The following is a 56,527-nucleotide window of genomic DNA, read 5'->3' as shown; positions in this document are numbered from 1 at the left end:
CATTTCGGGCAGTCCGGCACGTTCCTGTGGGTGGACCCGGACGCCGGGCGGACGGCCGGGAGCACCCCGGGCGCGGCCTGCGTCGTGCTGACGGACCGGGCCTTCGGGCCGTGGGCCGTCGAGTGCTGGCCGCCGCTGACCGACGCGGTCCTCGCCGAGCTGCGCTGAGCGGGGGGCCGGGCGGCCCGTCTCCGCACCGCCCCGGCACGGCCGTCATCCGTACGCGGGTTCCGGCCCCATCTCCCAGATCAGGCACTCCGCGGCGGCCGGTGCCCGCAGCTCCAGCTCCGCCCCGCCGGTGATCCGCGCCGCGTCCCCGGGCCCGAGCCGCTCCCCGCCGAGCAGCACCTCACCCCGCACCACGTGCACATACACCCGCGCCGCGGCCGGGACCGCGGTGCGCGCGCCGCCGGTCAGCCGCCGTACGTGCAGCAGCGCACCGGCCCGCGGCACCGCGTACGGCGTGCCGTCGGCGATCCCCCGCACCACCTCGTACGCCGGCTCCCCGCCGAACTCGGCGGGCGCCAGCCACATCTGCACGAACCGCAGCGGCCGCGCGGCGTCGTTGCGTTCCTCGTGGCGCACCCCGCCGGCCGCGCTGAGCCGTTGCAGATCCCCGGGTCGTACGGTCGTCTCGTGGCCGGCCGTGTCGCGGTGCGTCAGCTCGCCCTCGACGACCCAGGTGACGATCTCCGTGTCGCGGTGCGCGTGCTCGTCGAAGCCCGCGCCGGGCGCCAGCCGCTCCTCGTTACAGGCGATCAGCGCGCCGAAACGGAGATTGTCCGGGTCGAAGTGCGGCCCGAAGGAGAACGCGTGCCGGGACGCGATCCCGGTGTCCGTGCCGCCGCCCCGATAACGCTCCGCGCCCCTGTACACCCGAATCATCGGTCCACCGTAGCCCCGCCGCGTCACCTCCCCGTCCCCATAGGGCAGGCTTGTCCCGTGTCTGAACCCGCACCGCGCGCCCCTCACCCGCACTCCGCGACCCTCCGCCGCCTGGAGAAGTCGTCCGGCAAGCTGGCGGCCGGCGCCATCGCCCGGATGGACGCCACGCTGCCGTGGTACCGCGCGATGCCGCCGGAGAACCGTTCCTGGATCGGCCTGGTGGCGCAGGCCGGTATCGCCGCGTTCACCGAATGGTTCCGGCATCCCGAGACGCCGCAGGCCATCAGCACCGATGTGTTCGGTACCGCACCGCGCGAGCTGACCCGGGCGATCACCCTGCGCCAGACCGTGGAGATGGTCCGGACGACCATCGAGGTCATGGAGTCCGCGATCGACGATGTCGCGGCGCCCGGCGACGAGTCGGCGCTGCGGGAGGCGCTGCTGGTCTACGCCCGGGAGATCGCCTTCGCCACCGCGCAGGTCTACGCCCAGGCCGCCGAGGCGCGCGGCGCCTGGGACGCCCGGCTGGAGTCGCTGGTCGTCAACGCGGTGCTCTCCGGGGAGGTCGACGAGGGCGCCGTCTCGCGCGCCGCCGCGCTGGGCTGGAACTCCCCCGAACATGTCTGTGTGCTGCTCGGCACCGCCCCCGACGGGGACAGCGAGCTGACCGTCGAGGCGATCCGGCGGGCCGCCCGGCACGCCAAGCTCCAGGTGCTGACCGGTGTGCTGGGCACCCGCCTGGTGGTGATCGCGGGCGGCTCGGACAATCCGCTCAAGGCGGCGAAGTCGCTGATCGGCCCGTACGCGGCGGGCCCGGTGGTGGCCGGCCCGGTCGTCTCCGACCTGCTCGCCGCGACGCGTTCCGCGCAGGCCGCGGCCGCCGGACTGCGTGCCTGCGCGGCCTGGCCGGACGCGCCGCGGCCGGTCCTGGCGGACGATCTGCTGCCGGAGCGCGCGATGGCCTCGGACCCGGTCGCGCGCGAGCAGTTGGTGGAGGAGATCTACAGACCGCTGGAGGAGGCGGGGTCGGCGCTGCTGGAGACGCTGAGCGTCTATCTGGAGCAGGCGAGCAGTCTGGAGGGCGCCGCGCGGATGCTCTTCGTGCACCCCAACACCGTGCGCTATCGGCTGCGACGTGTGACTGACGTCACCGGCTGGTCACCATCCGATGTGCGCTCCGCCTTCACTCTGCGTATCGCGCTGATCCTGGGGCGCCTGGCCGGCGGTGAGGCGCAGCTCTAGACTTTTGTCGAACATGAACAATTCCCCCGATGGTTCTTCGTCCCTGTCCCCACGGGCGGGCGGGACCTCCCGCAAGAGAGAGTGTGAGGGTGCTCGTACTCGTCGCTCCCGGCCAAGGCGCTCAGACGCCCGGCTTCCTGACCCCTTGGCTCGACCTTCCCGGTGTCGAAGACCGGCTCCGTGAGTGGTCGGCCGCCATCGACCTGGACCTGGTCCATTACGGCACGAAGGCCGACGCGGACGAGATCCGTGACACCGCCGTGGCGCAGCCGCTGCTGGTCGCCGCCTCCCTGGTCAGCGCCCGGCAGCTGTTCGCGGCGCCGGAGGACTTCGCGGCCGGGGTCGGCGCCGCGGCCGGCCACAGCGTCGGCGAGCTCGCCGCCGCCGCGCTGACCGGCGTGCTCCCTGACCTGGCCGCGATGACGCTGGTCCGCCGGCGCGGGCTGGCCATGGCCGAGGCCGCGGCCGTCACCGAGACCGGTATGGCCGCGCTGCTGGGCGGCGACGAGGCCGAGGTCCTCCCGCATCTGGAGAAGCTGGGCCTGACGGCGGCGAATGTGAACGGCGCCGGCCAGATCGTGGCCGCGGGCACCGCCGAGCAGATCGCCGCGCTGGTCGAGGACAAGCCGGCCGGCACCCGCCGGGTCGTCCCGCTGAAGGTCGCCGGCGCGTTCCACACGCACCACATGGCGCCCGCGGTCACGGCCCTGGAGTCCGCCGTCGCCGAACTGCCGGTCGCCGACCCGCACACCCGCTACGTCTCCAACAAGGACGGGCAGGTCGTCGCCTCCGGCCAGGAGCTGGTGCGGCGGCTGGTGGGCCAGGTGGCCAACCCGGTGCGCTGGGACCTGTGCATGGAGACCTTCAAGGAGCTCGGTGTCACCGCGCTCGTCGAGGTGAGCCCCGGGGGCACGCTCGTGGGCCTGGCCCGGCGCGCCCTGCCCGGCGTGCAGACTCTCGCCCTGAAGACGCCCGACGACCTCGACGCGGCCCGCACGCTGATCGCCGAGCATTCCGCAATGGCCGAATAGGAGCCCGAAGCGCATGACCTCGAAGATCAAGCCCGCGAAGGGTGCCCCGTACGCACGGATCATGGGTGTCGGCGGCTACCGCCCGACCCGTGTCGTGCCCAACGAGGAGATCCTCAAGCACATCGACTCGTCCGACGAATGGATCCGTTCGCGGTCGGGCATCGCGACCCGCCACTGGGCGGGCCCGGAGGAGACCGTCGCCACCATGTCGGTGGAGGCGTCCGGCAAGGCGATCGCCGATGCCGGGATCACGCCCGAGCAGGTCGGCGCGGTGATCGTCTCCACCGTCTCGCACTTCAAGCAGACCCCGGCCATCGCGACCGAGATCGCGCACCGCATCGGCGCCGACAAGCCGGCCGCGTTCGACATCTCGGCGGGCTGCGCGGGCTTCGGCTACGGCCTGACCCTGGCCAGGGGCATGGTCACCGACGGCGCCGCGGAGTACGTCCTGGTGATCGGCGTCGAGCGGCTCTCGGACCTGACCGATCTGGAGGACCGCGCGACGGCCTTCCTGTTCGGCGACGGCGCGGGCGCGGTGATCGTCGGCCCCGCCAAGGAGCCGGCCATCGGCCCGACCGTCTGGGGCTCGGAGGGCGACAAGGCCGAGACCATCAAGCAGACCGTGGCCTGGGACGCGTACCGTACGACTCCGGTGCCCGGTGGCGACGGCCCGCACGAGCGCACCGCGCCCGAGGAGATCCGGTACCCCGCCATCACGCAGGAGGGCCAGGCGGTCTTCCGGTGGGCGGTGTTCGAGATGGCGAAGGTCGCCCAGCAGGCGCTGGACGCGGCCGGCGTCAGCCCGGAAGACCTGGACGTCTTCATTCCGCACCAGGCCAATATGCGGATCATCGATTCGATGGTGAAGACTCTGAAGCTGCCGGAGAGCGTCACGGTCGCCCGTGATGTGGAGACCACCGGCAACACCTCGGCCGCCTCGATTCCGCTCGCCATGGAGCGGCTGCTGGCGACCGGACAGGCCAAGAGCGGCGACACCGCGCTGGTCATCGGCTTCGGGGCGGGTCTCGTCTACGCCGCGACGGTCGTTACCCTCCCCTAGGCAGGATCTACGCAGCGCCGCACGTCCCCGGACGTGGTGACCGCTGTACGGAACTTCACCGAATAACGCATTTTCCCCCTAGAAGACCGAAGGAGCGCCACTCATGGCCGCCACCCAGGAAGAGATCGTCGCCGGTCTCGCCGAGATCGTGAACGAGATCGCCGGGATCCCCACCGAGGACGTCCAGGTGGACAAGTCCTTCACCGACGACCTGGACGTTGACTCGCTGTCCATGGTCGAGGTCGTCGTCGCCGCCGAAGAGCGCTTCGACGTGAAGATCCCGGACGACGACGTCAAGAACCTCAAGACGGTCGGCGACGCCACCTCGTACATCCTCAAGCACCAGAGCTGATCCAGCTCCCGCGCATGTCGCCACCCCGCGGTGGCGCCGTCGATTCAGACCCCTCTACCCGTGGAGTAAGAATTCCCGTGAATGCGACCAATCGCACCGTGGTCGTCACCGGTATCGGCGCAACCACACCGCTGGGTGGCGACAGCGCTTCGACCTGGGAAGCCATGCTCGCCGGCCAGTCCGGTGTGAGCAGTCTCGACCAGGACTGGGCCGCCGAGCTGCCCGTCCGCATCGCCGCTCAGGCCGCTGTCGACCCGAGCGAGATCATCCCCCGGCCGCAGGCCCGCAAGCTGGACCGCTCGGCGCAGTTCGCGCTGATCGCGGCCCGCGAGGCCTGGGCCGACGCCGGTTTCACCGCCAAGGCGGGCGAGGACCCGTCGGTCGACCCCGACCGGCTCGGCACCGTCATCGCCTCCGGTATCGGCGGCGTGACCACCCTGCTCGGCCAGTACGACGTGCTCAAGGAGAAGGGCGTCCGCCGCGTCTCCCCGCACACCGTGCCGATGCTGATGCCCAACGGGCCGTCCGCCAACGTCGGCCTGGAGGTGAACGCCCGCGCGGGTGTGCACACCCCGGTCAGCGCCTGTGCGTCCGGCTCCGAGGCCATCGGCTACGCCATCGAGATGATCCGTACGGGCCGCGCCGACATCGTCGTCGCGGGCGGCACGGAGGCGGCCATCCACCCGCTGCCGATCGCGGCGTTCGGCAACATGATGGCGATGTCGAAGTCCAACGACGACCCGCAGGGCGCCTCCCGCCCCTGGGACACCGCGCGGAACGGCTTCGTCATGGGCGAGGGTGCCGGCGTGATCGTCCTGGAGTCGGCCGAGCACGCCGCCAAGCGCGGCGCCCGGGTCTACGCCGAGGCCGTCGGCCAGGGCGTCTCCGCGGACAGCCATGACATCGTGCAGCCCGAGCCGTCCGGCAACGGCATCGCTAAGGCGCTGCGCAACCTGCTCGACTCCAACGACCTGGACCCGGCCGAGATCGTGCACGTCAACGCGCACGCCACCTCGACCCCGCAGGGCGACCTCGCCGAGCTGAAGGCGCTGCGCAAGGCGTTCGGCGACGATACCGATCACATGGCGATCTCCAGCACCAAGTCGATGACCGGCCACCTCCTGGGCGGCGCGGGCGGCGTGGAGTCGGTCGCCACGATCCTGGCGCTGTACCACCGCGTGGCGCCGCAGACGATCAACATCGAGAACCTCGACCCCGAGATCGACGTGGACATCATCCGCGACGAGCCCCGGAAGCTGCCCGTCGAGGGCCGGATCGCGGCACTGAACGACTCGTTCGGCTTCGGTGGCCACAACGTCGTCCTGGCGTTCCGCTCGGTCTGACCGGCCGCAGTACACCGTCCGCCGCCCGTCGGCCCCCAGTGCGGGGCCGGCGGGCGGCGGCGTTCGTGCCCCGCAGGCGGCGTCCTAGCCGGTGAAGCTGGCGAAGTACGCGGCGGCGCCGTCCTCGCCGCCGTGGCCCGCCGCGGACGCCCGCCGCAGCCGCTCCGCGACCGCCGGCATCAGGTCCGTCCGCACCCCCGCCTGCCGCGCCGCCTCGGTGATCAGCCGGGCGTCCTTGCCCGCGGCGTCGACCGTGAAGCTCGCCGGGTACGTGCCGGAGAGCACCATCTCCGCCTTCGTCCGCAGATACGGCAGATCCAGCGTGCCGCCGGCGATCACGTCGAGGAAGGCCCGCGGGTCCGCGCCGAGCCCCTCCGCCAGCGCCAGGGACTCCCCCACGCCTCCGATGACGGTGAGCACCCAGCTGTTGACGACGAGCTTGAGGCGGCTGGCGGCGCCGCCCGCGGCGTCGTCGCCGACCCACACGGTGCGCGAGCCGACGATCCCGAAGATCCGCTCGGCCGCCGCCCGGATCTCCTCGGGCCCGGCCGCGAGCACCGTCAGCCGCCCCTTCTCCGCGGGCAGTCTGGTGCCGAGGACGGGCGCGTCCACGAGGTCGAGGCGGTGCTCGGCGGCGAACGCGGCGAGCGGGGCGAGGCCGTCGACGCCGACCGTGCCCATCTGGAGCCAGAGCAGCCCCGGACGGAGTGCGCCGCGCGCCTGCCGTAGGGCGTCCAGCGCCGCCGGGCCGTCGAGCAGCATGGTCAGCACGGCGTCCGCGCCGTCCACCGCCTCGGCCGGGGTGTCCATGACGCGGACCCCGTCGGCGGCGAGCGGTTCCGCCTTGGCGCGGGTGCGGTTCCAGGCGCGGACGTCGAGTCCGGCCCCGGCGAGGTTGCGGGCCATCGCCGCGCCCATGATGCCGGTGCCCAGCACCGCTACTGAGGGGGTGCCGGCGGCGGTGCCGCCGGGAGAAGTGTTGTCGGCCATGACGCGCACGCTAGGCGGTGGAACCGGCTCGCGGGGCACCGTGGCGGGCGTGTCCCGGCGACCGTGCCCCGGTCGCACTCCGCCGGCGCACGCCCGCGCCGGAATCCGGGCGGGGCGGGCGCCACGACGTCGGCATGCCCTGGGGCCTGTCGTCACCTTCCCGTCCTCGGGCGACAACGGGAAGGTGCCGACAGGCCCTAGACGACCTGGTGGAGCCAGCGGACCGGGGCGCCCTCGCCGGCGTACCGGAAGGGCTCCAGTTCGTCGTCCCAGGGCTTGCCGAGCAGTTTGGAGACCTCGGCGGCCAGTTCGGTCTCGCCGCTCGCGGCGCGGGCGAGCGCGGCGCGCAGCCGGTCCTCGGGGATGAGGATGTCGCCGTGGATGCCGGTGACGGCGTGGAAGATCCCCAGTTCGGGGGTGGCGCTGTAGCGCTCGCCCTCGGCCGTGGCGCACGGCTCCGCGGTCACCTCGAAGCGCAGCAGATGCCAGCCGCGCAGCGCGGAGGCGAGTTTGGAGGCCGTGCCCACCTCGCCCTGCCAGGAGAACTCGGCTCTCCAGGTGCCGGGGGACGCCGGCTGGCGGATCCAGTCGAGATTGACGCGCACACCGAGGACACCCGCCACGGCCCATTCGACATGCGGACAGAGCGCGCGCGGAGCGGAGTGGACGTACAGGACTCCACGTGTCGTCACCGGGACCTCCAGTGCGGTTCGAGGTTCACCTTCCCCAGCGGCCTCGTACCCGTTCCGGATGCGGCGGGGACAGCTGCTGGCATTCTGCCCCAGTGGTCACTCCAGCACCACCATGACGAGGTGACCTACAGTAAACACCACTGGGCGCAATTTGCCGTAAAAGGGACAGGAAATGACGTGAGGTAATTTATCTGTACCGACCGCGTCAAGCACTCCGCGTCACCGCCTGGCAGGCATGGGGGCAAAGCTACCGCGCGGTGCGGATCCCGGTGGTGACGTACCGTCGGTACCGGAAGACATATCACCCACCGGCCGGAGGGGACAGGCCATGGCCCGGACCGATCGACCCGTGCGCGCCCGGCGTCGTGGCACCGCTCCGCGCACCTGCCTCGCCTCGGTCACCGCCGCCCTCCTGTTCACTCTCGCGGGCTGCACGGCAAACGACGGCGCCGGCACCGCGGCCAAGCGGCCGTCCCCGAAACCGGCGCCCGTCTGGCGTACCGACCCCGGGTCGGTCGCGGCGCTCGGCGACTCCATCACCGTCGGCTTCGACGCCTGCTCGGCGCTCGCCGACTGTCCCGAGGTCTCCTGGGCCACCGGCACCGACCCCACGGTCGACAGCGTCGCCCGACGGCTGGTCAAGAACCCCGCCACGGACAGCTGGAACTACGCCAGGACCGGCGCGCTGATGAGCGATCTGCCGGGCCAGGTGGCGCAGGCCACCGCGCGCAGACCCGCCTTGGTCACGGTCCTGATCGGCGCCAACGACGCGTGCCGCAGCAGTGTGGGGGCGATGACCCCGGCGGCCGATTTCCGGGCCGGTTTCGAGACGTCGATGAAGGAGCTGCGGCGCGCCCTGCCGCACACCCAGGTGTATGTCGCGGCGGTGCCGGATCTGCTGCGGCTGTGGTCGGAGGGGCGCAAGAACCCCCTGGGCAAGCAGGTGTGGAAGCTGGGGATCTGCGGGTCGATGCTGCACGATCCGGACGATCTGACGAAGGCCGCGGCGGACCGGCGCGCGACGGTGCGGGAGCGGGTGATGGCGTACAACTCGGCGCTGGCGGACGTGTGCCGCAAGGACGCGCTCTGCCGGTTCGACCAATCGGTCTTCGACTACCGCTTCACCGGGGAGCAGTTGAGCACCTGGGACTGGTTCCACCCGGGCACCCGCGGACAGCGGGAGCTGGCGGCGCTGGCGTTCCGCGCGATCACCCGCGAGGAGCCGCGGCGGTAGCACCCGCGGGCCTGAGGGCCGGTCCGGCCCCCGCCGGCGGGCTGCGGTCCTCTCCGGGACTCCCCTAAGGGCCGGGCGGGCAAGTTCATCCTCTTCGGGGACGCCCCGTGGCGCGCCGGAGCCCGAGGATGGGTGTCGAAGGGTTCCGCATTCACGGGGAGACAACTGACCATGGCTCGCTTCCGCACATCCCATCTCGTCCTGTCCGGCGCGGCGATGTCCGTCCTGCTGACCGGCTGCTCCCTGACGGCGACGTTCGGCCCGGCGAAGCGGGCGGAGCGTACGTACGGAGTGGATGGCAAGATCACGGCCCTGTCGGCGACGACGCACGGCGGGGACATCGAGGTCGTACCGGTCGACGGCGGCGGTTCGGTCAAGGTGACGGAGAAGTACGAGTACAGCAACGACAAGCCGAACCCCGAGCACAAGGTCGAGGACGGCACGCTCACCCTGAAGGCCCCCGACTGCCCCATGGGGGAACGCTGCACGGTGCACTACAAGGTGCTGCTGCCGCGCACCGCCTCGGTCGATCTGCACACCAGCGGCGGGGACATCACCGTCCGCGGCACATCCGGTGCCGTCACCGCCAAGACCAGCGGCGGGAACGTCACCCTCGTCGACTCGGCGGCCCGCACCGCGCAGGTGACGACCAGTGGCGGGGATGTGGACGCCGGCTTCACCACCGTGCCCGACGACGTATCGGGGAAGACCAGCGGCGGCGATGTCACCATCCGCGTGCCGAAGGGCTCGTACGCGGTCGACGCCTCGACCAGCGGCGGCACCCGCAAGGTCACCGTCCCCACCGACGAGTCGTCCCGGCACAAGGTCGCCGCGCGGACCAGCGGCGGCGATGTGACGGTGCGGGAGCTGGGTTCCTGAGCGGCGGCGGTCCGGCCCTCTGTCGTCCCGGGGCACCACCGGCTTTACTCGCCCCATGAGACGCATACGTACCAGGCTGGGCGCGCTCGGTATCGCGCTGACCGCCGCGGTCCCCCTGTCCCTGACGGCGCCGGCCGCGGCCACCGCGACCCCCAACGGCACACCGGGCGCCGCGGTGAGCGCCACGGCGCCCACGGTGGAGGAGGGGCGGCTGGCACAGGCCGCGCCCCGGGAGATTCTGCAGCGCAGCGGATTCGACGCGTGGCAGCCGGAGTTCGCGCGCGGGCTGGCCCGGGTGACGACGTACCAGGAGGGGCAGCGGTATGTCGCGCGCGAGGGGCGGGCGCTGTGGCGGCGGGCCGTGGACCGCGTACAGGGACGCGGTCCCGCGGGCGGCGATCTGAGCCGGGACGACGACCGGCCGCTGTACTGGGCACGGCTGGGCATGACGAAGGAACTGCGGGCGTGGCACCCCGGCTTCCGGCTCTCCACCGCCCAACGGACCGCGCTGCTCGCATCGTTGGAGCGCGGTTCGCGGGGCCAGGACTCCATCGAGCTGCCCGCCGGGAAGCGGGTACTGCGGGTCGTGGTGACCGGCTTCGACCCGTTCCAGCTGGACGACGACGCGCGGCGCAGCAATCCGTCCGGGGCGGCGGCGCTGGCGCTGGACGGGACGGCGGTGCGGACCGCTTCGGGGCGGTGGGCCCGGATCGAGACGGCGGTCTTCCCGGTGCGGTGGGCGGACTTCGCGGCCGGCACGGTGGAGCGCACTCTGCTGCCGCAGCTGCGGCGCGGGCCGCGGCAGGCGGATCTGTTCACCACCATCAGCCAGGGCCGGCCCGGTCAGTTCGACGTCGAGCGGACCAACGGGGCCTGGCGGGGCGGTTTTCCGGACAACGCGCGGGAGTCGCGTACCGGGACCGTACCGATCCCGGCGGGGGTGCCGACGGTGCTGCCGCAGCCGCAGTGGACGACCACCACTCTGCCGTACGCGCGGATCGTCGCGGCCGATACGGGGCCGTATCCGGTGCGGGACCACACCACGGTGACCGAGATCCCGGCGGGCGGCGGCGCGCCGGTCGTGCGGCCGGACGGACCGACGCCGGGGTCCACGGCCCGCGCCGGGGGCGGCGGCGACTATCTGTCCAACGAGATCGCCTACCGGGCGACGCTGCTGCGGGACGCGGTGCGGCCCTCGCTCCCCGGCGGCCATCTGCACACGCCGGTACTGGAGTTCGGCCCCGGCAACGCGGACCCGGCGAGCGGACGGATCACCGATCCGGCCTTCGAACGGAACCGGGCCGCGATCACCGGGCAGGTGCGGCAGATCGTGACGGTGGCGGCGTCGGCGGTGGCCGCCCAGGGGTAGTCGTCCGGGGCGGGGCCGGGAACGACCGGTCGGGGGGGGCGGGCCGGGCATGATGGGCCGATGATTATCGCCGCCGCACAGTTCTCCCCGGTCCCGCTCGATATCGACGCCAACGCCGCGCGGATGGCCGCGCTCGTCACCGAGGCCGCCGGGCGCGGCGCCGGGCTGGTCGTCTTCGCCGAACTGGCGCTGACGCAGTACGACACGGTGGCGATAGCCGCCGTTCCCCGGCGGCTGACGGTCACCCCCGACGACGCCCGGCTGGCCCCCGTACGGGAGGCGTGCCGGGCGGCCGGGGTCGCGGCGGTGGTGAACGCCGCGGCCCCCGCCGCCGGGGGCGGACCGCGGCCGACGATCAGCTCGTTCGTCTACGGGCCGGACGGCGCGCTGCTCACCCGCTACGACAAGCAGCATCTGACCCCGGCGGAGCTGGAGGTCTTCGCGCCCGGCACCGCCGACGGCCGCTGCACCCTGAGCGGGATCCGCTTCGCGCTCGCCACCTGCTACGACTCCAGCTTCCCCGAGGTGCCGGCGCGGGCCGCGGCGGACGGCTGCCAGGTGTATCTCGCCAGCGCCTTCCACGACTCGGCGGACCGGGTGGCGGACTACGCGGACCTGGCGCGCGAGCACGGGCTGCAGGTGCTGCTCGCCAACGGTACGGGCACCGGGAGCCCCGGCCCGGCCTGCGGCCGCAGCGGCGCCTGGCTGCCCACCGGCGAGCGGGTGGCGACGGCGGGCGAGGGCCCGGACCCCGCCGAACTGGTGCTGACCGACGTCCGGGACCGGATCACGCTGATGGCCGACCCGGCGGTGGCGGCGGTGCCCGTCGAGGAGTGCGGTGAGGAGCTGGCGGACGTACGGACCGCGTCGCCCGCGCTGCTGGTGTCCGGGCTCCGGCACGACGCGGCGGGCGCCTTCGCCCTGCTGCGGGCGGGGCTGCTGCGGCGGCTGCTGGTGGCGCAGGAGTCGCTGCCGGACGGGCTGCGGCTCCAGATCGTCGAGGGGTACCGGCCGCCCGCCCTGCAACGCCGCTACTTCGAGGGATACTTGCACACGCTGCGCACGGCACACCCGGAGCGGTCCGCGGCGGACCTGCACCGGGCCGCCAGCCGCTATGTCTCACCGCCGGAGATCGCACCGCACAGCGCGGGCGGCGCGGTCGACCTCACCCTCGTCACCGCCGACGGCGGCCCGCTCGATCTGGGGACGCCGGTCAACGCGAGCCCGGAGGAGAGCGACGGCGCCTGCTACACGGGCGCGCCCGGCCTGTCCCCCGCCGCCCGCGACAACCGGCGGGTGCTGGGCGCCGCGCTGACCGCGGCCGGCCTGGTCAACTACCCGACCGAGTGGTGGCACTGGTCCTACGGCGACCGCTACTGGGCGCTGGCGACCGGCGCGGACCACGCGCTGTACGGGCCGGCGGAGCCGGTGCGCTGACGCCCGCCCCGCCGGCCCGCCCGGTCGGCGGATCCCGTCGGCCCGGTCAGGCCAGCTCGTCCAAGGTCGGGTAGGACGGCTGGGCCCCCGGCTTGGTGACGGCGGCGGCGCCGACGCGGACGGCGAAGCGGGCGGCGTCGGCCAGGCCGTCGCCGCGGGCCAGGCGGGTGGCGAGGGCGCCGGTGAAGGCGTCGCCCGCGCCCGTGGTGTCCACCGCCTCGACCCGTACGCCCGGGATCTCGCCGATGCCCGAGGCGTCCAGGACCAGCGCGCCGTCGCCGCCGAGGGTGATCACGACCGAGCGGGCGCCCTGGTCGCGCAGTGCGTGCGCCCACTCCCCCGGCTCGCCGTCGGCGCGCCCGGACAGCTGGCGGGCCTCGTGCTCGTTGACCACCAACGGGTCGGCGGCGGCGAGGAGTTCGGGGGCCAGGGACTCGGGGGCCGGGGACGGGTTGAGGACGACGCGGGTGCCGGCCGCCGCGGCGCTCGCGGCGGCCGCCCGTACGGTCTCCATCGGGATCTCCAGCTGGAGCGAGAGCACCGCGGACCCGGCGATGATGTCCGCGGCGGCCGCCACGTCCTGCGGGGTGAGGGCGGCGTTGGCGCCGGGCGAGACGACGATGCTGTTGTCGCCGTCCGGGCCGACGATGATCATCGCGGTGCCGGTACGCGCCGCCCCGTCCACGATGACCGGCGCCACATCGGTGCCCGCCGCGCGCTGGGCGGCCAGCAGCAGTTCGCCGTACGCGTCGCCGCCGACCCGCGCCAGCAGGGCGGTGCGCCCGCCGAGCCGGGCCGCGGCGGCCGCCTGGTTGGCGCCCTTGCCGCCGGCCGATTCGACCAGGTCCGTACCGAGCACGGTCTCGCCCGCGCCGGGCCGCCGCCCGACCCGTACGGTCAGATCCGCGTTGGCCGAGCCGACCACCAGGACGTCGTACATGTGCCGCTCTCCCATTTCTCGCCTCACCCTTCCTTCGTCCGGGCCCGTGCGGGCCCGTCTGTGCCGGTGCCGGTGCGCGGCACCGGCGTCAGCCGTCGAACTTCGCGGCGTTCTCCGCCGTCACCAGTACCACCGGTACCTTGACGTCCTTCGGCAGCCGCTCGCCGCGCGACGCCTTCAACGCCCAGTCCACGGCCTGCTTGCCGAGGAGCCGGGGCTGCTGGGCGACGGTCGCGGTCAGGCTGCCGGCCCGGACCGCGGCGATGCCGTCGGGGGTGCCGTCGAACGCCACCACCTTCACGTCCTTGCCCGACCGGCCGCCCAGCGCCTTGGACGCGCCGAGCGCCATCTCGTCGTTGGCGGCGAACACCCCGCCGATATCGCGGTGCGCCTGGAGCATGTTGGACATCACGTCCATGCCCTTGGTGCGGTCGAAGTCGGCGGGCTGGCGGGCGACGACCTCGATGCCCGGGTACTTCTTGATGCCCTCCTCGAAGCCCTGGCCGCGCTCGCGGGCGGCCGAGGTGCCGGGCTGGCCCTCCAGGAACGCCACCTTGCCCTTGCCGCCGAGCGATTCGGCGAGCGTCCTGGCGGCGAGCCGGCCGCCCGCGACGTTGTCGGAGGCGATGGTCGAGCCGACCTGGCCGCCGTTGACGCCGCGGTCGATGGAGATGACCGGCACCTTCGCCCGGTTGGCGACGCCGACGGCCGGGACGGCGGCGTCGGAGTCGACCGGGTTGATGATGGCCGCCTTGACGTCCTGGCTGGTGAACGTCTCCATCTGGTTGATCTGCTGGGTGGGGTCGTTCTGCGCGTCGGTGATGTTGATGCGCAAGCCCCGGGCGTCGGCCTCGGCCTGCGCGCCTTCCTTGATGCCGACGAAGAACGGGTTGTTCATCGTGGACAGCGCCAGGCCCAGGTCGGTGTTGCCGCCCCGGTCGCAGCCGGCCAGCCCGAGGGCGACGGCCGCCGCCAGCCCGGCCGCCAGTACCGCCCGGTTCCGCTGACGGGCCGTCATCGCACGCTCCGGCGGCGCAGCGTGTCCAGGAGCACCGCCAGCGCGATGACCAGTCCGGTGGCCACCTGCTGCCAGAACGCCGAGACGCTCAGCAGGTTGAGGCCGTTGCGCAGCACGGCGAGGATCAGCGCGCCGATGAGCGTGCCGGACGCCTTGCCGGAGCCGCCGGAGAGGCTGGCGCCGCCGATGACGACGGCGGCGATGGCGTCCAGTTCGTAACCGCCGGCGGCCTGCGGCTGGGCGGAGGTGAGCCGGGCCGCCAGGACGATACCGGCGACGGCGGCGAACAGACCGGACAGCGCGTAGATGACGAGCTTGCGGCGCCTGACGTTGATACCGGAGAGGCGGGCCGCCTCCTCGTTGCCGCCGATCGCGAACATCGCGCGGCCGGCGTACGTACGGGCCAGGATCAGCGCCGCGATCAGCCCCATCGCGATCATGACGAGGACGGGCACCGGCAGCCAGCCGCCGAGGGTGTCACCGAGCCTGCTGACGGAGGTGGGGAAGGCGATCGGTGAGCCGCCGGAGATGACCAGGGCCAGACCGCGGCCGATGGAGAGCATCGCGAGGGTGGCGATGAAGGCGGGCAGTCTGCCGTAGGCGACCAGCGCGCCGGAGACCAGTCCGGCCGCCACGCCGACCGCGAGGCCGAGCAGCACCGCGATCCATACGGGCAGCCCCTCATTGGTGGCGGCCCAGGCGACGACGGTGGCGGCGAGCGCGGCGACCGAGCCGACCGACAGGTCGATGCCCGCCGAGACGATCACGAAGGTGACGCCGAAGGCGAGGATCGCGGTGACCGACGCCTGGACGCCGACGTTGAGGAGGTTCTGTCCGTTGAGGAAGTCCCTGGAGAGCACCGCCATCACGACGACCAGGGCGAGCAGACCGCCGAGCGGACCGTTCTTGAGGACCGCCCCGGTGAACCACCGGCCGAACCCGTGCTCCCGGCCCGGGGGCGACGGGGTGTGGGCAGGGGTTTTCAGCAGCTCAGTCATCGGAGCCCTCCATCGCGCTCTGACCAGGGGTGTTCGTATGCGTGACCGCGTTGTCCGGGGACGGCGGTGTCCCGGTGCGGAGCGCCCCGTCGGGGGACCGGACGGCCAGTTCCATCACCGCGTCCTGGGTGGCGTCGCCGGCCGCCAGCTCACCGGCCAACCGGCCCTGTGCCATCACCAGCACCCGGTCGCTCATGCCGAGCACCTCCGGGAGGTCGCTGGAGATCATCAGCACCGCGCAGCCGGCCGCCGTCAGCTCGTTGATGAGCTGGTAGATCTCGACCTTGGCGCCGACGTCGATACCGCGCGTCGGCTCGTCGAGGATCAGCAGCCGGGTCTCGGTCAGCAGCCATTTGCCGATCACGATCTTCTGCTGATTGCCGCCGGAGAGGGTGCGGGCGTGCTGGTCCAGGCCGCTCATCCGGACCTTCAACTGCCCGGCGACGGCGGCCGCTTCGCGCCGCTGGCCGCGCCGGTCCACCAGCCCGCCGCGGGTGTCCCGGTCGAGCCGGGCCAGCGTCAGGTTGTCCAGCAGGGAGGCGTCGAGGACCAGGCCCTGGCCCTTGCGGTCCTCGGGGACCAGGCCGAGCCCGGCGCGCATCGCGGCCCGGACGTCGCCGCGGACCAGTTCCCGGCCGTCGATCTCGACCGTGCCGGCGTCGTAGCGGTCCACGCCGAAGATCGCCCGCGCGACCTCGGTGCGGCCGGCGCCGACCAGCCCGGCGAGGCCGACGACCTCACCGGCCCGCACCTCGAAGTCGATGTCCGCGAAGACCGGTGCGGCCGGGGAGCCCTTGGCGCCCCGGCTGCCGTGCCGGGTCAGACCGCGCACCCGCAGCAGCGGTGCGCCCGGCGCGGCGGGGCGCTCGCGCGGGTACTGCTCGGCGATGTCCCGGCCGACCATGAGCCGGATCAGCTCGTCCTCGCCGGTGGCGGCCGGCACCTCGTCCACCGAGCGGCCGTCGCGCAGCACGGTGACCCGGTCGCCGAGAGCGCCGATCTCCTCCAGGTGGTGGGTGATGAAGATGATGCCGACGCCGGACCCGCGCAGTTCACGGACGATCCCGAAGAGCGTCTGCACCTCCTCGGAGGTGAGCACCGCGGTCGGCTCGTCCATGATCAGGACGCGCGCCCGGAGGCTGAGCGCCTTGGCGATCTCGACCATCTGGAGCCGGGCGATACCGAGTTCGGCGACCGGGGTGTCCGGGGAGACGTCCAGCCGGACCCGGCGCAGCAGTGCGGCGGCGCGGGCGCGCATCGCCTTCTTGTCGATGAGGCCGAGGGCGGTGCGCGGCTGCCGGCCCAGAAAGATGTTCTCGGCGACGGTCAGGCCGGGGACGAGGTTGAACTCCTGGTAGATGGTGGCGATGCCGAGCCGCTCCGCGTCCTGCGCGGAGCGGATCCGTACCTCGCGCAGCGCGGCGGGCGTACCGTCCCCGCCGCCGTCGGCGACAGGGGCGACGAGAATCCGCCCCTCGTCGGGGCGGTGGGCACCGGAGAGCATCTTGATGAGCGTGCTCTTGCCCGCACCGTTCTCGCCGAGGAGGACGTGCACCTCACCGGTGCGCAGGTCCAGATCCACGCCGTCCAGCGCGCGGACGCCCGGGAACGACTTCGTCACCCCCTCCACGCGCAGCAGTTCGCGGCCGCCCGGTACGTCGTCGTTGACGCCGGTCATGCGCTGCCCCTCTCTTCTTCCTCGGTTCGCTGTCCCGGTGCCGTGCCCCGGGCCGGTGTACGGGCCGGCGGCTCACCGCAGGAGCGGCGGATGACGAGGTGCGCCGGCAGCAGCACCGACTCGGCCCGGCGGCCCTCGATGCGCTCCAGGAGGGTGTGCACGGCGGCCCGGCCCAGTTCGCGGGTGGGCTGGGCGATGGCGGTCAGCGGCGGATCGGTGTGGGCGAACCACGGCACGTCGTCGTAGACCACCAGCGCCATGTCGTCGGGGACGCGCAGCCCGCGGGCGCGGAGTTCGTCCATCGCGCCGAGCGCCATCAGGTTGTCGGTGGCGAGCACCGCGTCGGGCGGCTCCGGCAGGTCCAGGAAGCCGCTCATCACCCGGCGGCCGCCGGTGTGCTGGAGGTCGGGGGTGGCGCCGACCCGCTCGTCGGGCAGCGCGATGCCGTGGGCGGCCAGTGCCGTACGGAAGAGGTCGAGGCGCTCGTCGCCGGTGGGGGTGCCGGCCGGGGCGACGATGATCGCGGGGCGGCGGCGGCCCAGGGCGGCGAGGTGGGCGGCGAGTTCGGTGAGCGCGGTGCGGCCGTCGGCGCGTACGCAGGGGGCGTCGATACCGGGCACCGTGCGGTCCAGCAAAACCAGCGGGGTGCCGGAGGCGACGACCTCGCCGATCATCGCCGAGCCGGTACCGGCCGAGCTGACCAGCAGACCGTCGATCCGGCGGTCCAGCAGCGTACGGATGTAGTCGTCCTGCTGCTCGGGGCGCTCACCGGCGTTGCCGATGACGAGGCTGTAGCCGAGGCCGCGGGCCGCGTCCTCGACGGCGTCCGCCAGCTCGGTGAAGAAGGGGTTGGTGAGGTCGCTGATGACCAGACCGAGGGTGCCGGTCCGCGCGGTGCGCAGCGCACGGGCGACGTTGTTGGGGCGGTAGCCCAGCTCCCGCACGGCGGCGAGCACCCGCTCCCGGGTCTCCGCGACCGGCCCGTGGCCATTGAGAACCCGGGAGACCGTGGCGACGGACACCCCCGCCCGCTCCGCCACATCTTTGATGTTCGCCATGGCGCCGTTGCCATCCTGTTCATGCGATCGACGTGTAATCGATTTCGTGGGGCCTACGTAATCGATTACATGCGGGATGCGTCAAGGCATGGCGGGGGTTGGCTGCGTCACACCGGGGGGCTGCGGCGGCGATGTGCACGGATGTGCCGGCGGGGCGGTCGTGGGCTGAGGGGGGTGGCGAGCGACTGGCCTGGCACACGGTGCGGCCTGGGCGCGGCGTGGCGGCAGATGGCCGACCGGGGCGCCGACGGACGACCGGCGCCACGGGCTCGTCGGGCCGTTCGCCGTACCCCGTGCGGGCCGGACCTTGCCGCGAGGGGAGCGACGCGGGAACGCGAGCATGCGCACGATCTGGTTCGTGGCCATGGCCGTGACCTGCGGCGACCAGGTGGCTTGAGACGCTGGTCCGGGGGCCTTCCGGCTGATGTGGCCTGGTGTGTGTGCATGCCGCTCGCCGGCTCGGTCAACGTGGATCGGCGCCGTAGTTCCGTGGTGATCCCCAGGTCAGGGTGTGCAAGGACGGGTCGAGTAGCCGTTGAAAATCTTGACGGGGCTGGTCGAGTAGCCGTTGAAGATCTCGACGAGGCTGTCGGACTGCCGGCTCTGGTTCATGACCAGGCTGTACGCGATATCCAAAGCCCCACCGGTCAGCCGAAGTCAATGGCGGCCAGCGCGGGGCCGGCGAACGCCAGCGCATACTGCAGCCTGACGGCGCCGCGCCGCGCCGCGTGGCTCACCACGGCGCTGGGCAGGCAGAGCGCCGACATTCCCGCGACTGCGGACAGGCCCATCGACCACTGAGCCACGCCCACCAGGGGCCCGCTTGTCCCGTCTCCGCTGTACGCCTGATTGAGGACGATGAGGAGGAACGCCCCGTAGGCAACAGCGAGCAACGGGAGGCCGATACCGGCGAACACGCGCACCGCCGCCGTGGACGGCGCGAACGGGTCGGCCGCCGCAGCGGGGGCGGCAGTGGAATTCGGTTCTGGTGCGGTCATGACCGCCACCCTCGCCCACGCGCGCTGCCCGGTCATCGTGGCGAATACTCATGAGCGGAGAGACCACGTACTCAAAGATCCCCCGGCGATCTCGCCCCTCCGAAGCCAAGGTGCTCTCGGTCAGCGCTCCGAGCCGTCCGCCGGACTTGCCGCCTCCTCGGGCGGCGGCCAGGCCGTCGTTGGTGGCGGCCAGACCGTCGTTGGCGGCGGCGAGCGCGAACTCGCGGTGCGGATCGGCGAAGACGGACATCATGGCGGAGGAGTCCCGGCCGTGGCGGGTGCTGCTGTCAATGCCCTGCGCGACGGGGACTTCGGCCTGCTGCCCGGTCATGCGGCGCCGCCATCACCGGTCGAACCGGTTGCTGCGCCACCGGCGGGAAGGGATGCCGGCGGCCTCGGCCATCGCGTGGATGACGATCTGCCGGCCGTGGCGGTGGACGAGGTTGGTTGTGGTGGCGCCGCTGTGCGCGGATCACCTCCGGGACGGTGTGCGGGTCGAGTCGCTGATATCGGACGATCCAACGGCCCTGCCTCAGACGGACGTTGGCACTGTCGTGGACGCGGACGTGGCGCGAGGCGGACGACCACCAGGTCAGCTCGGAGGCTCGGAGGGCGAGTTGAAGGGCGGCTGCCGCGCGTCACCACTCCCGCCGCAGCAGCGCTGCCGGACTACCGCAGGACCAAGTGACAGCCATTCCCCTCAACATCGATCAGCGGAATGCGACCCAAGTGACTCCCGGACCCATGACCGCTCCCGCCCCATCAAGACGTCTCGGCGAACCCGGTCGATTCACCGTTGCACCGGCTGGGGTGGCCCTCGCGAGGCCGTGCACCGCGTGCCCGCTCCGGGCCTCGGGCTCCGGACTCCGGGCTCCGGGCTCCGGACTCCGGACTCCGGACTCCGGACTCCGGACTCCGGGCTCCGGGCTCCGGCGGATCGAAAACCCGGTGCGTTTGGGCCGGTTCACGTTCGATACTTGTGCGAAATCCGCGGCGGACGGGAGGAGGAGACCGTGAAGCTTGCCGAGGCGCTGGCAGAGCGTGCGGAGGCGACGCGCCGTGTGGAGCAGTTGCGAGCGCGGGTCGTTGGCAGTGCGCGGTATCAGGAGGGTGAGACGCCCGCCGAGGATGCGGCCCAGTTGCTGGCCGAGGCCGGTGAGGTGCTGGGCGCCCTGGAGACGCTGATCCGGCGGATCAACCGGACCAATGCCGCGGTGGAGATGGGCCGGGACGGCACGCTCACCGACGCGCTCGCGCGCCGGGATGTGCTGCGGCTGCGTCATTCGGTGGTCACCGCGGCGGCGGATGCGGCGGCGGGTACGGGCGAGCGGGGCTACGGCCGCCAGCTTCGGTCCGAGCTGATGATGCTCTCCGCGCTTCCGGTCGCGGAACTGCGCGGTCAGGCAGATGTGCTCGCACGGGAGATCCGTGAGATCGATGTGCGGATCCAGCGGACGAACTGGGAGGCCGATCTGCTGGACTGAGCGGTCCCGGCAGGGCGTGACGATGTGGAGCAGGTAGCCGTTTCGGAGGCGTGCACACACCGAGGGCCAGCGGTTTTCCGGCCCCCAACTGGCGCGTGAAGAGCAACGCGGGGGGTTCGACTCCCCTTCAACAGTGCAGCTCAGCATCGCGTACAGGTAACGGTGCATCTCGCACAGCACATCACCACGTGCAGATCCGAAGCGGTGAGGGCGGGCTCGGGGTTTCCCACATCGCAACAGCAGGCCGGTTCAGCGGGGTCAGGGCAGGTTCCGGCGGGCGCCGCTGCCCGGACACCACGCACCGCGCGGACGCTCCCCGGAGGCGCACGCGGGAGCGGAACACGAGAGCCGAACGCGGAGGCCGAACGCGATCAGGCTCCCTTGGTGCGGGCCCGTACGTGCATGCGCTCGCCCTGCGGCCCGTACAGCGCGAGCCATTCCACGGGACGGTCACCGGCGTTGGCGACGCCGTGCGGTACGCGGGTGTCGAATTCGGCGGCCTCGCCCGCGGTGAGGACGAGGTCGTGCTCGCCGAGCGCGAGGAGCAGCTGTCCGGACAGGACGTAGAGCCACTCGTGGCCCTCGTGCATACCCTGCTCAGGCCGTCCGGTCCGGGGGGTCTTGGGCGCGGGCAGGATCTGCTTGTAGGCGTGCAGCCCGCCCAAGTGCTTGGTCAGGGGTATCCAGGTCTGGCCGTACCGGGCGAAGGGGCGCGGGTGGATCCGGGGATCGCCGGTCTCCGTGCCGACCAGTTCGTCCAACGTCACGCCATGCGCCTTGGCCAACGGCAGCAGATGCTTGAGGGCGGGCTCACGCTGCCCCGTCTCCAGCCGGGAGAGCGTGCTCACGGAGAGCCCGGTGACCGCGCTGAGCCGGGTCAGCGTCGTACCGCGCCGCTGCCGCAGGGCACGCAGCCGCGGCCCGAGGGCGGTCAGGGCGTGTGCGAGGTCGTGGTCGTCGGCGGGGCCGCCCCCGGCCCCTGTCGCGGAGTCATCCATGCCCCTATTTGCCGCCGCGGCAAAGATCGTTGTCAAGCCGGAAAGCCGAGGCGCAGCCTGCCCCCATGACAGAGCACACCACAACGGACAAGACCCTCGCGGACGCCGGGACGGGTCCACTGTCGACCGAGGAATTCTGGGACGCCCGCTACCGTGCCGCCGAGCGGATCTTCAGCGGCCGCCCCAATGACGCACTGGTACGCGAGACGGCGCCACTGCGCCCCGGCACCGCGCTGGAGCTGGGCTGCGGCGAGGGCGGCGACGCCATCTGGCTCGCCGGGCAGGGCTGGACCGTGACCGCCACCGACGTATCGTCCGTCGCGCTCGGCCGGGCGGCCGGCCAGGCGCGGGCGGCGGGCGTGGACGACCGGATCGAATGGCAGCGCCACGACCTGGCCGAGTCGTTCCCGGCCGGGACGTACGACCTGGTCAGCGCCCATTTCCTGTACCCGCCCGAGCCCTCGGCCCGCGAGCGGATCCTGCGCCGGGCGGCACGGTCCGTCGCACCCGGCGGAGTCCTCCTGATCGTCAGTCACGCGGGCTTCCCGCCCTGGGAGCAGGACCCCGACCCGGACTTCGTCTTTCCGGCCCCCGAGCAGCTCCACGCGGCGCTGGGCCTGCCGCCCGAGCAGTGGGACACCCTGGCCGCCGAGACCTACGAGCGCCCCGCCACGGCCCCCGACGGGCGGCCCGCCACCCGCCTGGACAGCACGCTCAAACTCCGTCGGCACCCAGACCGGGCGCGCGCTCTCTGACGCGGCCCCTCCTGCGGCGCGCCACCACGGCACTCGCGCCGTCGGTCACACTGGCGCGCCGCAAGTATCAACTGCCGCCGTTCCAGGGTCAGTCGGCGAGGCTCACGATCATCTTCCCGGTGTTCTCACCGCGCAGCAGGCCGAGGAACGCCTCGACGCCGTGCTCGATCCCGGCCACCTTGGTCTCGCGGTACTTCAGCTCGCCGGAGCGGATCCAGGCGGAGACCTCCTGCACGAACTGCGGCTGGAGCGCGGCGTGGTCGGCCACCAGCATGCCCTCCAGGCGCAGCCGCTTGCCGATCACCAGCGCGAGGTTGCGCGGCGCGGGGGTCGGTTCGGTGGCGTTGTAGACCGAGATCATGCCGCAGATGGTGGCGCGGCCGTGCACCTTGAGGGAGCTGATGGCCGCTTCGAGGTGGTCGCCGCCGACATTGTCGAAGTAGACGTCGATACCGTCGGGCGCGGCCGCCTTGAGCTGCTCGGCGACGGGGCCGTTCTTGTAGTTGAAGGCGGCGTCGAAGCCGTACTCCTCGACCAGGAGCTTGACCTTCTCGTCGGACCCGGCGGAGCCGATGACCCGGGAGGCGCCCTTGAGCCGGGCGATCTGGCCGACCTGGCTGCCCACCGCACCGGCCGCGCCGGACACGAAGACCGCGTCGCCCTCCTTGAACGAGGCGACCTCCAGCAGGCCCGCGTAGGCGGTCAGGCCCGGCATGCCCAGCACGCCGAGGTAGGTGGTGAGCGGGGCGAGCTCCGGGTCCGCCCGCACGGCGCGCTCGGCGTCCAGCACCGCGAACTCCCGCCAGCCGAGGCCGTGCAGGACGTGGTCGCCGACGGCGAGGGAATCGGCGCGCGAGGCGATGACCTCGCCGACCGCGCCACCGTCCATCGGCTTCTCCAGTTGGAACGGCGGGACGTAGGACTTCACGTCGTTCATCCGGCCGCGCATGTACGGGTCCACGGAGAAGTGGAGGTTGCGGACGAGGATCTGGCCCTCGCCGAGCTCGGGCACGGCGGCCTCGCGCAGCGCGAAGTCCTCCGGGGTGGGCCAGCCGTGCGGGCGGGCGACGAGGTGCCATTCACGGCCGGTGGTGGGCAGAGCGGACATCAGCGCGATCCTCCAATTGCTTCAGGTACTGAAACAACCATGCTCCTCGATATTTCATGTTGTCAAGCAAGTGGGTATCCTGGTGTGTATGACTCCGCGCGCAGACCCCTTGACCTGCGAGGTCGTCGACCTCATCGGCACCGTCGTCGCCCGTTACCACGAGGAGTACGAGCACGCCGCGGCCGAGCACTCCCTCACCGGCGCGCAGGCGCGGGTGCTCAGACTGCTGGCCGTCGAGCCGCTGCCCATGCGGCGGATCGCGCAGCGGCTCAAGTGCGAGCCGTCGAACATCACGGGCATCGTGGACCGCCTGGAGTCACGCGGCCTGGTGGAGCGCCACCCCGACGCCGCCGACCGCCGCGTCAAGCTGGCCGCCCCCACCACCGAGGGCGCGCACACCGCCGAGCGGCTGCGGACGTCCCTGGACTTCGCGCGCGAGCCGCTGGGCCGGCTGACCGCCGTCGAGCGCACCCTGCTCAAGGAGCTGCTCCAGCGGATGCTGGGGGTGGCGCCCGAGGGGGACGACGCGGAGGCGGACCGGCCGGAAGGTCCGACGTCGATCTAACCTGGAGCCATGAAGCCCCAGAGCACCACGCACCACACCGTCGACTTCTACTTCGACCCGATCTGCCCGTTCGCCTGGATCGCCTCCCGCTGGATCCTGGAGGTCGAGAAGCACCGTGCGCTGACGCTGCGCTTCCGGGTGATGAGCCTGTCGGTGCTCAACGAGGGCCGCGAGGATCTCCCGGAGGAGTACCGCCGGCTGCTGGACGACGGCTGGGGCCCCGTACGGGTGTGCATCGCGGCCGCGCAGGAGCACGGCGAGGACGTGCTGCGCAAGCTGTACACCGCGCTCGGCACCCGTATCCACCGCGACGGCCGGGACGGCCCGGAGCACACCGCCGCGGTCATCGACGAGGCGCTGGCCGAGGCCGGACTGCCGGCCGAGCTGGCGCGCGCCGCCACGAGCGACGCGTACGACGACGCGCTGCGCAAGAGCCACCACGAGGGCATGGACCCGGTCGGCGAGGACGTCGGTACGCCCACCCTCCACATCGACGGTGTGGCCTTCTTCGGCCCGGTCCTGATGGCGATCCCGCGCGGCGAGGACGCGGTACGGGTCTTCGACGGCGCCCGGCTGCTCGCCGGTTACGACAAGTTCTTCGAGCTGAAGCGGACCCGCACCGGCGACTTCGACTTCAGCTGACGCCCCGGGCGGAGGTCCGCTCCGGCGCCGCGCCGGACGGGGCCGGTGCCGCGTCGGACGCCGCTGCCCCGTCCGCCGGTGCCGCCGCCGCCGTCCGCACACCCCGCAGCATCGTCACCGACAGCACCGCCGCGCAGACCAGCACGCCCGCGGCGACGAGGACGGCGATGTGCAGGCCATGGGTGAAGGCCGTCCGGGCGGCGGTCAGCAGCTCCGTGCCGATCCGGCCCGGCAGCTCACCCACGACCGCTGTGGCGCCCGCCAGCGTCTCCCGTGCCGCGTCCGCCGCGCCCGCCGGGAGCCCGGCCGGCAGCGCGCCGCCCACATCGGCGCGGTAGACCGCGCTCCCGACACTGCCCAGGATCGCCATCCCGAGGGCGCCGCCCAGCTCCGTGCCCGACTCCAGTACGGCGGAGGCGGAGCCCGCCCGCTCCGGCGGGGCGGCCCCGATCGCCAGCTCGTTGCCGAGCGAGACCACGATCACCAGGCCCGAGGCGTAGACCGCGGAGCCCCCCAGGACGAACCAGAGCGCCGAACCCGGTTCCAGCCAGGACAGCCAGAGGAATCCGCCGGCCCCGATGACGCACCCGGTGGCGATGACATACGCCCGGTCGATCCGCTGGGCGAGCGCCGCGGCGGCCGGTGCCATCGCGCCCACCGCGAGGGTCGGCAGCAGATTCCACAGCGCCGCCTCCAACGGGCGCATGCCCCGTACCGACTGGAGGTACTGGGTGAAGAACACCGCGCAGCCGACCATGGCGAACATCGCCATCAGATTCATCAGCACCGAGACGCTGTAGGCGCGGTGCCGCAGCAGCGCCAGATCGAGCATCGGGTGGCGGGCGGTGCGCTGCCGGTGGACGAACCCGACGCCGGCCGCCAGACCGACCACGACGGCGGCGACGGGCAGCGCGGCCACCCCGTTGCGGGCGATTTCCTTGACCCCGTAGACGATCGGCAGCATCGCGGCGAGCGACAGCGCCGCGCCCGGCAGATCGAACCGCCCGGCCGCCGGATTCCGGGACTCCGGCAGCAGCAGCGGCCCGCACACCAGCAGCAGCGCCATCGCGGGCGCGTTGATCAGGAAGACCGAGCCCCACCAGAAGTGTTCGAGCAGCGCCCCGCTGAGCACCGGACCGATCGCGATACCGCCGGTGACGGCCACCGACCAGATGGCGATCGCCCTGCCGCGCTGCTTCTCGTCGTGGAAGAGATTGCGGATCAGGGCGAGCGTGGAGGGCATCAGGGTCGCCCCGCCGATACCCAGCAACGCCCGCGCGGCGATGAGCATTTCGGCGCTGCGCGCGTACGCGGCGAGGCCGGAGGCGAGGCCGAAGAGCACGGCGCCGGTCAGCAGCAGCCGACGGCGGCCGATGCGGTCGCCGAGCGCGCCCATGGTGATCAGCAGCCCGGCCAGGACGAAGGCGTAGACGCCCAGGATCCACAGCTGCTGGACGGCGCTGGGCCGGAGTTCCGCGGTCAAGAACGGCACCGCGAAGTAGAGGACCGAGACGTCCATCGAGACCAGCAGCGCGGGCAGCAGCAGGACGCCGAGGGCGGTCCACTCCCGGCGGCCGGCCCGCGGCGTGGGTGTGTACGTGGTAAACGACATGCCGGACACCGTAAGCAGCTCATGCTTACGGTGCAAACAATAGGCACAGCAAGGCAATTGGAGGTTCGTCACACTAGTGCACTACCCAGCGCGGGACCCCGTTGAGGACCGCGCTGCTACGCTCGGCCCCGTCGAAATTCCGCTGGTGCACTAGTACGGAGGCCGCCGCCGTGGACCGCCCCGCCCCGCCGCCCTACCGCCGGATCGTCGACGAGATCCGGCGCCGCATCGACGCCGCCGAGCTGGCACCGGGCGACCGGGTGCCCTCGACCCGGCGGATCACCCAGGAGTGGGGCGTGGCGATGGCGACGGCCACCAAGGTCCTCACCACGCTGCGTCAGGAAGGGCTGGTCCGGGCCGTACCGGGCGTGGGGACGGTGGTCGCCGAGCCGCCGCGGGCACCGCGCGGCGAACCGCCGCGCGGGCGGCGCCCGCGGGAGACGGACGGCGGGCTGAACCGCGAACGCGTCGTCCGGGCCGGGATCAAGGCCGCCGACGCGGAGGGGCTGCGCGCGCTGTCGATGCGCCGGGTCGCGGCCGAGTTCGGGGTGTCCTCGATGGCCCTCTACCGCCATGTGGCCAACAAGGACGAGCTGGTGCTGCTGATGGCGGACGCCGCCTTCGCGGACGTGGTGCTGCCCGACCCGGCACCCGACGACTGGCGCGGGCGGATGGAGGCGGGCGCGCGCCTGCAATGGCAGCTCTACCAGCGGCATCCGTGGCTGGCGCAGTATCTGTCGGTCACCCGGCCGCAGCCGATGCCGCACGGGATGGCGCTCATCGAGTGGACCATGGCGCGGGTCGAGGGGCTGGATCCGCTGACGCTGATCCATATGGCCGTCACGCTGCTGAACCACGTCCGGGCCACCGCCGCCGGGTTCGAGGACGATCTGGAGGCCGAGCAGGAGACCGGTATGGACCAGCACCAGTGGATGGCGGCGATGGAGCCCGCGTACGAGAGCATCATCGCGTCCGGCGGCTACCCCATGTACACGGGCATCGACGGGACCGAGCCGAACGCGCTGACCCTGGAGACGCTCTTCGAGTTCGGCCTGACCCACCTGCTGAACGGCATGGGGCTGCTCATCGAGCGGCGGGCGGCGCAGGCGACTTGAGGCCGACGCGGGCCGGCGCCGCCCCGCACGTATCCGACTCCTCCCCGGCCCGAAAGCCGGGGTCCGCCCGGAGGTATCCGATGAACCGCTCCGCCGACCACAGCCCGTCCACCGGCTCCGGCACGCCCGCCGGCCCACCCGGACCCGTCGCCTTCCAGCTCGTGCTGCTGCGCCGGATGGCCGACCACCACCCCGGGCTCGTCGAGGACGCGCTGCGCCGGCTGGGGGTCTCCCGCGCGCAGCTGCGCGAGGCCAACCGCCGCTGGCAGGCCCGGATGCACGCACCGCGCGCGCCCGGCGGCGTCCAGCCCTACCGCGCCCTGCTCGGCGCCCCCGAGTCCGTCACGGCCCGCCGCCTCGGCGATCTGACCTGCGAGGCCCTGAGCTGGCCCGTCCCCCTCTGGCCCGAGCTGCGGTTCGAGGTACTCACCGCCGGCCGGGGCGCCGTCTGGAACGCCTGGCTCGTCCGGGCCCCCGGCGCCGCCGCCCCCGCGCTCCGTACGACCGCCGACCTCGTCCCCTGGTCCTGCACCGTCGACGAGGTCGCCCGCGCCTTCGCCCCGGCCCGCCCGATGGAGGGCAGCGCCCCCACTCGCTGGCGGCTGGCCTGCACCGCGCCCGGCCCCGAGGGGGAACTCCACGACATCGTCACGGAGTTCACCTGGGGACTCTTCCAGCACCGGGTCGGCTGACCGACCCCTCGGCGCCCGGTGACGCCCCCGTCTCCTTCGCCCGGTCGGCGGACCCCCGCCGCCCCCGTCCCCCGACCGGCCCTCCCAGCAGGCAGCTGACGGAGTGCGCGCACAGGATGACCGACGAGAGGTCCGTCACGGACGCTCCGTCGCTACCGGCCCTCCGGGGAGGAGTCAGCCATGACCATCAGCCTCGCCCAACTGCGCCGTTGTTCGATCGCCGTCGATCTCGGCGCGTCGCGGACCAGGGTGTACGTCAAGAACCAGGGGCTGGTCGTCGACGAACCGACCGTCGCCGCCGTCAACGTGCGCACCGGCGCGCTGCTGGCCGTCGGCGCCCAGGCCGCGGTGATGGACGGCCGCACCCCCGACCACATCCGCGTCGTCCGCCCCGTCTCCGGCGGCACCGTCGTGGACATCGACATGGCGCAGCGCCTGCTGCGCCATCTGGTCGGCGACAAACTGCGCCGGGCGTGGCGGCGGCTGCCGACGATGCGGGCCGCGGTCTGCCTCCCGTACGGCAGCCAGCCGCTGTCGCAGCGGGCCGCCGTGGAGACGCTCAGCGGGATGGGCGCCCGCCGCGTCGAGCTGGTGGACACCCTCGTCGCCACCGCGGTCGGCTGCGGGCTCCCGGTGGAGCAGCCCGAGGCGACCATGATCGTGGTGTGCGGGGCCGGTACGACGCAGGTCGCGGTGCTCTCGCTCGGTTCGATCGTGGCCGCCGAGACCGTCGCGGTGGGGGGCGACGCGATCGACCACGCGGTGATCCAGCACCTGCGGCTGCACCATGAGCTGATGATGCCGGGCCAGGCCGTCCACCCCCTGCACCTGGTGCTCGCCGGCGGCGGGGCCACCCCGGGCTCCACCGAGGTGCACGGGCGGGACATCGTCAGCGGCCTGGCCCGCTCCGTGCAGGTGGACACCGAGCGGGTACGGAACGCCATCACCACGCCGCTGACCGCGATCCTGGACGCCATCGGGGCGGTACTGCGCCGCTGCCCGCCGGACCTGGTGGCCGATCTCGGCGAGCGCGGCATCATGCTCGCGGGCGGCGGTGCGCTGATCCCCGGCCTGGAACCGATGATCCACCAGGCCACCACCATGCCGGTGCACATCGCCGACCGCCCCGGCACCTGCCCCGTACGGGGGCTGGGCGCCATGATCGAGGGCAAGGTGGAACCCCTGCACCTCGACCCCATGGCCCCGTAGTCCCCGGATGGCCCGTGGCGTCCCGCGCCGCCCGCCGGCGGCTCAGAGCGCGCGGGCGTTCCAGGCGACCACCGCGGGGCGGCCGTGCTCGGTCCCGAGGAGGCCGACCGCCCCGGTCTCGAAGGTGAAGCACCCGCCCGCCGCGGGCGGCAGCCCGAGCCTGCGGGCGGTCAGCACCCGCAGGAAGTGGGCGTGCGCCACCAGCGCCACCGCGCCCTCACCCGCCGCCAGGTGGGGCGCGAGCCGCGTCAGCACCCGGTCGGCGCGCGCCCCGACCTGCTCGGGCGACTCCCCCGGGTGCCCGGCGGGGCCGGGCGCGACGCCGTCGGTGAACAGGTACCAGTCGGGCCGGTCGCGCTGGATCTCGGCGGTGGAGCTGCCCTCGTACCCGCCGTAGTCCCACTCCCCCAGGTCGGGATCGACCGACGGGTCCGCGAGGCCGGCCAGCTCGGCGGTGCGCACCGCGCGCGCCATCGGGCTGGTGTACACCCGCGCGATCCTCCGGCCCGACAGGAGCGGCCGCAGCGCGCGGGCCTGCTCCTCGCCGTCGGCGGTGAGCGGCAGATCGGTCCAGCTGGTGTGCCGTCCCGAGCGGCTCCACTCGGTCTCGCCGTGCCGGACCAGGAGCAGCTCGCTCACTCCGCCCGCTCGCTCTGCTGGGCCTCGGCGACCGACGCGCGGACCTCGTCCATGTCCAGACCGCGGGCCTGGCCGATGACGTCCTCCAGCGCGGCCGGCGGGAGCGCGCCGGGCTGGGAGAACACCGCGATGTTGTCCCGGACGATCATCAGCGTGGGCACGGACTGGATCTGGAAGGCCGAGGACAGCTCGGGCTGCGAGTCCGTCTCGACCTTGGCGAAAACGAGGTCCTCGTGCTTGTCGGACGACCGGGCGAAGATCGGCGCGAATCGCTTGCACGGGCCGCACCAGGTGGCCCAGAAGTTGATCAGGACGAAGTCGTTGCCGGAGACGATCTCGTCGAAGTTGTCCTTGGTGAGCTCTACCGTGCTCATGCGTTGCTTCCCCATTTCCGGTCGGTCTGTCGTCGGTGTCCAGGCCGTGCAGCTGCGGTAACGGGAGCGTGCCGGAAGGTATTCCGGGTGGCCTGTTCCCGGTGGTCGCCGCCGTGCGCCGGGCCGCCCGCTCCCCCGCCCACCGCACACCGTCCTGCACCCGCCGCTCCCCGGCCGAATCGACACCCCGCCCGGCGCGGCGAACCGGCCACCGCGGGACGGCCGGCGGAGCCCGCCGCGCGGGACGGGACCGTGCGGGCCGCCGCCGGCGGCTAGCATCGCCGGCAGAAACCAGGAACGGAGTTTTCATCAGTGCGTCATCTGCGCGTAGGCGTCGCCATCTTGACCATGGGGAACCGCCCCGACGAGCTGCGGGCGCTGCTCGACTCGGTCGCCGGACAGGACCTCAAGGCGACCCATATCGTGGTCATCGGGAACGGTTCGCCGCTCCCCCCACTGCCCGAAGGGACGACGGGCGTCGAACTGAGTGAGAACCTCGGGGTCTCCGGTGGCCGGAACGCGGCCCTGGACGAGCTGCGGAAGCTCGGCGACGTGGACGTGGTGGTCGACCTGGACGACGACGGGCTGCTGATCAGCCCGGACGTCTTCAGCCGGCTGGCGGAACTGTACGCACGCGACCCGGAGTTGGGGATCGTCAGCTTCCGCATCGCCGACGAACGGGGCCGCACCCAGCGCCGGCACGTCCCCCGGCTGCGCGTCGGCGACCCGGCGCGCGGCGGCTATGTGACGACGTTCCTCGGCGGCGGGCACGCCCTGTCCCTGCCGATGCTGGACCGGATCGGCGGGTGGCCGGACGAGTTCTTCTACGCGCACGAGGAAACCGACCTGGCCTGGCGGGCGTTGGACGACGGCTGGCGGGTTCTGTACGCGCCGGAGATGGTGCTCCAGCACCCCTGGACCTCGCCCACCCGGCACGCGGTCTACCACCGCATGGTGGCCAGAAACCGGGTGTGGCTGGCGAAGCGGCATCTCCCGGCGCCGCTGGTCCCGGTCTACCTGGGGGTGTGGACGGCGCTGACCGTCGTCCGGAACCGGTCGGCTGCGGGGTTGCGGGCGTGGGCGGGCGGTTTCGCCGAAGGCGTCCGCACACCGTGCGGGCGGCGCAAGCCGATGCGCTGGCGCACGGTGTGGCGGATGACGAAGCTGGGCCGTCCGCCGGTCATCTAGACCGGCGGACGGCGGTCCGCCCCGGGCCGCCGTCCGCCCGGGGCGGCGGGCGTCATACGTCCGAGGCGAGCCGGATGCCCTCGTAGGCCAGCCACTGGGCGTAGGTGTGCAGTCCGTAGACGAGGTCGGTGGGGGCCCGGCGGTCCGGCGGCGGGGGCCCGGCCGGCGGCCGGGGCGCGGCGGCCGGTGGCGCGCCCCCGACGACCGGCACCGGCCGGACGGCCTTGCGGACCGCCGCCGCCATCTCGGCGACCGTGCACCGGGCACCGTCCGCGAGCGCGGTCGCCGGGACGGCGCTCTCCGGCGGGGGTGTGCGCGCCATCGCGGACAGGGCGTCGGCCAGATCGCTCACATGCAGCGGCCGCAGCACCTCACCGGCGCTCTCCTCGATGACCAGGGGCTGACTGCGCAGCGCGGCCCACACCAGGCGGCCGATCCGCGAGTCGCGCGCACAGCCCGGCCCGTACACGTCCCCGACGTCCAGGGTGCGGATGCCCGCCGCGGCCGTCGTGCGGGCGGGGTGGCGGAGGGTGACGCGGGCGCTGCCGTCCCGCTCGCCGCCGTGCAGGCCGGTCAGGTCGAGCACCGCGTCGTAGGCCGGTTCCGCGGTGCGGTCCGGGGCCGGGTCCCGGGGGGCCGACGCCAGGGCAGTGACCCGGTGTCCGCGGTCCGCCAGTCCGCGTAGGAGGTGTTCCCCCAGGGGTGTGGCGGAGCCGAGCACCGCTATCCGGCGGGATCCGGCGGGGCGGGGCGGTTTCGCCGGACGGGGCCGGGCCGCCGCTTCCCGGCCCGCTTCGATACCGGCCCGGGTGATCCTCGCCAGTTCCTCGCGCAGCTCGGCGATCCGGTCCTCGGTGTGCGCGTGGCTGATCCCGCCGGGGCCCACGGTCGCCAGGGCCTCGGCGAGTACGGCCGCGTCGGGTGCCGCGCCGCCGTCCGGCCCCGCGCACCGGTGCGCCTCGCGGCGCTGGGTGAATCCCATCGTGAAGGCGGTCAGCCAGGTGCCCTTCGCGGCGCTCAACGGGACGACTTCGGCCATTTGTACGATGGCCGGTTGCAGTCTTTCGCTCCGTACGCCGATGCCTTCGAGGTACTGCTCGCAGTCCATGTGCAGCCAGCGCGACGGCCCGGGGCCGTCTTGGCGCACCGCGCACTGCGCCACGCCGTGCTTGAAGAACGGGAGCACCTTCAAGCCGCTCAGCCGGGCCCCTTCGCGACCGGGAACGTCCCCGGGCAGAAAGCACACCGAGCGGCGCGGTCCGCGGAACGCATTGCCGGAGATACTGCCGTGGTCCTCGTGTTCGGCGAGGCTCGGCACCGAGACGTACGCCGGAATTCCATTGTCGCGCAAGTACCGGTACATCAGGATGTCATCCGGCCAGGCGTCCAGGCGGTTTCTGCCGTAAGCCACGAATCCGGTGGCGACCTGTCTGGGCAGAATGATGGCCACGCACGGGAAGTACTCGTTGACGGCGCTCACCCAGCGGGCTCCCGCCATGGCGCCGAAACGCACCGCGGCGCCGTTCCGGGAATCCCAGAGCGCGAAGAGCGCGAGCGCGGCGTCCGGCATCTCCTCGATCGCCAGCCGGGCCCGCTCGAAGAATGTCTCCGACAGGATCATGTCGTCCTGGACGACGAGCTGGTGCGTGGCACCGTCCTCAATGGCGGACCACGCCGACAATGCGGTACGCAATACGGACGGTTTTCCCGCGGGGTCCGGGTCCATGACGACCCGTAACGCTCCCGGCGGTGCCGAGTCCGCGAGCCGCTGCGCCGCTTCGAGGCGTTTCGGGTGGGTCATCACGGCGCCGCTCATCCGATAGCGCGTCACAATTCCTCCGGCCGTTTCCGCTGCTCCGGTCAATCCGGCAGCAGGTGAATCCGGACAGTACGGCGGTCGCCATCAGCACCGCAAGACTGCCGAAATCGCGCTCTGGTAACGGCATTCCGTGAACGCCATGCTGACCCGGCGATCACCCATGTTCACGCGTAGGGAGAGGATTTCATGTCCGAGTCAGCGAACAACACCGGAATCGGGACGGGAACCGGAAGCGCGGATACCGTCGCCGCCCGGCTGGAGAAACTGCGGGACGCCCGTGTGGTGGTCACCGGGGGCGGCGGCCTGGTGGGCAGCCGGCTGGTGGCGCTGTTACGCGAGGCCGAGGCCGAGGTCACGGTGCTGGACCGGCTGGACGCGTATCCCGAAGCGGCGCACACCTTGTTCGGGGTGGAGAAACTCGGGGCGGATGTGGTGGTCGGTGACATCTGCGACCGGGACGTGGTGCGCCGGCTGGTGACCGGCGCGGATTACGTCGTGCACGCCGCCGCCTACGCGGACGTGGCCGCGTGCACCCGGCGGCCCGACATCGCCTTCCGGGCGAACGTCGAGGGCACCCAGGTGGTGCTGGAGGAGACCGCCGCCTCCGCGGTCCGCCGGCTGGTGCTCATCTCGTCGGCGGCGGTGTACGGCGACGGCGATCCCGGGATCCGGGGGCCGCAGGTGTTCCACGAGGACCAGCAGCTGCTTCCGGTGTCCGTCTACGCGAACTCCAAGCTCTGGGCGGAGCACCAGACCCGGCTCCTGCTGGGCGGCACGACCGGTACCGAGTACGCGGTGCTCCGGTACTTCTCCGTCTACGGCGACCCGCAGATACCCAAGCCCGGCAGCCATTCGTGGATGGTGGCGTGGCTGTCCATGCAGGCCCGGCTCGGGCGTCCGATGCAGCTGAACGGGGGCGGGGTGCAGGTGCGGGACCTGGTGCACGTCGAGGACGTGGCGGCGGCGACCGCGCTGGCGCTGGTCGAGGACGGGATGGCCGGACAGACCGTCAATGTGGGGACGGGAGTGCCGACCTCGGTGCGGGAGGTGGGGGAACTCATCGCGCCGCACTTCCCCCGCTCCCGGTTCGTCACCACCCCCCGGCCGGCGGGCGATCCGCTCGGCGGGTACGCCGCGACGGAGCGCTGCCGTGAGCTGCTGCGGTGGGCGCCGCGCATCGACGTACGCGCGGGCGTGGAGCGGTATGTGCGCTGGCTGTCCGACACCCCGCAGGCGGTGCCGGAGTGGCTGACCGAGTCGGCCGCATGACAGCCTGCCGGCGAAAACCCAGGCGGCACACCACGGAAGGCCACACTCGGGTGAGTTACACCGGCTCCTACCTCTGGTCCGTACGGCAGCACGTCGGCAGTCGGCTGCTGCTCGTCCCCGGCGCGCAGGTCCTGCTGCTGGACGACCGGGGCCGGGCGCTGTTCCAGCAGCGCGCCGACACCGGGGTGTGGGAGCTGCCGGCCGGGGCGTGCGAGGAGGGCAGCGATTTCACCGGTACGGCCGTCCGGGAGCTCGCGGAGGAGACCGGGCTGCGGGTCGAGCGGGCGGACCTGGTCGCCTTCGGTTCGCTCTCCGATCCGCGGATCCACACACTGACGTACCCGAACGGGGACGTCACCCACTGCTTCGCCCTGTGCTTCCTGGCCCGCCGCTGGTCGGGAGCGCTCCGGGTGGGCCGGGACGAGGTGACGCGGGCGGAGTTCCGCGATCCCGCGGACCCGCCCGGCCCCCTGCATCCGCCCACCGCTGTGGTCCTGGAGATGTTCCGGGCGTTCAGCTCCACCGGAAGGTTCCAGGCCCGATGAACGTGACGAGAGCACAGGGCGCGGTCGTGCCGTGCCGGGCCTGTCTGTCCGGCGAGGATCTGGACTGGCTGGGCGGCCGGTCGGTCAGCCTCGCGCTGGATCTGCCGACGACGGCCGGGCTGCGGCCGCCCGGTGCCCGGTCTCCGGCCGCCCCGGGGAGCGACGGCGGGGCGGGGAGCTGGCCGGAGGAGGTGTGGGCGTTCCTGCGGCAGCGGCTGTCCGGGCTCGGCCCGCGGCCGCCCGCCGTGACGGTGCGCAGTGACGCCCCCGCCGCGAGCGGGCTGTCGTCCTCCACCGCGCTGATCGTGGCGCTGTTCCGGGCATTCACCGACGCCTGCGCACCGGGCGCGGTCACCGTCCGGACGCTGGCGCAGTGGGCCTACGAGTTCGAGTTCGCGATCTTCAACGGCGGCGGTATGGACCACCTCGCCGTCATCGCGGGCGGCGCGCTGCTGCTCCAGGGCCGCCCGAGCGGGCTCCCGGACATCCGCGAACGGGTGGAGTTCCCGTCCGAGTGGGCTGTCCTGGTCGTCGACTCGGCCACCAGGAAGGACACCAGCGACCACATCCGCTCGGTGCGGGCACAGCTCGCGGCCGGCGATCCGCGGCTCGCGACGTATCTGGTGCGGACCGACGCGGCGTCAGCGGCGGTCTGGGAGGCCGTGCACCGCCGCGACCTGGGCGCGCTCGGTGCGGCGATGGGCGAGGCGCACGCCGCCATGCGGGACCTCCAGGAGATGTCGACGCCGCTGCTGGAGGAGTTGCGGGGGCTGGCCCTGCGCGCTGCCGGTCTGCCGCTGAAGCTGAGCGGGGCCGGCGGCGGCGGGGCGCTGGTCGGCGTCTGCGCGGCGGCGGAGCAGGAGGAGCTCGCCGGGCGGCTCCGGCGGGCGTTCGGCCCGGCGCATCCGCGGGTCCGGGTGATCCCCACCCGGGCGGCCGCGGGGCTCGCGCCGGAGCTCGCCCGGCTCGCGCCCGTCGGCCGGGCGGAAGCCCCCTGAGGGCGCGTCGTCGCGGTGGTGCCTGTCCCACGGCGCCACCGCGGCGACCCGCCCCGGCCGCCCCGCGGCCGCCCTGACCTGCCTAGATGAACGGGTCGTAGTCGCTGCCGGGCTCCGGGGCCGCCGTGCCGGCCCCGATCTTCTCCAGTTCGAGGTTGGAGCGGTGGCGCGCGCAGTGGAAGCGGCAGTCCCGGCTCGGGTCCACGATGCCCCGGTCGGAGTTCCGCCAGATCTCCGCCAGGCTGTCGGTCACCGCGTCCCCTATCTTGGCTCCGTCGTTGCCCCGGTGGTAGGAGCACACGTACACCCCGGACGGGGTCACCAGGGTGCGCAGCTCCGCCACCCGGCAGCGGTGGTAGTCCTTCTCCTGGACCGGGCCGACGCGCGAGCGCAGGGACGTCAGGGTCGAGGAGTTGACGATCTCGAAGGAGTCGTCCTCCCACCGCGCGGCCGCGCGCAGCTGCTCCTCGACGGAGGCGAGGATCTCCGGCGCCACCTGCACGACATGGTGTCCGTCGTCGAACATCGCCTTGGTCTCGAAGTAGTCGCACCCGATGTCATGGGCGAGTTCCGCCGCCTGCAGCACCTCGTGATGGTTGCTCACGATGGTGCCGTCCGGCTCCCGCCGGGTCATCACGAGGAAGGAGTAGCCGAGCGCCCCCTTCTTCGCCTCGGCCAGCAGACGCATATTGCCGATGACCTTGTCGAAGACGCTGTTGCCCTTGCGGTCCGGCCGGAAGAGCCGGTAGGTCTCGCTGGTGCCGGCGTCGACGGATATGCGGACCCAGGAGGCGTACTCCGCCAGTTCGGCCAGGTTCTGCTTGATGAGGGTGCCGTTGGTGACCACACCGATGGCGATCCCGGCCTCGCCGAGGACGCGCAGCACGGTGCGGGTGCCCCGGTGTGCCAGCGGCTCGCCGCCGCCGATGAGCACCACTCCCCGGACGGACATCTCCACCAGCTCGTGGGCCAGTTCGGCCAGCCGCTCGGGGGTGAAACGTCCCTGGTTCAGTAATTTCCCGCTGATGCACTCGGGACAGGCCAGATCGCAGAAGGTCGTGGGGTCGAGGTCCACCACCAGGGGTCCGCCGGACGGCGCACCGGAGGCTGCTTCGAGGATCCGCGGCCAGCCCGATGGCTGGTACAGCTTGGACACCAGGTCCAGACGGTCGAACGTCACGGTGATCTCCTGCGTGTTGGGAATCAGAAGGTGCGGCTGCGCATGTGGTCCGGGCGCCGGGACCGTCCCGGCGGCGCTGTGGCGGCGGCTCCCGGGGCCGTCCGGCGGGGCCGCCGTACGGGGTCCGGGCCCTCATCCCTTGACGGCCCCGGCCGTGAGCCCGGTGGCGACCCGGCGCTGGACGATCGCGAAGAAGACCGCCACGGGGAGGGCGGTGAGCGTGGCGCCCGCCATCAGTCCGCCGTAGTCCGTGCCGAAGCTGGTCTGGAACGACACCAGCCAGATGCTGAGGGTCTGCTTGTCGTTGCTGGAGAGCAGCACATAGGCGAGCACGTACTCGTTCCACGCCTGGACCAGGGCGTAGATGGAGGTGGCCACCAGTCCCGGGGCCAGCAGGGGCAGCAGGACCCGGCGGAAGGCGCCCAGGCGGGTGCAGCCGTCGACCCGCGCCGCCTCCTCCAGCTCCGCCGGGATGCCGGCGATGAAGCCCCGCAGCAGCCAGACGGTGAACGGCAGCATGAACACCAGGTAGGTGAGGATCACGCCGAGCAGGCTGTCGGTCAGTCCGGCATCGCTGAGCAGCAGGTAGATCGGGATGATCAGCCCGGCCAGGGGGATCATCTGGACGCCCAGGATCACCAGCACGAATGCCTTGCGCCCGGCGAAGGAAAAGCGCGCGAGGGCGAAGGCGGCGAGCGTGCCGATCAGCAGCGAGACCAGCACGGTGCCCACGCCGATGAGGACGCTCGCACGGACGTTGGCCCAGAAGGTCGGGGTGTCGAGGGCCCGGCGGAAGTGTTCGAGGGTCAGGTGCCCCGGCCAGAACTTCGGCGGGCTGTGGTGGATCTCCTCGGCCGGCCGGACGGCGGTGAGCAGCATCCAGTAGATCGGGAAGGCCATGACCGCGCTGAAGACCAGGCCGAGCGTGTTGGCCACGGCCCGGCGGTGCCGGGTGCGCGGCCGGGCGCGCCGGCCGGGCGGGGCCGTCGGCCAGGGGCCGGGGGCGTTGTTCACTCGGCATCTCCCATGGTGAGGATCTGGCGCACGTAGACGACGGCGCCGCCCAGCAACAGCAGCACCGTGATCACCGCGATGGCGGCTCCGGTGCTGTAGCGGTTGACGGCGAAGGACTCGATGAAGGAGTAGACGCCGAGCAGGTAGTACTCCTTCTCGGGCTGGCCGCCGCGCATCAGCCAGATCTGGTTGAACACGCCGAAGTCCCAGATCGCCGAGAGCGAGGTGACCAGGACGAAGGCCGGTTTGATGACCGGGAAGGTGACATGCCGGAAGAGCTGCGGACCGCGGGCGCCGTCGACCAGCGCCGCTTCCTCCAGCTCCGGGGGGACCTGGCTGAGCGCGGCCTGGAGGGTGACGGCGGCGAACGGGACGGCGCCCCAGACGACGACGCAGGCGATGACGGCGAACCCTTCCCAGGGGTCGGCGAACCAGTTGTGCTTGCTGAAGTCCAGCCCCGGCAGCAGCCCGAGCAGCCAGTTGACGACGCCGTAGTCCGCGTCGGACAGCCAGCGGAAGATCGAGGCCGCGACCATGATCGGCATGGCCCAGACGGCGACGAGCACCCCGACCATCGTCATCCGCACCCACGGCGCCACCCGGCGCATCAGCAGGGCGACGAGCATCGCCAGCGCCATGGTGGCGGCGACGCAGACGACGGTGAAGAGGGCGGTGCGGCCGACGACGTTCCAGAAGAAGCCGTCGGACAGGATCGTCCGGTACTGGCCGAGCCCGGCCCAGGGCGGTGACGTACCGGAGAACAGCTGCTTGCGGGTCATGTCCTGGAACGAGAGCAGGACCAGATCGACGAGCGGGTAGCCGAGGACCGCGGCGAGGGCGAGGACGGTCGGCGCGATCAGCAGGTAGGGCAGCGTCAGCCGGCCGGCCCGGCGCAGTGTGCCCCGCGGGCGCGGTCCGGCCGCGCGCCGGTGGCGGCCGCCGGGTGTCCCGGGGCCCGGTCCGGCCGCCGCCGGGCGCGGCGGATCTGCGGTCTCCATGGCTGCGAACTCCTCGAAAGTAGGGCCTGCACCGATGGGCCCGCACCGCGCTCCCGCGGAGGGGGCCGCGCCCCACGCCTGCGGGGCGGCGCCGTCCTTCCGGCGCCCGCGCGGCCGTCAGTTCTCGTTGATCACGCCGTCGATCCGGCGGTCCGCGGCCCGCGCGGCGTCCTGCACGGACTGCTTGCCCGTCGCGATGTCCTGGAGCATCTCCGGGAGGATGTTGGACTTCTCCACAGCACCCCAGCCGGGGGCCAGCGGGGTGACCCAGCCCCGCTCGGCGGCCTGTGCGGCCGGGCCGTTGACTCCGCCGGCGGCCACCTCGCGCAGCTGGGCGGTGTTGTTGGGGAGCGTGTCGGCGGCGATGAGCCGGCGCTGTGCGGTGCGGTCGGTGAACATCCCGATCCACTCGCCGGCCAGGTCCTGGCTCCGCGACTTGGCGGGGATCGCCAGGGTGGATCCGCCCAGGAAGGGCGGCAGCAGCTTGCCGGACGGTCCGGGGAAGGCGAAGGTGGCGAACCGGCCGCGGAGTTTCGGGTCGCCGCCGGATCTGCTGTCGGTGGCGGCCTTCGCCTCCCAGGTGTTGCCGTAGAACATGCCCACCCGGCCCTGGCCGACCACCGCCGGCTCGTCCCCGTTGTCCTTGGACCGGTCCCCCACGTAGTAGGCGTCGAGAAGGGATTTCCAGGCTTTGAGTCCGGCGACGGAGGCGGGCGAGGAGAGTGCGCCGTGCCAGCGCCCGTCCTTCTTGACCGCCATCTCACCACCGGCGTCCTTCACGAACGCCATCGCCGCGTACCAGTAGCGGCCGGGCATGTAGAACGCAGAGAAGTTCTTGTCCGCGGCGCCGAATTTCTGCTTCAGCTTGTCGAGGTCCGCGAGCAGCTCGGGATAGGTGCGGGGGGCGTGGTCGACGCCGGCCTGTTTGAGCAGGTCGGTGCGGTATATGCCCACCCGGGCGCCCACGTAATAGGGCACGCAATAGGTTTTGCCGTCCATACGGCAGGAGTCGTTCAGCGCGCCGAGCCATTCCGCCGAATGGTCGAACTTCGCCGGGTCCACGGTCGCGAAGGCTCCGTTGACGATGTAATTCGTGGTCTCGCTGTTCCCCATCTCGACCACATCGGGGACTTCCCGGCCGGCGAGTGCGGCATCGATTTTCTGGTTCTTGCTGGTCCATTGCTGGTATTGGACCTTCACCTTGATCTTCGGGTATTTCTTGTTGAATCGGGCGTTGACCGTGGTGACCAGGTCCGGCCAGCTTTCCTGGGCGTCCACGGTGAGCCAGACCGTCAGATCACCCGAACGCTCCGCGGCGGACGGCGGTTTGCCCCCTTCGCCGGAACCACAGCCGGCCACGGATGCCAGCAGGACAAAAGCCCCCAGGCCCGCGGTGAAACGGGAGATGCGCTCAGCCATGATCTCCTCCGTCCGGGTTGACAGAACCGGGGGCCTTCCTACCCCTCGCGGCCCGGCAAACTACCCGAAGGAAGTTTTCCAGCCAGAGAGCCGCGCTCCGGAAAAGGATCACCCGTCGAATCGGAGAACACGCGTACGGCAGGCGGGAGGCCCTGCCGAACTCCACACAGACGCCGTCACCCGGCCACTGAATTGACGCAAACACAGCGGTGTGCAAAAGATCCGCTCTTGACGCTGATGCCCCTGCTGCCTCAGCTTTGCTCAGGTGTCTCCCACGTCCCCGATCGAAGGGTCTGCACGTGACTGAGTACGGCACGATACCCACGGATTCGGACACCCAGCCTGTTTCGGACACCCGCCCGGTGAAGGTCAACGCGTGGAACGGCTGGGATCCCCTGCGCCATGTCGTCGTGGGACGGGCCGACAACGCGGTGGTACAGGCACCCGAGCCCGCGGTGCGCCGGGACTTCCCCGACGACGGCTACCCGCTGGGCACCTACGGCCCGATGCCCGCCGAGATGACCGCCGAGGCCAACGAGCAGCTCGACAACTTCGCCGAGATGCTGCGCCGGCGCGGCATCCGGGTGGACCGCCCGACCCCCGTCGACTTCAGCCAGCAGGTCGCCACCCCCGAGTGGACCCACGATTCGATGTCCGGCTGCATGCCGCCCCGGGACCTGCTCCTGACCGTCGGCCACGAGGTCCTCGAAGCCACCATGTCGTACCGCAGCCGGTGGTACGAGTACCTCTGCTACCGGCCGCTGCTGCAACGGCTCTTCGACGGCGACCCGGGCATGCGCTGGGAGGCCGCGCCCAAACCGCGCCTGACGGACGCCTCTTACCACCCGGGTTTCTGGGACACCTACAACACCCTTTCCACCGAAGAGCAGTTGGCGCGAGTGCGCGACTACGACCTCGTGCTGACCGAGGCCGAGCCGCTGTTCGACGCGGCCGACGTGGCCCGCTTCGGCAAGGACCTCTTCGTCCAGCTGTCGTTCGTCACCAACCGCAGCGGCTACGAGTGGCTCCGGCGGCACTTCCCCGACCACCGGGTGCACGCGGTGACCTCGACCAACACCCATCCCCTGCACATCGACGCCACCTGGGTGCCGCTGCGGCCCGGTCTGGTGCTGCACTGCGGTGAACGGCTGGCGGACCCCGAGCTGATGGAGTTCTTCCGGCTCAACGACTGGGAGATCATCGAGGCGGTGCAGCCGGCCAGTTGGGAGCACCCGCCGAAGCTCTCCTTCTGCAGCCCGTGGCTGGCGGGGAACATGCTCAACCTCGACGCGAACACGCTCTGCATCGAGGAGAAGGAGGAGCCGCTGGCCGAGCAGCTCGCGTCGTACGGCTTCGAGATCGTGCCGGTGCCGTTCCGCGCGGTGGGCCCGTTCGGCGGCGGTCTGCACTGCGCGACCGTCGACATCGAACGCGACGGCGGGCTGGAGGACTACTTCCCGCGCCGGCACGGCCGGTTCTGAGCACCGTTGACCGGCCGGACGGGGGTGACGCGTTGACCGGCGCGGCGGCCGGGCGCCCGGCGGAGATCCGGGGCGTGATCTTCGATTTCTACGGCACGCTGGTGCGCATGGTGGAGCCGCTGCCGCCCAGCCACCGGTCGGTCTTCGTCCGCCGGGGCCTGGCCGGGGCCGCCGCGCAGTGGGGTGACCAGTGGGCGGTCGGCCCGCGCGACGGTGAGCTGCACCGGGAGCACTCCGCCGACGCGGAGAGCTACCGGGCCTGGGAGCTGGCGCGGCTACGGCGCCGGGCGCGCGGCTGCGGCGTCCCGGAGGGCGAGGTGGAGGGGCTCGTCACCGAACTGGACCGGGTGATGAAGGACCTGCGTCTGGCGCTCTTCGACGACGTACCCGAGGTGCTCGCGGAGTTGCGCGGACGCGGTCTGGTGGTGGCGGTCTGCTCCAACTGGTTCTGGGATCTGGACCGGGCCCTCGACGAGGTCGGCCTGGCCCGGCTGGTGGACGTGGCGGTCACCTCGGCCCGCGCCGGGGCCCGTAAACCGCATCCCCTCATCTACCGGACGGTGCTGGAGCGCTGCGGGCTCCGTCCCGAACAGGCGCTGTTCGTGGGGGACATGTGGGCGTCGGACGTGCTGGGCCCGCTGGCCGCCGGGATGCGCGCCGCGCACCTGTGGCGGGCGGACCGCGCGGTCGAGGGGGCGGCCCCGCCCGTACCGGACGGGGCCGCGCGGATCACCACGCTGCGCGCGGTCACGGACCTGCTGTGACCCGGCTCTCCGCATCCCGGCCGGCGGTCTCCCGCGTCCCGGCGTCCCCGCCCGCCGGGGCCGGGCCCGCCAGCCGGTCCAGCACATTGCGGGTCACCCGGACGACACCGGCGTCCAGTTCGTGCCCGCAGACCACCGGCCAGTCGGTGGTCCCGGCCGTGAACACCGTGCCGCCGGCGGTGTACAGGCCCATCGTCGCCGCCCGGGGTCCGGTGTTCCCCGGTTCGCGGACGGGGCAGTTCCAGTGCCCCGTCCGCAGCTGGTGAAAGTCCTCGTTCACCGGGTCCAGGAGGTAGATGCCGAGGATGAGAAAGGACGTCGGGGTGCCGTCCGCACCCGTGGCATGCGCGATACCCGCCGCGTCGCGGGTGAAGGCGGCGCCGTCGCATTCGTACCCGATCAGCGCCGTTCCCGCGCCGAGGGCGTCCGGCGTCCCGCCGTCCGACCCGTCCCGCAGTCCCGTCCCGGCGTACACCCAGTGATCGGCGTGCTGCACCCGGTACCCCGCCCGGGGGCGGTCGCCCGGCCACTCCCCCGGCCACATACCGCCGTTGCGGAAGCTGACCCCGGTCAGGGCGTTCTCCGGTGCGCCGACGCCGTCGGGCGCCGCCGGCCACCACTGGTCCGTCGCCGGCAGATGCGGATAGACGTCTCCCACGTGGTGGTCGGTGTCCGAGACGAACGCGGTGTTCCCGTCCGTGAGATGGACCCGCCACCAGCAGGTGTTCGCGCTGAAGAACGCCGCGTTGCCGCCCGCGCGGACGAACGCCGCCACATGGGCGCGCATCGCCGCGCTCCAGTACTCGTCGTGCCCGACGCTCAGGAACAGGCGGTACGGCGTGAGCAGGTCCGGGTCCTCGTGGAGGTCGAGGTCGGTGCAGTACTCGACGTCGTATCCGCCGCGCTCCAGCCAGGCGATGAACGGCGCGTCCCAGTAGGCGAGATCGATCACGCCGCCGGGCCGGTGCATGCTCAGCTGGTGGCCGGCGGGCCGGTCCGGGCCGCCGCCCTGATAGACGGGGTTGTCGTAGAAGCTGCTGGCCCGCTGCACGTCCTCGCGGTCCGAGCGGTTGTAGGCGTGCCGGGTGAACGTCGACTTCTTGTACAGGATGCGCGCGGTACGGCCGGGGCGGGACGGCCGGACGATGAAGAACTCCCGGGCGTAGCCCTCGATGTCCGCATCGGTGAGCAGGGGTGTGGCCGCCGCCCGGCGGTCGTCGCCCTCGACGAAGTGCGCGAGGTACACGCCCGGCCGCCAGCCGTCCGGTATCGGCGCGTCGTGGGGCGGCCAGTCCCAGTCCACGGCGGGCGAGGCGTGCGCGGGGACGCCGTCGGGATGCGGCGGCGGGTTCCGCAACTCCCCGGGATACGGCCCCGACTCCGCCACGAAGGCCAACTCCCCGCCCAGCCGGTAGAAACGGACGCGGAATTCGTCGGCGTCCGTCGAGACATGGAATGTCAGACTCCGGCCGGCCACCACACTTTCCCGGCCCATATACCCTTCGATCACGTGCCCGCCCACCCCTCGTCCCGAATGGAAACTCTTCACTTGCGGCCGCTGTCGGCACACCGGATCAGGAGATCATCCGGCCCACGACAATGGATACGGCGAGATCAGCCCTCCTGCGGCGAATTCAGGACAGGCGCGCTTACCGTGCGAGTGCCTCCGGGGCGGCGGGGGTAGTGCGGCAAGGACCTCGACCACCTACTCTCCTTGGGGATATCAATGGACAGTGAATTCCGGGTCCGGGAACTGATGCTGGGAATTGAGGGGCTGGCCCTGCTGCGCCATGCGATGAACGGCGACGAGCAGTTCCTGAAAGAGCGGGTGGCGGAGATCCGGGCATTCGCCACCGGGCAGGGCGGCGATCTGCCGGACGGCGGGGCGGCCGTGAGCGAACTCGACGCCGCGGCCGGTTACGCGGCCTGGTCCACCGTCTACGACTCCCTGCCGAACTCCTATATCGAGGTCGAGGAGCCGGTCGTCCACGGACTGCTGGACAAGGGCCCGGTGGGCACGGCCCTCGACGCGGCCTGCGGCACCGGGCGGCAGACGGCGGCGCTCACCGCGCGCGGCTACCGCACCATCGGGGTGGACCAGTCACCGGAAATGCTGGACCGGGCCCGCCACAACGCCCCGGACGCCGAGTACCGCCGCGGGTTCCTGGAGCAACTGCCGCTGGCCGACGACTCCGTCGACCTCGCGCTCTGCACCCTCGCCATGACCCATCTGCCGGACCTGACCACCGGCGTCGCCGAACTCGCGCGCGTCGTCCGGCCGGGCGGCCGGGTCATCATCTCCGATATGCACCCGTTCGTCATCTCGCTGCAAGGACAGTGCCTCTTCGTCCACGGCTCCGACCAGCTGGCATTCATCCGCAATTACGTGCATCTGCCCAGCAGCTATTTGAATGCCTTCGCGGCGGCGGGACTGACCGTACGGGCCTGCGTCGAACCGGTTTTCAACGGGCGGCTGGCTCCCGGCGGTTACGAGGAGTCCATAGCGGACGCGGCCCGCGCCGCCTGGGAGGGCATTCCCCTCGTCATCATCTGGGAAGCCGTCGCCCCGTCCTGAATTCCCCCCTCTCTCTCCCTCCCCGCATCGGCACGAAACGAACAGCAGAGGCCGGACATGACCGTAGAAATGGTGCGCCACTCCGAACGCCCCGAACTCTGGGACCGCATCCCCGAGCTTTTCGCCGGAGTGGTCCCCGAATACAACCTGCACGGCGACATCAATGGAGACTACTGGACACGCCTCTTCGACGAATTCCCGGACCATCAATTCGTCCTCTACGACAAGGAGCACGACGACATTCTGGGAGCGGGCCGCTCGCTCCCGCGCACCTGGGACGGCACTCCCGAGGGTCTGGGCACCGGGCTCGACGAATCGATCGCGGCGGCCTTCCGCGACCACGACTCCGGAGCCGCGCCCCAGGCCCTGTGCGCCCTCGGCATCGAGATCCCGCACGCCCACCAGGGCAAGGGCCTGTCGAAGATCCTGCTGAACAAGATGACGGACGCCGCCCGCGCCGACGGCCTGCGCCATGTGATCGTGCCGGTCCGCCCCACCTGGAAGGACCGCTATCCCCTCGTCCCCGTCGAGCGGTACGCGGCCTGGACGCGCGCCGACGGTTCGCCCTTCGACCCCTGGATCCGCACCCAGGTACGGCTCGGCGGCGTCATCGCGGCGGCCGTCACGGAGTCCTCACGCATCACCGGCACGGTGTCCGACTGGGAATCCTGGACCGGGATGGCGTTCCCCGACGACGGGGAGTACGTCTTCCCCGGCGGCCTCGGCACACTGCACATCGACCGCACCCACGACCGGGGCGCCTACTGGGAACCGTGCGTCTGGATCACCCACGAGGTACACGCCCGGACGTGAGGTACGTACGCGATCAGACGCGGCGTGGGTGAACCGTGCGGCCTACGTGATCCCGTGCGGCGGACGTGACCGGACGAGGCATACGCGATCACGTCGGTGCACGCTCACGTCCGTACCTGCTCGCGCCCGTACGCGATCACGCCCCTCCCCCATCCCCTTCCTCATCAGGTCCGAGCAGCAGACTCCCGCACCTGATCGCGCTCCAGGCGTACGCCGTGAGCAGTTCGGTATGCGCCGGGAGCACGTCGGGACGGCGTTCGGGGGGCAGCCCCGCCAGTCCGACGGTGGAGACGGCCGCGGCGCGCAGCCGCTCGGCGACGTGGCCGGTGCGGGCGCGGGTGCCCGCGCTGTGCGCCGCGTGCCGGCGCGCGGCGTCCTCGGCCTGCCTGCCCAACAGCAGGCAGTGGATCCACAGTTCCTCCGCGAAGGCCGCGCCGAAGAGGCGCCCCACCTCCACCGCGCTCTCCGCGGGGCGCTCGCGCCGCGCGATATCGCGTACCCGCCCCTCCGTGAGCCCGGTGGCGGGCATGGCCTCCTGCCACCTGAGATGGCGCCGCGGATCGGCGGCCCGCTCCTGACCGGCCAGACGCAGATAGCCCTCGCCGTACCGCATATACGGGAGCCAGTCGAGTTCCTCCAGGACCCATCCGTGGCAGAGCAGCGGGCGGGCGTCCGTGGCGCCGACCGGGCAGACCGCCCGCCGGACGCCTTGTGACGCATGCCCGTTGATGCTGCTGGTGCCGATGTGCTCCACGACGCTGGGCACGGCCAGCAGGCCCGCCCGCCCCGCCTTGCGCAGGAACGCGGCCATCAGCTCGTCGTCGTGCCGCTCCGTACTGTCCCGGGCGAACTCCCGGAACTCCTCGGCCGTTCCGACGGGCAGGCAGATGGCCAGCGTCGGCGCGAACTCCTCCGGCACCGCGCGTACCCAGCCCGCACCCGCCAGCGCGGCCAGCCGGGCGGCGGCGCCGTTGCGCGCATGCCAGTTCGTGTAGAAGATCAGCGCGTCATCCGCGAACCGCGCCACGGAACCGGCCACGAGGTCGAGCAGTTCGGGGGGCGCGGCCACATCGTCCTGCACCACCAGGTGGTGGGTCGCCGTGTCGGATACGGCGGACCAGGCCACCAGCGCCGTCCGCAGGGCCGAGGGAGCGCCGTCCGGATCCGGGTCCATGGCCAGCCCCCCGAGGCCGAGCCGGGCCGACAACTCCTCGGCCTGGGCCTTGCGCACGGGATGCGTCATGACGGCCGAACTGACCCGAGCTGCGGTCATCGAGGCACTCCTTCACATCGCGGTCAGATCGCGGCCGAATGGCGAGACGCCCTCTGCTCCGCAGCCGGTCACCGGACGGCCCATCGTGGCAGACGTCCCGGCCCGCCCCACCTGCCACAAGGGACAACGGCCGGATCCGGACGGCGGAAGACCCGAATCCACGGGCTGCCGGCCGGACGCCGCTACCAGCGCGACGAACGCCAGGAGGACCGGGCCCGCGGCTCACCGTCGGCATGGAACCGCACCGCCCGCCCCAGCCGTTCAGCTTCTTCCAGCCCCTCCGGCACCCGCTCCGTACGCGGCGCCTCGCCCTCGTCCGCCGCGCCCGTTCCCGCTCCCCGTACGGCAGCCCAGCCACAGCCGGCCCAGAGAGCGACGGCCACCACGTAGACGGCGATGTGGACGGCACGGTCCACCCTGGGCAACACCTGTAGCGACAGGACGGCCAGGGCGGACAAGACCATCAGAGGTGCGATCAGCACATAGCGCCTGGTGCGGTGCAAGGGACACCCTTCGCCGGAACCGGCCCTGACGCCTTCAGTCTGCGCCGCGCACACCCGGCCGACACCCCTCCGACCCCACCTCGTCGTTTTGGCATATGCCAAGCAAGAGAGCCGCCCACCGCACGGAACGGAGCCGGAACCGCGCCGGGCGGACGGCGGCCGCCCTCCGGCGCCGCACGGCGTACGGACCTCATGGCGGTCCGCCACCTCGTCGCGCAGCGCGCTATCGCTTGCCGGCCCCGACTGCCACCGTCACCGCGGTCCCGGCGACGATCGGCACCAGCATCGCGGCGAACAGCCAGCCGGACACCTCCTGCACGGGCGCGGAGCGCCACAGCATCCCGCAGCCGACCAGCAACGAGATGCCGATGCATGCGTTGAGGACCAACAGCGCGCGGGCGTTGCGGAGTGCGGAGGCGCGGGTGAGGGGCCGCTTCGACGACGAAGGCGGCAACAATCCGTCGGCGAAGGGCGCCGCTCCACCGTCCGGCAACTCCGCGCGCCGGGCCGCCCGCAGTGTCAGCTCCGCGATACCGGTCAGCAGCAACGTCACCCCGGCATACACGAACACCAGCACGAAAGCGCTACCGACGGACCGGTCCGTCCAGGCGTCCACGCCGTCGCTACCGATGTGCTTCGGTATCCGGTCCGGCAGGTGCGGATACCGAAGCACCCCCCAGAGCGTCAGGACGGTGATCAGGACAGCGCTGGGTGCCAACCACAGCCGTACAGAAGACGACATCACCATGAGCACGATTATCCGGCAGGGCACGCGGAACGAGGCGGATGGGGGCCGCAGTCGGCCCTCCCCACCCGGGACCGCCGCCGACCCGGCGGGCAGGACCGGCCGGTGGCGGGCTCGATCCGCACAGGCACCACCGGCAGATATTTCGGGCGACCGATCCGTCCACCGGCCCGTACGATCACCGGCACAGCCGACAAGTCGGACAGATCGAACAGCGGGGCGACGATGGGCAGCAGCGAAGCCAGGGCCGGAGAATCAGCCGCCGTGCGGCTCGGGCGGGGCGCGCCCCTGCCCGACGTACTGGACACCGCCGATCCGGCCGCCTGGATCGGGCTGGACACCGGAGTCCGCCAAGTGGCCTCGTACTACCCCGAGTTGCTATCGGCGCTGAGGAAGATCGGCGGCCGGCAGCTGGGCCGGGACCGGGACGCCGCGCTGTCCGAGATCCGGGACCAGGTCGAGCTGCTCGATGAGTCCGGACTCGCGCTCGCCCTGTGCCATCGGAACGGCGCCGTACGCAAGGCGGCCCTGCACCGCGCGGCGGAGTACCCGGCACTCGTTCCCCTGATCGTCATCCGCGGTGCCGACTGGGCGCCACCGGTACGCGACCAGGCGCAGCGCCTGCTGCGGGAGATACTGCCCCGTCGCACCGCCGAGGAGACCGCCGCACTGACGCCACTGCTGCTGCGCGTCGGCGACCGGGACCGCGGTGCGTTCGGCGTCGAACTGCTGCGGGAGACCCTGCACCAGGCACCGCACCGGCGACTCGCGCCACTGCTCACGCACCCGGACCGCGCCGTCCGCCGTTTCGCCCACCGCATCGCCGTAGCCGAGCAGCTGCTCTCCCCCGCCGAACTGGCCCGCAGCGCCGCCGGTGACCCCGACACGGTCGTACAGAACCTGTGCGCCGAGGCAGCGCTCGCGAGCATGGGAGCGGACGCGTACGAGGAGGTGCTCGACGCCCTGCTCACCGCGCGCAACCCGCGCACCCGCTCGGCCGGGGTCACCGCGCTGCGGCGGGCGGGGCGGCCGGCGGCGGCGCGGCCGTTTCTCACCGACCGCTCCGCTCTCGTACGGGCCTGCGCCCGCTACGTCTTGCGCCAGTACGGAACCGATCCCCGCCCGCTCTACCGGTCCTGGTGCGCGCATCCCGACGATGCGGCGCTGCCACCCGGTGCGCCGATCGGGCTGGCCGAATGCGGCGCGCGCACGGACGCCGAGTTGCTGTGGCCGCTGATCGCGCACCCTGCGTCCCGGGTCCGGGCCCGCGCGGTGGCCGGACTGCGCACGCTGGACGTGGCGGACACGGATCGCCTGCGGCCGCTCCTCGAAGACCCCTCGCCGGCCGTCGCGCGCGAGACCGCCACCGCGCTTCTCCCCTCGGCAGCTCGGCTGTCCGCCCCGTGGCTGAGGCAGCTCCTCGCGCCGCATCGGCCACGGCACACCAGGCTCGCCGCGTTCCGGCTGCTCGACGCCCAGGGCGGCATCCCGCAACTGCGCGCCGCCGTGGCCCTCCTCGACGACCCGGACGACAAACTCCGCACCCGGGCCGAGCAGTCCGTCCGGCGCTGGCTGCCGCCTGCCGGTGTGCACCGCGGTGACGCGGAGGTGGCGGCGCTGCTGGAGCGCTGCGAGCACCTGTTCAGCGCCCACGTCCTTCGGCGGCACAAATGGCAGTTGGGCCTCGCCGGTTGAGACGTCCCGCGCCGGACCGGGGCGGCGGTGGCGGCTCCCTGGACGAGCGCCGAGGGGCCGGGCCCGGTCCTGGCCCGGGGACGGGACGAGGGGCCCGGCCCGGTGCCTCGGCGCCTCCCGCTGGCCTGCTTTCCCGCTGTCCTGCTGGTGGGGCGTGTCGGGGTGCTGTCGGTACGGGCGGGCGACCTGTCGGCGATGTGTCGGTAGTGGCCGCGACCTTTGGGGAGGGGCGGGCGCCGTGGTGACTGCGACGTGGCCCCTGTCATCGCTGTCCGGTCGTCCGAGAACCAGGAGTTACCGTCATGCCGCTCGACCCCCACACCGAATCCTGGGACGTGCACCGGCTGCCGCGGGCCGCGGGCAAGACCTTCCTGGTCACCGGCGGCAACGCGGGGATCGGCTACTTCGTCGCGGAGCAACTGGCCGGAACCGGGGCAACCGTCGTCCTGGGCTGCCGGGACCTCGCGAAGGCCGAGTCCGCCATGGCGTCGATCCGCTCTCGCGTCCCCGGCGCGCGGCTACGTCACCTCCGGCTCGACCTCGCCGATCTGCCCTCCCTGAAGGCCACCGCGGACGCCCTGGACCTGCCTCATCTCGACGCGGTGGTCCACAACGCCGGAGTGGCGCTGGACGAGCCCCCGCGCCGGGTGACCAAGGACGGCCATGAGCTGATGTTCGGCACCAATCACCTCGGGCATTTCGCGCTGACCAGGTGGCTGGCACCGCTGCTGTCGGCCGCGCCGGCCGGCCGTGTCGTGACGGTCGGCAGCTTCGTGGCGAAGTCCGAACAACTGGACCCGGACGATCTGCAGTCCCGTAACGACTACCGGCCGAAGCGCGCCTACGGACGGTCGAAGCTGGCGCAGATGTACTTCGGCTTCGCACTCGACCGCCGCCTGCGGGCCGCCGGCAGCACGGTACGGAGCGTGGTGGTCCACCCCGGCGGCGCACTGGACTCCCTCACCCCCGCACGCCCGCAGGTGCATATGCGGACTTCCGCGGAGCGGATGGCGGGCCTGCCCGCCGGCCTCCTCCTCCAGGGCAAGGAGGCCGGTGCCTGGCCCGCGGTACGGGCCGTCCTCGATCCGGACGTGGCCGGCGGGCAGTTGTGGGGGCCGCGCGTCCTCGGCCTCCGCGGCAGGCCCCACCGCGAACCCGTCCGGGGCAATCTGGCCGACGCGGCCGCCGCGGCGCACCTGTGGGACGCCAGCGCCGACCTGGCCGACGTGGCCCCGGACCTCGGCCTCGGCCTCGGGTAGGCGGCGTCGGGCGGGCGTCGTTTCAGCGGCCGGACGGGCTTGCCTCCCGAGGGCGGACGGCGCGTCTTTCCGTACGAGCGGTTCGCTGTACTAGCGGATCCCCGTACGAGCGACTCGCCGTCCGCCGCGATGGCGGTGGGGGTGGCGATGGCGGTCGCGAGGGCGAGGTCGAGGTCGAGGGCGAGGGCCTGACGAACCGACGGGCTGGCCCAGGCCACAGGGAGCGGCCTGTGTTGGCGAGGGCGATAGCGATGGCCTGATGAACCGCTGGCCCCTCCGTCCCCCTTTCCCAGCTCTTCACCTCCCGGGCACTGACCGCACCGCACGAGGCCCCCCTACCCTGACTTCGCCCAGCCCCGCTCACACCGCTCCACAGCACTCCACACCGCACCGCTCCGTAACACCCCACGACAACGGAGGCCCGCAGTGCACAGCAGATTCCGCAGTCACCCCCGTCGCACCCGCACCGCCCTCGTGTCCGCGCTCGGCCTGGCCGCGGCATGGGCGGGCCTCGGCGGCGCGACACCGGCGCACGCCGCGAGCGTCCCCACCCCCGACCACGTCATCGTCGTGATGCTGGAGAACCACGGCTACGACCAGGTCATCGGCAGTTCGGACGCCCCGTACATCAACTCCCTGGTGAACGGCGGCGCCAACCTCACCGACGCGCACGCCGAGACGCACCCGAGCCAGCCCAACTACTACGCCCTGTTCTCCGGCGACACCCAGGACGTCACCGACGACTCGTGCATCACCCCGGGCTTCAGCTCGGCGGAGAACCTCGGCTCGGAACTGATCGCGGCGGGCAAGAGCTGGGCCAGCTACAACGAAAGCCTGCCGAGCACGGGCTCCACGGTCTGCAAGAAGGGCAAGTACGCGCAGAAGCACAACCCGTGGTTCGGCTTCGACAATGTCCCGGTCTCCACCGCGAAGACCTTCGCCCAATTCCCCACGGATTACGCGAAGCTGCCGCAGGTGTCCTTCGTCATCCCGAACCTGGACAACGATATGCACGACGGCACGGTCCAGGACGGCGACACCTGGCTGAAGGACAACCTCGGCGCGTACGCAACCTGGGCCGCGACCCACAACAGCGTGCTGGCCATCACCTTCGACGAGGACGAGGGCACCACCGACAACACGATCCCCACCGTCCTCTACGGCCAGCCAATCACCCCCGGCAGCACCTCATCCACCACATACGACCACTACAGCCTCCTACGCACCATCGAGGACATGTACGCCCTCCCCCACGCCGGAAACGCCGCCTCGGCAACAGACATCACGGGCATCTGGACGACGGGCTGAGCACCGGCGACGACCGGACGCACACCCCGTCCGTCTTGGGCTGCCCACCAGCCCACACCGGTCGAGGACACGTCGCAGCGGGACGACCGCTACCCGGAGCGGCGACGCGGGCACTTCTCGCCGCCGCCGACGGACGAGATCCAGCATCAGGACGGAAAGCCACAGGCCGCATCAGGCCCACTTGACCTCGCTCCAGGGCCAAAACGAAGGCCGCCACGGCGTCCGTGGCGGCCTTCATTGCTGCGTCGGAGCATCCCCGCGGGCGCGGGGTCCACGTCGCGTCGAAGCAGTCGGTGACGGTGGCTGTCGGAGCATCCCCGCAGGCGCGGGGTCCACACTTCCTGAGCTGGGATTGTACCGGGCGGGGTGGCTGTTTTCATTCAGTTGGTTTTTGGGGCGGGCTGAAAGGATCAGTCCGTCGAAGTCGACAGGTTGCCAGCGGTCGCGGCCTGCGGTGCGGACCGCCCATCCCTGTTCGTTGGCGGCGGGTTCGATGAGGATGGCCTGGCCGTCGCCGATGCGGGTAGCCAGGAGTTCCCAGAGGCGGTCGCGGATACGGCGGCTGGGGTTGCCGACGAATACACCGGCACTCGCCTCAACCATCCAGCGTGTGAAGTGTCCGCGGAGACCTTCCGGGGCGGCGATGAGGATGATGACGGTCACGATGTGGATTCGGTGTCGTTGATTTCGGGTCCGATGACCGCGATGTGGTTGTCGGTCATTCCGTGTGCCGACAGGTCGGCCTGGCCTGCGTAGTTGGTGCCGCCCGGGACGGTGCCGAGGTGCTCGTCCCACAGGAGGTTGGCTTCGGAGTCGTCGAAGTCTGTTCCTTCGGGGGTTAGCAGGTTCTTGACGTCGGTGACGATGCGGCTGAGGAGTTTGTCGCGGGCGATGAGGTCGCGGAGGCTGAGTCGCGCGTCGCGTTCTTCTGTAAGACCTTGTGCGGCGAGGTCGAAGGCGAGCGGGATGGTGTATTCGGCCTTGTAGAGGTCGGCGATGTCCAAGACGAAGGATGTGGCTTTGCCGGTGTGGACGAAGCCGAGTCCTGGGCTGGCGCCGAGTCCGATGATGACGGCGTGGCAGATGCCATAGAGGGCGGCGTTGGCGGCGGACAGGAGGCGGTTGAGGTCGTCGCCTGCTGCGAAGGCATCGCCGGCTTTGTAGACGCGGCCGTTCCAGGGGACTCCGGTGCGGTCCGCCTGGGCGCGGTAGTATTGCGGATGCGTGTGCCTTCGCGGCCGCGGAGTTGCTGCATGGTGAGGGCTGAGACGTCCTCACCGGGGAAGCGCATGCCGTACATGGCGCGGGCGACGGCGAGGCGTTCCTTGGGACGGGTGACGAGCCATGCCTGCCGGTGGAGGAGGCCGGCGCGCCTGCTGGGGCCGAGGCCGGCTGCGTACATACGGACGCCTTGTTCGCCGACCCAGCACACGGTGGTGCCGGAGTCTGCGAGCAGGCGAATGGCGCCGTGGGTGACGCGAGTGCCAGGGCCGAGGAGCATGACGGCCACCATGGCTGCGGGGACCCGGACGGTTTGCTGCTTGTTGATGATGACGACGGCGTTCTCGTCGCGGTCCAGGTGGCTCCGCTCGACGTAGACGCTGGAGACACGGTCGGCGAGGCGGTGCAGGTCCTGGGGGTCGGCCTTCCACCAGATGTCGGGCACGGGTGTTCATTCCCTTTCGGGCAGCGGGGCGAGGGTGAGCAGTCCGCATCCGTATGCCTTGGAAGGGCCGATGCCGGCCAGGAGGCGCCCGGTGAGGATGGCGGGGTCGGTGATGCGCAGGCGTCCTTCAAAGGTCACGGAGTTCATGACGACGTGGGCTTCCTTCGCAGTGGCGGGCCCTTTGTCGAAGGAGTGGCGTTGGCGGGTCGTGATGCGGATGTCGCGGGGCGGTTCGTCGTCCGTGCCGTGGGTTCCTTCCAGGTGGGGGGCGGTGGGGATGTCGAAGCCCCAGCGTGCGGTGCAGGTGAGGAACCAGCCGAGCTGGGCTGCGGCGGTGCGGTGGCCGAGGCGGAAGCTGCGCCGGTCGCCGGCTTCGGTGCGCGCCTTTTGACGCGCGGTGGGTTTGTCGGGCCGGTTGGTGTTCTGGACGGGGTTGGCGGTGAGACGGAAGGCGAAGCTGCGGCCCGGTGCCAGCTGTTGCAGGAGCGGGGCGTAGTCGCGTACGGCGTAGTGCTCGCCCTCGGCGCCGGGCCATCCTGCCTGTTCGACCAGGTGGTTCCAGTCCGGTTTGTCCGTGGTGAGGACGAACAGCTGGGGGCGGTGGGGATTGTCCGGGTCGAGCCGCCACAGGGTGCGTTCCCGTTCGGGCGGGCCGGGGATACCTCCTTGGATCGCCCGTGCCCGCGCAAGTCCTTACTCCCGGGGCACCTCCGGGACGGTCACCTTCCATGCCTGCCACCCCGCGCTGGGCATAACGGCTCTTCCAGCGGTCCACGGTCGGCAGCGACACTCCGAGCAGCTCCGCAATGTCCTTGCTCCGGCGCCCCTCGCCCGACCACAGGACGATCCGGGCCCGCGAGGCCACAGCCACATCCCGACTGCACGCCAACTCCCGTAATTCTGCAGCCTGTTCCACGGAGATCTTCACACCAGCAGCAACGAGACACGCGAGATCAAGCGGCACCCACGGAATCACGAACCACAGAACCCAAAAGAAACAACGTCCCATACAAGGCAAGCAATTGGCTGAATTTCGCCTGAACCACTTTCATGCATGGGCGCCTCGATACCGGGCGCCCCGACGCTCGACACGCCTGAGTCAATATCAGCCGAACCGTTGCGCTTGAAAAGGTGAAGGCGGTCCGGATGATGCTCCCGTCTCGCGATCTTCCACCTCGGTCAACAGTCCCTACTCGACCTGCCCCTACAGGACATTTTCCGAGATTCCACTTTCGCGGCTTCCATGGAATTCCTTTCGATTGATCGCCGCCGAAACCTGCGGGCGGTTTCGGCCACGCGTGAAGAAAATACTTGTGAGGTGTCGGCGCCTGCGTGAATGATGCGTGACCGGAATCGAGATTCAACTGGCGTCTCGACGTGAGTAACGGAGTTCAAAACGTGCAGATCAACGAGAATGTAACTGTTGGGAATTTTCCTGCAAAGCCGCGGAGAGGATCGGCAAGAAAGCGTACGTTCGTCTCATCGCTAGCGACTCTCGCACTGGCGTCGTCGGCGGCCTTAGTACTGCAACGACACTCCGTGATGCCCTCTGCGTTGGTAATGGCTGATGCGGGCTCGTGCTTGGGTCTTTCTTCGCCATAGTGACCATGCGAGTACG

51 protein-coding genes and 4 pseudogenes (1 of these 55 cut by a window edge) are annotated in these 56,527 nt (G+C 72.0%); 28 read left to right on the top strand and 27 right to left on the bottom strand.

Going from position 1 to position 56,527, the window contains the following annotated elements:
- Window positions 1-168: the 3' portion of a serine hydrolase domain-containing protein gene (locus tag IH09_RS27325; RefSeq protein WP_052860151.1), read on the top strand. It extends 669 nt beyond the left edge of the window; only the last 168 of its 837 coding nucleotides appear in the window; its start codon lies off the left edge, out of view; the stop codon is at window positions 166-168.
- Window positions 169-213: 45 nt separating this feature from the next.
- Here IH09_RS27325 and IH09_RS27320 read toward each other — a convergent pair whose 3' ends face one another.
- Window positions 214-885 (bottom strand): pirin family protein, encoded by a 672-nt coding sequence (locus tag IH09_RS27320; RefSeq protein WP_190233429.1) that lies wholly within the window; start codon window positions 883-885, stop codon window positions 214-216.
- 57 nt (window positions 886-942) lie between these two features.
- On the opposite strand from IH09_RS27320, the gene IH09_RS27315 reads away from it, so the two are divergent.
- The 5 genes from IH09_RS27315 to fabF all read left to right on the top strand — a co-directional run bounded on the left by IH09_RS27315 (window position 943) and on the right by fabF (window position 5,913).
- Complete coding sequence (locus tag IH09_RS27315) at window positions 943-2,127, top strand: PucR family transcriptional regulator (RefSeq protein ID WP_052860149.1); 1,185 nt, start codon at window positions 943-945, stop codon at window positions 2,125-2,127.
- 89 nt (window positions 2,128-2,216) lie between these two features.
- Window positions 2,217-3,158 (top strand): ACP S-malonyltransferase, encoded by a 942-nt coding sequence (locus IH09_RS27310; RefSeq protein WP_052860148.1) that lies wholly within the window; start codon window positions 2,217-2,219, stop codon window positions 3,156-3,158.
- A gap of 13 nt (window positions 3,159-3,171) precedes the next feature.
- Entirely contained in the window at window positions 3,172-4,218 is a 1,047-nt protein-coding gene (locus IH09_RS27305; RefSeq protein WP_052860147.1) for a ketoacyl-ACP synthase III, read from the top strand.
- A gap of 103 nt (window positions 4,219-4,321) precedes the next feature.
- Complete coding sequence (locus tag IH09_RS27300) at window positions 4,322-4,570, top strand: acyl carrier protein (protein WP_052860146.1); 249 nt, start codon at window positions 4,322-4,324, stop codon at window positions 4,568-4,570.
- Window positions 4,571-4,647: 77 nt separating this feature from the next.
- Window positions 4,648-5,913, top strand: coding sequence for a beta-ketoacyl-ACP synthase II (fabF, locus tag IH09_RS27295; protein WP_052860145.1), 1,266 nt, complete (start codon window positions 4,648-4,650; stop codon window positions 5,911-5,913).
- 84 nt (window positions 5,914-5,997) lie between these two features.
- Here the strand turns inward: fabF and IH09_RS27290 are convergent, their stop codons facing one another.
- Together IH09_RS27290 and IH09_RS27285 are read right to left on the bottom strand one after the other, a co-directional pair.
- The gene (locus tag IH09_RS27290) at window positions 5,998-6,903 is read right to left on the bottom strand and encodes an NAD(P)-dependent oxidoreductase (protein WP_052860144.1); all 906 of its coding nucleotides are present in this window, start codon (window positions 6,901-6,903) and stop codon (window positions 5,998-6,000) included.
- A 197-nt stretch (window positions 6,904-7,100) separates the two neighbouring features.
- Window positions 7,101-7,595: a DUF3145 domain-containing protein gene (locus IH09_RS27285; RefSeq protein ID WP_052860143.1), complete on the bottom strand. Its 495-nt coding sequence runs from the start codon at window positions 7,593-7,595 to the stop codon at window positions 7,101-7,103.
- Window positions 7,596-7,923: 328 nt separating this feature from the next.
- On the opposite strand from IH09_RS27285, the gene IH09_RS27280 reads away from it, so the two are divergent.
- The 4 genes from IH09_RS27280 to IH09_RS37965 all read left to right on the top strand — a co-directional run bounded on the left by IH09_RS27280 (window position 7,924) and on the right by IH09_RS37965 (window position 12,514).
- The gene (locus IH09_RS27280; protein ID WP_052860142.1) at window positions 7,924-8,829 is read left to right on the top strand and encodes an SGNH/GDSL hydrolase family protein; all 906 of its coding nucleotides are present in this window, start codon (window positions 7,924-7,926) and stop codon (window positions 8,827-8,829) included.
- 171 nt (window positions 8,830-9,000) lie between these two features.
- A complete protein-coding gene (locus IH09_RS27275) occupies window positions 9,001-9,708 on the top strand; it encodes a DUF4097 family beta strand repeat-containing protein (RefSeq protein WP_052860141.1) in 708 nt (235 codons plus the stop codon).
- A gap of 55 nt (window positions 9,709-9,763) precedes the next feature.
- Window positions 9,764-11,077: a C15 family peptidase gene (locus IH09_RS27270; RefSeq protein WP_052860140.1), complete on the top strand. Its 1,314-nt coding sequence runs from the start codon at window positions 9,764-9,766 to the stop codon at window positions 11,075-11,077.
- A gap of 60 nt (window positions 11,078-11,137) precedes the next feature.
- On the top strand, window positions 11,138-12,514 hold the full coding sequence (locus IH09_RS37965) for a nitrilase-related carbon-nitrogen hydrolase (RefSeq protein ID WP_110952621.1): 1,377 nt from the start codon (window positions 11,138-11,140) through the stop codon (window positions 12,512-12,514).
- Window positions 12,515-12,560: 46 nt separating this feature from the next.
- On the opposite strand, the gene IH09_RS27260 is transcribed toward IH09_RS37965, so the two are convergent.
- The 5 genes and pseudogenes from IH09_RS27260 to IH09_RS27235 form a co-directional block, all read right to left on the bottom strand.
- Window positions 12,561-13,469: a ribokinase gene (locus IH09_RS27260; protein ID WP_052860139.1), complete on the bottom strand. Its 909-nt coding sequence runs from the start codon at window positions 13,467-13,469 to the stop codon at window positions 12,561-12,563.
- A 73-nt stretch (window positions 13,470-13,542) separates the two neighbouring features.
- Window positions 13,543-15,470 (bottom strand): annotated as a pseudogene (locus IH09_RS40230) (ABC transporter permease/substrate-binding protein).
- Window positions 15,463-17,148 (bottom strand): sugar ABC transporter ATP-binding protein, encoded by a 1,686-nt coding sequence (locus IH09_RS27245; protein ID WP_052860136.1) that lies wholly within the window; start codon window positions 17,146-17,148, stop codon window positions 15,463-15,465. Before IH09_RS27245 ends, IH09_RS40230 begins: the two are co-directional and overlap by 8 nt.
- Complete coding sequence (locus IH09_RS27240; RefSeq protein WP_052860135.1) at window positions 17,145-18,206, bottom strand: LacI family DNA-binding transcriptional regulator; 1,062 nt, start codon at window positions 18,204-18,206, stop codon at window positions 17,145-17,147. Before IH09_RS27240 ends, IH09_RS27245 begins: the two co-directional genes overlap by 4 nt.
- Window positions 18,207-18,853: 647 nt before the next feature.
- Window positions 18,854-19,204, bottom strand: a complete 351-nt coding sequence (locus IH09_RS27235) for a hypothetical protein (RefSeq protein ID WP_190233428.1) — start codon at window positions 19,202-19,204, stop codon at window positions 18,854-18,856.
- 1,013 nt (window positions 19,205-20,217) lie between these two features.
- Here IH09_RS27235 and IH09_RS27230 point away from each other — a divergent pair.
- Window positions 20,218-20,688, top strand: coding sequence for a DIP1984 family protein (locus IH09_RS27230; protein ID WP_052860133.1), 471 nt, complete (start codon window positions 20,218-20,220; stop codon window positions 20,686-20,688).
- Window positions 20,689-21,059: 371 nt separating this feature from the next.
- Here IH09_RS27230 and IH09_RS27225 read toward each other — a convergent pair whose 3' ends face one another.
- Entirely contained in the window at window positions 21,060-21,686 is a 627-nt protein-coding gene (locus IH09_RS27225) for a helix-turn-helix domain-containing protein (RefSeq protein ID WP_052860132.1), read from the bottom strand.
- A gap of 65 nt (window positions 21,687-21,751) precedes the next feature.
- On the opposite strand from IH09_RS27225, the gene IH09_RS27220 reads away from it, so the two are divergent.
- Complete coding sequence (locus IH09_RS27220; protein WP_052860131.1) at window positions 21,752-22,441, top strand: class I SAM-dependent methyltransferase; 690 nt, start codon at window positions 21,752-21,754, stop codon at window positions 22,439-22,441.
- 88 nt (window positions 22,442-22,529) lie between these two features.
- On the opposite strand, the gene IH09_RS27215 is transcribed toward IH09_RS27220, so the two are convergent.
- Window positions 22,530-23,552 carry an NADP-dependent oxidoreductase gene (locus tag IH09_RS27215; protein ID WP_205379162.1) on the bottom strand — a complete coding sequence of 341 codons (1,023 nt, stop codon included), beginning with the start codon at window positions 23,550-23,552 and terminating at the stop codon, window positions 22,530-22,532.
- Between the two features lie 85 nt (window positions 23,553-23,637).
- Here IH09_RS27215 and IH09_RS27210 point away from each other — a divergent pair, with 85 nt between their 5' ends.
- Together IH09_RS27210 and IH09_RS27205 are read left to right on the top strand one after the other, a co-directional pair.
- On the top strand, window positions 23,638-24,114 hold the full coding sequence (locus IH09_RS27210) for a MarR family winged helix-turn-helix transcriptional regulator (RefSeq protein WP_052860159.1): 477 nt from the start codon (window positions 23,638-23,640) through the stop codon (window positions 24,112-24,114).
- 9 nt (window positions 24,115-24,123) lie between these two features.
- Window positions 24,124-24,756 carry a mycothiol-dependent nitroreductase Rv2466c family protein gene (locus IH09_RS27205; RefSeq protein ID WP_052860129.1) on the top strand — a complete coding sequence of 211 codons (633 nt, stop codon included), beginning with the start codon at window positions 24,124-24,126 and terminating at the stop codon, window positions 24,754-24,756.
- Here the strand turns inward: IH09_RS27205 and IH09_RS27200 are convergent.
- Window positions 24,749-26,368 carry an MFS transporter gene (locus IH09_RS27200; RefSeq protein WP_110952620.1) on the bottom strand — a complete coding sequence of 540 codons (1,620 nt, stop codon included), beginning with the start codon at window positions 26,366-26,368 and terminating at the stop codon, window positions 24,749-24,751. The two genes, IH09_RS27205 and IH09_RS27200, sit on opposite strands and share 8 nt — an antisense overlap.
- A 170-nt stretch (window positions 26,369-26,538) precedes the next feature.
- Between IH09_RS27200 and IH09_RS27195 the strand changes: the two genes are divergently transcribed.
- The 3 genes from IH09_RS27195 to mreB all read left to right on the top strand — a co-directional run bounded on the left by IH09_RS27195 (window position 26,539) and on the right by mreB (window position 29,384).
- The gene (locus tag IH09_RS27195; RefSeq protein WP_052860128.1) at window positions 26,539-27,483 is read left to right on the top strand and encodes a GntR family transcriptional regulator; all 945 of its coding nucleotides are present in this window, start codon (window positions 26,539-26,541) and stop codon (window positions 27,481-27,483) included.
- A gap of 80 nt (window positions 27,484-27,563) precedes the next feature.
- The gene (locus IH09_RS27190; RefSeq protein ID WP_052860127.1) at window positions 27,564-28,175 is read left to right on the top strand and encodes a hypothetical protein; all 612 of its coding nucleotides are present in this window, start codon (window positions 27,564-27,566) and stop codon (window positions 28,173-28,175) included.
- A gap of 180 nt (window positions 28,176-28,355) precedes the next feature.
- Window positions 28,356-29,384: a rod shape-determining protein gene (gene mreB / locus IH09_RS27185; RefSeq protein ID WP_052860126.1), complete on the top strand. Its 1,029-nt coding sequence runs from the start codon at window positions 28,356-28,358 to the stop codon at window positions 29,382-29,384.
- A gap of 42 nt (window positions 29,385-29,426) precedes the next feature.
- Here the strand turns inward: mreB and IH09_RS27180 are convergent, their stop codons facing one another.
- Together IH09_RS27180 and IH09_RS27175 are read right to left on the bottom strand one after the other, a co-directional pair.
- Window positions 29,427-30,023 carry a histidine phosphatase family protein gene (locus IH09_RS27180; protein WP_052860125.1) on the bottom strand — a complete coding sequence of 199 codons (597 nt, stop codon included), beginning with the start codon at window positions 30,021-30,023 and terminating at the stop codon, window positions 29,427-29,429.
- Complete coding sequence (locus IH09_RS27175; protein WP_052860124.1) at window positions 30,020-30,397, bottom strand: thioredoxin family protein; 378 nt, start codon at window positions 30,395-30,397, stop codon at window positions 30,020-30,022. The genes IH09_RS27180 and IH09_RS27175 overlap by 4 nt, the downstream gene beginning before the upstream one ends.
- A gap of 312 nt (window positions 30,398-30,709) precedes the next feature.
- Here IH09_RS27175 and IH09_RS27170 point away from each other — a divergent pair, with 312 nt between their 5' ends.
- Window positions 30,710-31,585 (top strand): glycosyltransferase family 2 protein, encoded by an 876-nt coding sequence (locus IH09_RS27170; RefSeq protein WP_052860123.1) that lies wholly within the window; start codon window positions 30,710-30,712, stop codon window positions 31,583-31,585.
- A 52-nt stretch (window positions 31,586-31,637) separates the two neighbouring features.
- Here the strand turns inward: IH09_RS27170 and IH09_RS27165 are convergent, their stop codons facing one another.
- Complete coding sequence (locus tag IH09_RS27165) at window positions 31,638-33,386, bottom strand: hypothetical protein (protein WP_190233427.1); 1,749 nt, start codon at window positions 33,384-33,386, stop codon at window positions 31,638-31,640.
- Window positions 33,387-33,590: 204 nt separating this feature from the next.
- Between IH09_RS27165 and IH09_RS27160 the strand changes: the two genes are divergently transcribed.
- The 3 genes from IH09_RS27160 to IH09_RS27150 are packed head-to-tail and all read left to right on the top strand — an operon-like array spanning window position 33,591 to window position 36,216.
- Window positions 33,591-34,673 (top strand): NAD-dependent epimerase/dehydratase family protein, encoded by a 1,083-nt coding sequence (locus IH09_RS27160; protein ID WP_094795107.1) that lies wholly within the window; start codon window positions 33,591-33,593, stop codon window positions 34,671-34,673.
- A gap of 50 nt (window positions 34,674-34,723) precedes the next feature.
- Complete coding sequence (locus tag IH09_RS27155) at window positions 34,724-35,218, top strand: NUDIX domain-containing protein (protein ID WP_052860121.1); 495 nt, start codon at window positions 34,724-34,726, stop codon at window positions 35,216-35,218.
- A complete protein-coding gene (locus tag IH09_RS27150) occupies window positions 35,215-36,216 on the top strand; it encodes a mevalonate kinase family protein (RefSeq protein WP_052860120.1) in 1,002 nt (333 codons plus the stop codon). The genes IH09_RS27155 and IH09_RS27150 overlap by 4 nt, the downstream gene beginning before the upstream one ends.
- A gap of 82 nt (window positions 36,217-36,298) precedes the next feature.
- On the opposite strand, the gene IH09_RS27145 is transcribed toward IH09_RS27150, so the two are convergent.
- The 4 genes from IH09_RS27145 to IH09_RS27130 all read right to left on the bottom strand — a co-directional run bounded on the left by IH09_RS27145 (window position 36,299) and on the right by IH09_RS27130 (window position 40,827).
- The gene (locus IH09_RS27145) at window positions 36,299-37,396 is read right to left on the bottom strand and encodes a radical SAM protein (protein WP_052860119.1); all 1,098 of its coding nucleotides are present in this window, start codon (window positions 37,394-37,396) and stop codon (window positions 36,299-36,301) included.
- 132 nt (window positions 37,397-37,528) lie between these two features.
- The gene (locus tag IH09_RS27140) at window positions 37,529-38,410 is read right to left on the bottom strand and encodes a carbohydrate ABC transporter permease (RefSeq protein WP_052860118.1); all 882 of its coding nucleotides are present in this window, start codon (window positions 38,408-38,410) and stop codon (window positions 37,529-37,531) included.
- Window positions 38,407-39,408 carry a carbohydrate ABC transporter permease gene (locus IH09_RS27135; RefSeq protein WP_094795103.1) on the bottom strand — a complete coding sequence of 334 codons (1,002 nt, stop codon included), beginning with the start codon at window positions 39,406-39,408 and terminating at the stop codon, window positions 38,407-38,409. Before IH09_RS27135 ends, IH09_RS27140 begins: the two co-directional genes overlap by 4 nt.
- Before the next feature lie 117 nt (window positions 39,409-39,525).
- Window positions 39,526-40,827 (bottom strand): extracellular solute-binding protein, encoded by a 1,302-nt coding sequence (locus tag IH09_RS27130; protein WP_052860117.1) that lies wholly within the window; start codon window positions 40,825-40,827, stop codon window positions 39,526-39,528.
- A 299-nt stretch (window positions 40,828-41,126) separates the two neighbouring features.
- Between IH09_RS27130 and IH09_RS27125 the strand changes: the two genes are divergently transcribed.
- Both IH09_RS27125 and IH09_RS27120 read left to right on the top strand, forming a co-directional pair.
- Entirely contained in the window at window positions 41,127-42,308 is a 1,182-nt protein-coding gene (locus IH09_RS27125; protein WP_240150430.1) for a serine/threonine protein kinase, read from the top strand.
- A gap of 74 nt (window positions 42,309-42,382) precedes the next feature.
- On the top strand, window positions 42,383-43,072 hold the full coding sequence (locus tag IH09_RS27120) for an HAD family hydrolase (protein ID WP_318279561.1): 690 nt from the start codon (window positions 42,383-42,385) through the stop codon (window positions 43,070-43,072).
- On the opposite strand, the gene IH09_RS27115 is transcribed toward IH09_RS27120, so the two are convergent.
- Window positions 43,056-44,582, bottom strand: coding sequence for a N,N-dimethylformamidase beta subunit family domain-containing protein (locus IH09_RS27115; RefSeq protein ID WP_318279560.1), 1,527 nt, complete (start codon window positions 44,580-44,582; stop codon window positions 43,056-43,058). The two genes, IH09_RS27120 and IH09_RS27115, sit on opposite strands and share 17 nt — an antisense overlap.
- A 216-nt stretch (window positions 44,583-44,798) precedes the next feature.
- Here IH09_RS27115 and IH09_RS27110 point away from each other — a divergent pair, with 216 nt between their 5' ends.
- Together IH09_RS27110 and IH09_RS27105 are read left to right on the top strand one after the other, a co-directional pair.
- Complete coding sequence (locus IH09_RS27110) at window positions 44,799-45,647, top strand: class I SAM-dependent methyltransferase (RefSeq protein WP_110952619.1); 849 nt, start codon at window positions 44,799-44,801, stop codon at window positions 45,645-45,647.
- Window positions 45,648-45,704: 57 nt separating this feature from the next.
- The gene (locus tag IH09_RS27105) at window positions 45,705-46,460 is read left to right on the top strand and encodes a GNAT family N-acetyltransferase (protein ID WP_052860114.1); all 756 of its coding nucleotides are present in this window, start codon (window positions 45,705-45,707) and stop codon (window positions 46,458-46,460) included.
- Window positions 46,461-46,596: 136 nt separating this feature from the next.
- Here the strand turns inward: IH09_RS27105 and IH09_RS27100 are convergent, their stop codons facing one another.
- From IH09_RS27100 to IH09_RS27090, 3 genes are all read right to left on the bottom strand, one after another.
- Complete coding sequence (locus IH09_RS27100) at window positions 46,597-47,733, bottom strand: hypothetical protein (protein ID WP_052860113.1); 1,137 nt, start codon at window positions 47,731-47,733, stop codon at window positions 46,597-46,599.
- Window positions 47,734-47,915: 182 nt separating this feature from the next.
- Window positions 47,916-48,236, bottom strand: coding sequence for a hypothetical protein (locus tag IH09_RS27095; protein WP_052860112.1), 321 nt, complete (start codon window positions 48,234-48,236; stop codon window positions 47,916-47,918).
- Between the two features lie 223 nt (window positions 48,237-48,459).
- Window positions 48,460-48,984: a DUF1648 domain-containing protein gene (locus IH09_RS27090; RefSeq protein WP_052860111.1), complete on the bottom strand. Its 525-nt coding sequence runs from the start codon at window positions 48,982-48,984 to the stop codon at window positions 48,460-48,462.
- 261 nt (window positions 48,985-49,245) lie between these two features.
- Here IH09_RS27090 and IH09_RS27085 point away from each other — a divergent pair, with 261 nt between their 5' ends.
- The 3 genes from IH09_RS27085 (at window position 49,246) to IH09_RS27075 (ending at window position 53,243) form a co-directional block, all read left to right on the top strand.
- The gene (locus IH09_RS27085; RefSeq protein WP_190233426.1) at window positions 49,246-50,676 is read left to right on the top strand and encodes a hypothetical protein; all 1,431 of its coding nucleotides are present in this window, start codon (window positions 49,246-49,248) and stop codon (window positions 50,674-50,676) included.
- Between the two features lie 302 nt (window positions 50,677-50,978).
- The gene (locus IH09_RS27080) at window positions 50,979-51,935 is read left to right on the top strand and encodes an SDR family NAD(P)-dependent oxidoreductase (protein WP_052860110.1); all 957 of its coding nucleotides are present in this window, start codon (window positions 50,979-50,981) and stop codon (window positions 51,933-51,935) included.
- Window positions 51,936-52,361: 426 nt separating this feature from the next.
- Window positions 52,362-53,243: an alkaline phosphatase family protein gene (locus IH09_RS27075; protein WP_052860109.1), complete on the top strand. Its 882-nt coding sequence runs from the start codon at window positions 52,362-52,364 to the stop codon at window positions 53,241-53,243.
- A 387-nt stretch (window positions 53,244-53,630) separates the two neighbouring features.
- Here IH09_RS27075 and cas2e read toward each other — a convergent pair.
- The 5 genes and pseudogenes from cas2e to IH09_RS40225 form a co-directional block, all read right to left on the bottom strand.
- A pseudogene (gene cas2e, locus IH09_RS37955) lies at window positions 53,631-53,906 on the bottom strand (type I-E CRISPR-associated endoribonuclease Cas2e); the annotation flags it as partial.
- Window positions 53,903-54,909 (bottom strand): annotated as a pseudogene (gene cas1e, locus IH09_RS27070) (type I-E CRISPR-associated endonuclease Cas1e). The pseudogenes cas2e and cas1e, both read right to left, overlap by 4 nt.
- A gap of 6 nt (window positions 54,910-54,915) precedes the next feature.
- Window positions 54,916-55,539 carry a type I-E CRISPR-associated protein Cas6/Cse3/CasE gene (cas6e, locus tag IH09_RS27065; RefSeq protein WP_205379156.1) on the bottom strand — a complete coding sequence of 208 codons (624 nt, stop codon included), beginning with the start codon at window positions 55,537-55,539 and terminating at the stop codon, window positions 54,916-54,918.
- Between the two features lie 130 nt (window positions 55,540-55,669).
- Window positions 55,670-55,918: pseudogene (locus IH09_RS40715) on the bottom strand (helix-turn-helix domain-containing protein); the annotation flags it as partial.
- Between the two features lie 382 nt (window positions 55,919-56,300).
- The coding region (locus IH09_RS40225; RefSeq protein ID WP_205379150.1) for a hypothetical protein at window positions 56,301-56,527 on the bottom strand (227 nt) is incomplete at its 5' end.

The organism is Streptomyces celluloflavus (assembly GCA_000720995.1).
In the GTDB taxonomy this organism is placed as follows: Bacteria; Actinomycetota; Actinomycetes; order Streptomycetales; family Streptomycetaceae; genus Streptomyces; species Streptomyces celluloflavus.
This window is presented reverse-complemented; position numbering and strand designations above follow the sequence as displayed.

Excerpts from the sequence above, each read along its gene's own strand:
- IH09_RS27210 (WP_052860159.1), top strand. The coding sequence starts at position 23,638 with ATGACTCCGCGCGCAGACCCCTTGACCTGCGAGGTCGTCGACCTCATC.
- IH09_RS27135 (WP_094795103.1), bottom strand. The coding sequence starts at position 39,408 with ATGGAGACCGCAGATCCGCCGCGCCCGGCGGCGGCCGGACCGGGCCCC.
- IH09_RS27100 (WP_052860113.1), bottom strand. The coding sequence starts at position 47,733 with ATGACCGCAGCTCGGGTCAGTTCGGCCGTCATGACGCATCCCGTGCGC.
- IH09_RS27320 (WP_190233429.1), bottom strand. The coding sequence starts at position 885 with ATGATTCGGGTGTACAGGGGCGCGGAGCGTTATCGGGGCGGCGGCACG.
- IH09_RS27270 (WP_052860140.1), top strand. The coding sequence starts at position 9,764 with ATGAGACGCATACGTACCAGGCTGGGCGCGCTCGGTATCGCGCTGACC.
- IH09_RS27290 (WP_052860144.1), bottom strand. The coding sequence starts at position 6,903 with ATGGCCGACAACACTTCTCCCGGCGGCACCGCCGCCGGCACCCCCTCA.
- IH09_RS27190 (WP_052860127.1), top strand. The coding sequence starts at position 27,564 with ATGAACCGCTCCGCCGACCACAGCCCGTCCACCGGCTCCGGCACGCCC.
- IH09_RS27165 (WP_190233427.1), bottom strand. The coding sequence starts at position 33,386 with ATGACCCACCCGAAACGCCTCGAAGCGGCGCAGCGGCTCGCGGACTCG.
- IH09_RS27205 (WP_052860129.1), top strand. The coding sequence starts at position 24,124 with ATGAAGCCCCAGAGCACCACGCACCACACCGTCGACTTCTACTTCGAC.
- IH09_RS27300 (WP_052860146.1), top strand. The coding sequence starts at position 4,322 with ATGGCCGCCACCCAGGAAGAGATCGTCGCCGGTCTCGCCGAGATCGTG.
- mreB (WP_052860126.1), top strand. The coding sequence starts at position 28,356 with ATGACCATCAGCCTCGCCCAACTGCGCCGTTGTTCGATCGCCGTCGAT.
- IH09_RS27275 (WP_052860141.1), top strand. The coding sequence starts at position 9,001 with ATGGCTCGCTTCCGCACATCCCATCTCGTCCTGTCCGGCGCGGCGATG.
- IH09_RS27175 (WP_052860124.1), bottom strand. The coding sequence starts at position 30,397 with ATGAGCACGGTAGAGCTCACCAAGGACAACTTCGACGAGATCGTCTCC.
- IH09_RS27130 (WP_052860117.1), bottom strand. The coding sequence starts at position 40,827 with ATGGCTGAGCGCATCTCCCGTTTCACCGCGGGCCTGGGGGCTTTTGTC.
- IH09_RS27160 (WP_094795107.1), top strand. The coding sequence starts at position 33,591 with ATGTCCGAGTCAGCGAACAACACCGGAATCGGGACGGGAACCGGAAGC.
- IH09_RS27110 (WP_110952619.1), top strand. The coding sequence starts at position 44,799 with ATGGACAGTGAATTCCGGGTCCGGGAACTGATGCTGGGAATTGAGGGG.
- IH09_RS27080 (WP_052860110.1), top strand. The coding sequence starts at position 50,979 with ATGCCGCTCGACCCCCACACCGAATCCTGGGACGTGCACCGGCTGCCG.
- IH09_RS27220 (WP_052860131.1), top strand. The coding sequence starts at position 21,752 with ATGACAGAGCACACCACAACGGACAAGACCCTCGCGGACGCCGGGACG.
- IH09_RS27280 (WP_052860142.1), top strand. The coding sequence starts at position 7,924 with ATGGCCCGGACCGATCGACCCGTGCGCGCCCGGCGTCGTGGCACCGCT.
- IH09_RS27200 (WP_110952620.1), bottom strand. The coding sequence starts at position 26,368 with ATGTCGTTTACCACGTACACACCCACGCCGCGGGCCGGCCGCCGGGAG.
- IH09_RS27105 (WP_052860114.1), top strand. The coding sequence starts at position 45,705 with ATGACCGTAGAAATGGTGCGCCACTCCGAACGCCCCGAACTCTGGGAC.
- IH09_RS27225 (WP_052860132.1), bottom strand. The coding sequence starts at position 21,686 with ATGGATGACTCCGCGACAGGGGCCGGGGGCGGCCCCGCCGACGACCAC.
- IH09_RS27090 (WP_052860111.1), bottom strand. The coding sequence starts at position 48,984 with ATGGTGATGTCGTCTTCTGTACGGCTGTGGTTGGCACCCAGCGCTGTC.
- IH09_RS27240 (WP_052860135.1), bottom strand. The coding sequence starts at position 18,206 with ATGGCGAACATCAAAGATGTGGCGGAGCGGGCGGGGGTGTCCGTCGCC.
- IH09_RS27260 (WP_052860139.1), bottom strand. The coding sequence starts at position 13,469 with ATGGGAGAGCGGCACATGTACGACGTCCTGGTGGTCGGCTCGGCCAAC.
- IH09_RS37965 (WP_110952621.1), top strand. The coding sequence starts at position 11,138 with ATGATTATCGCCGCCGCACAGTTCTCCCCGGTCCCGCTCGATATCGAC.
- IH09_RS27150 (WP_052860120.1), top strand. The coding sequence starts at position 35,215 with ATGAACGTGACGAGAGCACAGGGCGCGGTCGTGCCGTGCCGGGCCTGT.
- IH09_RS27235 (WP_190233428.1), bottom strand. The coding sequence starts at position 19,204 with ATGACCGCACCAGAACCGAATTCCACTGCCGCCCCCGCTGCGGCGGCC.
- IH09_RS27305 (WP_052860147.1), top strand. The coding sequence starts at position 3,172 with ATGACCTCGAAGATCAAGCCCGCGAAGGGTGCCCCGTACGCACGGATC.
- IH09_RS27245 (WP_052860136.1), bottom strand. The coding sequence starts at position 17,148 with ATGACCGGCGTCAACGACGACGTACCGGGCGGCCGCGAACTGCTGCGC.